The 57,671-nt window shown below is 48.3% G+C and carries 52 protein-coding genes (2 of these 52 cut by a window edge); 34 read left to right on the top strand and 18 right to left on the bottom strand.

Going from position 1 to position 57,671, the window contains the following annotated elements; all coding sequences use genetic code 11:
• From H5336_RS17745 to H5336_RS17710, 8 genes are all read left to right on the top strand, one after another.
• Positions 1 to 377 carry the final stretch of a DUF3426 domain-containing protein gene (locus H5336_RS17745; protein ID WP_185235554.1) on the top strand. Its footprint begins 1,015 nt before the window's first position, so only the last 377 of its 1,392 coding nucleotides appear in the window; its start codon lies beyond the left edge, outside the window; its stop codon occupies positions 375 to 377.
• Between the two features lie 278 nt (positions 378 to 655).
• On the top strand, positions 656 to 1,648 hold the full coding sequence (gene dusB, locus H5336_RS17740; protein ID WP_185235553.1) for a tRNA dihydrouridine synthase DusB: 993 nt from the start codon (positions 656 to 658) through the stop codon (positions 1,646 to 1,648).
• Entirely contained in the window at positions 1,645 to 1,959 is a 315-nt protein-coding gene (fis, locus tag H5336_RS17735; RefSeq protein WP_185235552.1) for a DNA-binding transcriptional regulator Fis, read from the top strand. The genes dusB and fis overlap by 4 nt, the downstream gene beginning before the upstream one ends.
• Positions 1,960 to 2,214: 255 nt before the next feature.
• Positions 2,215 to 3,795, top strand: a complete 1,581-nt coding sequence (purH, locus tag H5336_RS17730) for a bifunctional phosphoribosylaminoimidazolecarboxamide formyltransferase/IMP cyclohydrolase (protein ID WP_185235551.1) — start codon at positions 2,215 to 2,217, stop codon at positions 3,793 to 3,795.
• 85 nt (positions 3,796 to 3,880) lie between these two features.
• On the top strand, positions 3,881 to 5,170 hold the full coding sequence (gene purD, locus H5336_RS17725) for a phosphoribosylamine--glycine ligase (RefSeq protein WP_185235550.1): 1,290 nt from the start codon (positions 3,881 to 3,883) through the stop codon (positions 5,168 to 5,170).
• A gap of 261 nt (positions 5,171 to 5,431) precedes the next feature.
• Entirely contained in the window at positions 5,432 to 6,463 is a 1,032-nt protein-coding gene (locus tag H5336_RS17720; RefSeq protein WP_185235549.1) for a hypothetical protein, read from the top strand.
• Positions 6,464 to 6,527: 64 nt separating this feature from the next.
• Complete coding sequence (locus H5336_RS17715) at positions 6,528 to 6,920, top strand: antitoxin Xre/MbcA/ParS toxin-binding domain-containing protein (protein WP_185235548.1); 393 nt, start codon at positions 6,528 to 6,530, stop codon at positions 6,918 to 6,920.
• On the top strand, positions 6,921 to 7,670 hold the full coding sequence (locus H5336_RS17710) for an RES family NAD+ phosphorylase (protein ID WP_185235547.1): 750 nt from the start codon (positions 6,921 to 6,923) through the stop codon (positions 7,668 to 7,670).
• Between the two features lie 19 nt (positions 7,671 to 7,689).
• On the opposite strand, the gene H5336_RS17705 is transcribed toward H5336_RS17710, so the two are convergent.
• On the bottom strand, positions 7,690 to 9,165 hold the full coding sequence (locus tag H5336_RS17705; protein WP_185235546.1) for an AAA family ATPase: 1,476 nt from the start codon (positions 9,163 to 9,165) through the stop codon (positions 7,690 to 7,692).
• Positions 9,166 to 9,240: 75 nt separating this feature from the next.
• Here H5336_RS17705 and coq7 point away from each other — a divergent pair, with 75 nt between their 5' ends.
• On the top strand, positions 9,241 to 9,888 hold the full coding sequence (coq7, locus tag H5336_RS17700; protein ID WP_185235545.1) for a 2-polyprenyl-3-methyl-6-methoxy-1,4-benzoquinone monooxygenase: 648 nt from the start codon (positions 9,241 to 9,243) through the stop codon (positions 9,886 to 9,888).
• Between the two features lie 44 nt (positions 9,889 to 9,932).
• On the opposite strand, the gene H5336_RS17695 is transcribed toward coq7, so the two are convergent.
• The gene (locus H5336_RS17695; RefSeq protein WP_185235544.1) at positions 9,933 to 10,361 is read right to left on the bottom strand and encodes an OsmC family protein; all 429 of its coding nucleotides are present in this window, start codon (positions 10,359 to 10,361) and stop codon (positions 9,933 to 9,935) included.
• Positions 10,362 to 10,717: 356 nt separating this feature from the next.
• Here H5336_RS17695 and crp point away from each other — a divergent pair, with 356 nt between their 5' ends.
• Positions 10,718 to 11,353 carry a cAMP-activated global transcriptional regulator CRP gene (gene crp / locus H5336_RS17690; RefSeq protein ID WP_185235543.1) on the top strand — a complete coding sequence of 212 codons (636 nt, stop codon included), beginning with the start codon at positions 10,718 to 10,720 and terminating at the stop codon, positions 11,351 to 11,353.
• A 56-nt stretch (positions 11,354 to 11,409) separates the two neighbouring features.
• Here the strand turns inward: crp and trpC are convergent, their stop codons facing one another.
• The 3 genes from trpC to H5336_RS17675 are packed head-to-tail and all read right to left on the bottom strand — an operon-like array spanning position 11,410 to position 13,878.
• On the bottom strand, positions 11,410 to 12,207 hold the full coding sequence (gene trpC / locus H5336_RS17685) for an indole-3-glycerol phosphate synthase TrpC (protein WP_376766536.1): 798 nt from the start codon (positions 12,205 to 12,207) through the stop codon (positions 11,410 to 11,412).
• Positions 12,208 to 12,232: 25 nt separating this feature from the next.
• Positions 12,233 to 13,258 (bottom strand): anthranilate phosphoribosyltransferase, encoded by a 1,026-nt coding sequence (trpD, locus tag H5336_RS17680; protein ID WP_185235541.1) that lies wholly within the window; start codon positions 13,256 to 13,258, stop codon positions 12,233 to 12,235.
• Between the two features lie 32 nt (positions 13,259 to 13,290).
• Positions 13,291 to 13,878, bottom strand: a complete 588-nt coding sequence (locus H5336_RS17675; protein ID WP_185235540.1) for an aminodeoxychorismate/anthranilate synthase component II — start codon at positions 13,876 to 13,878, stop codon at positions 13,291 to 13,293.
• Between the two features lie 561 nt (positions 13,879 to 14,439).
• Here H5336_RS17675 and H5336_RS17670 point away from each other — a divergent pair.
• The 3 genes from H5336_RS17670 to prsR all read left to right on the top strand — a co-directional run bounded on the left by H5336_RS17670 (position 14,440) and on the right by prsR (position 20,377).
• Positions 14,440 to 16,716 (top strand): DUF1631 domain-containing protein, encoded by a 2,277-nt coding sequence (locus tag H5336_RS17670; protein ID WP_185235539.1) that lies wholly within the window; start codon positions 14,440 to 14,442, stop codon positions 16,714 to 16,716.
• Between the two features lie 184 nt (positions 16,717 to 16,900).
• Positions 16,901 to 18,937 carry an XrtA/PEP-CTERM system histidine kinase PrsK gene (gene prsK, locus H5336_RS17665; RefSeq protein ID WP_185235538.1) on the top strand — a complete coding sequence of 679 codons (2,037 nt, stop codon included), beginning with the start codon at positions 16,901 to 16,903 and terminating at the stop codon, positions 18,935 to 18,937.
• A gap of 78 nt (positions 18,938 to 19,015) precedes the next feature.
• Positions 19,016 to 20,377, top strand: a complete 1,362-nt coding sequence (prsR, locus tag H5336_RS17660; RefSeq protein ID WP_185235537.1) for a PEP-CTERM-box response regulator transcription factor — start codon at positions 19,016 to 19,018, stop codon at positions 20,375 to 20,377.
• Between the two features lie 61 nt (positions 20,378 to 20,438).
• Here the strand turns inward: prsR and H5336_RS17655 are convergent, their stop codons facing one another.
• The 3 genes from H5336_RS17655 to rpe form a co-directional block, all read right to left on the bottom strand.
• A complete protein-coding gene (locus tag H5336_RS17655) occupies positions 20,439 to 21,179 on the bottom strand; it encodes a P-loop NTPase family protein (RefSeq protein ID WP_185235536.1) in 741 nt (246 codons plus the stop codon).
• 158 nt (positions 21,180 to 21,337) lie between these two features.
• Complete coding sequence (gene trpE / locus H5336_RS17650; RefSeq protein ID WP_185235535.1) at positions 21,338 to 22,825, bottom strand: anthranilate synthase component I; 1,488 nt, start codon at positions 22,823 to 22,825, stop codon at positions 21,338 to 21,340.
• Between the two features lie 300 nt (positions 22,826 to 23,125).
• A complete protein-coding gene (rpe, locus tag H5336_RS17645; RefSeq protein WP_185235534.1) occupies positions 23,126 to 23,827 on the bottom strand; it encodes a ribulose-phosphate 3-epimerase in 702 nt (233 codons plus the stop codon).
• 47 nt (positions 23,828 to 23,874) lie between these two features.
• On the opposite strand from rpe, the gene H5336_RS17640 reads away from it, so the two are divergent.
• A complete protein-coding gene (locus H5336_RS17640) occupies positions 23,875 to 24,981 on the top strand; it encodes a DUF3530 family protein (protein ID WP_185235533.1) in 1,107 nt (368 codons plus the stop codon).
• A gap of 21 nt (positions 24,982 to 25,002) precedes the next feature.
• Here the strand turns inward: H5336_RS17640 and murU are convergent, their stop codons facing one another.
• Positions 25,003 to 25,692: an N-acetylmuramate alpha-1-phosphate uridylyltransferase MurU gene (gene murU, locus H5336_RS17635; protein WP_185235820.1), complete on the bottom strand. Its 690-nt coding sequence runs from the start codon at positions 25,690 to 25,692 to the stop codon at positions 25,003 to 25,005.
• Positions 25,689 to 26,765 carry an aminoglycoside phosphotransferase family protein gene (locus H5336_RS17630; RefSeq protein ID WP_313557657.1) on the bottom strand — a complete coding sequence of 359 codons (1,077 nt, stop codon included), beginning with the start codon at positions 26,763 to 26,765 and terminating at the stop codon, positions 25,689 to 25,691. Before H5336_RS17630 ends, murU begins: the two co-directional genes overlap by 4 nt.
• A gap of 95 nt (positions 26,766 to 26,860) precedes the next feature.
• Between H5336_RS17630 and H5336_RS17625 the strand changes: the two genes are divergently transcribed.
• The 6 genes from H5336_RS17625 to H5336_RS17600 are packed head-to-tail and all read left to right on the top strand — an operon-like array spanning position 26,861 to position 33,746.
• Positions 26,861 to 29,422, top strand: a complete 2,562-nt coding sequence (locus H5336_RS17625) for an LPS-assembly protein LptD (protein ID WP_185235532.1) — start codon at positions 26,861 to 26,863, stop codon at positions 29,420 to 29,422.
• Between the two features lie 23 nt (positions 29,423 to 29,445).
• Positions 29,446 to 30,735 carry a peptidylprolyl isomerase gene (locus tag H5336_RS17620; RefSeq protein ID WP_185235531.1) on the top strand — a complete coding sequence of 430 codons (1,290 nt, stop codon included), beginning with the start codon at positions 29,446 to 29,448 and terminating at the stop codon, positions 30,733 to 30,735.
• Positions 30,736 to 30,737: 2 nt separating this feature from the next.
• Positions 30,738 to 31,739, top strand: coding sequence for a 4-hydroxythreonine-4-phosphate dehydrogenase PdxA (gene pdxA / locus H5336_RS17615; protein WP_185235530.1), 1,002 nt, complete (start codon positions 30,738 to 30,740; stop codon positions 31,737 to 31,739).
• Entirely contained in the window at positions 31,736 to 32,548 is an 813-nt protein-coding gene (gene rsmA, locus H5336_RS17610; protein ID WP_185235529.1) for a 16S rRNA (adenine(1518)-N(6)/adenine(1519)-N(6))-dimethyltransferase RsmA, read from the top strand. The genes pdxA and rsmA overlap by 4 nt, the downstream gene beginning before the upstream one ends.
• Positions 32,549 to 32,565: 17 nt before the next feature.
• Positions 32,566 to 32,925 carry a Co2+/Mg2+ efflux facilitator ApaG/CorD gene (gene apaG / locus H5336_RS17605; protein ID WP_185235528.1) on the top strand — a complete coding sequence of 120 codons (360 nt, stop codon included), beginning with the start codon at positions 32,566 to 32,568 and terminating at the stop codon, positions 32,923 to 32,925.
• Between the two features lie 8 nt (positions 32,926 to 32,933).
• Positions 32,934 to 33,746: a symmetrical bis(5'-nucleosyl)-tetraphosphatase gene (locus tag H5336_RS17600; protein WP_185235527.1), complete on the top strand. Its 813-nt coding sequence runs from the start codon at positions 32,934 to 32,936 to the stop codon at positions 33,744 to 33,746.
• Positions 33,747 to 33,770: 24 nt separating this feature from the next.
• Here H5336_RS17600 and galE read toward each other — a convergent pair whose 3' ends face one another.
• Positions 33,771 to 34,790, bottom strand: coding sequence for a UDP-glucose 4-epimerase GalE (gene galE, locus H5336_RS17595; RefSeq protein WP_185235526.1), 1,020 nt, complete (start codon positions 34,788 to 34,790; stop codon positions 33,771 to 33,773).
• A 634-nt stretch (positions 34,791 to 35,424) separates the two neighbouring features.
• On the opposite strand from galE, the gene H5336_RS17590 reads away from it, so the two are divergent.
• Genes H5336_RS17590 through H5336_RS17580 form a run of 3 tightly spaced genes read left to right on the top strand, consistent with a single transcriptional unit; the run spans position 35,425 to position 40,158 of the window.
• Complete coding sequence (locus H5336_RS17590) at positions 35,425 to 37,347, top strand: PrkA family serine protein kinase (protein WP_185235525.1); 1,923 nt, start codon at positions 35,425 to 35,427, stop codon at positions 37,345 to 37,347.
• Positions 37,348 to 37,364: 17 nt separating this feature from the next.
• Entirely contained in the window at positions 37,365 to 38,630 is a 1,266-nt protein-coding gene (locus H5336_RS17585; protein WP_185235524.1) for a YeaH/YhbH family protein, read from the top strand.
• 4 nt (positions 38,631 to 38,634) lie between these two features.
• A complete protein-coding gene (locus H5336_RS17580; RefSeq protein ID WP_185235523.1) occupies positions 38,635 to 40,158 on the top strand; it encodes a SpoVR family protein in 1,524 nt (507 codons plus the stop codon).
• A 14-nt stretch (positions 40,159 to 40,172) separates the two neighbouring features.
• Here the strand turns inward: H5336_RS17580 and H5336_RS17575 are convergent, their stop codons facing one another.
• Entirely contained in the window at positions 40,173 to 41,138 is a 966-nt protein-coding gene (locus H5336_RS17575; RefSeq protein ID WP_185235522.1) for a DMT family transporter, read from the bottom strand.
• Between the two features lie 392 nt (positions 41,139 to 41,530).
• Here H5336_RS17575 and H5336_RS17570 point away from each other — a divergent pair, with 392 nt between their 5' ends.
• The 3 genes from H5336_RS17570 to H5336_RS17560 all read left to right on the top strand — a co-directional run bounded on the left by H5336_RS17570 (position 41,531) and on the right by H5336_RS17560 (position 44,085).
• Positions 41,531 to 42,763: a multifunctional CCA addition/repair protein gene (locus H5336_RS17570; protein ID WP_185235521.1), complete on the top strand. Its 1,233-nt coding sequence runs from the start codon at positions 41,531 to 41,533 to the stop codon at positions 42,761 to 42,763.
• 10 nt (positions 42,764 to 42,773) lie between these two features.
• Positions 42,774 to 43,517, top strand: a complete 744-nt coding sequence (locus tag H5336_RS17565) for a pteridine reductase (RefSeq protein WP_185235520.1) — start codon at positions 42,774 to 42,776, stop codon at positions 43,515 to 43,517.
• 145 nt (positions 43,518 to 43,662) lie between these two features.
• Positions 43,663 to 44,085 carry an Hsp20/alpha crystallin family protein gene (locus tag H5336_RS17560; RefSeq protein WP_185235519.1) on the top strand — a complete coding sequence of 141 codons (423 nt, stop codon included), beginning with the start codon at positions 43,663 to 43,665 and terminating at the stop codon, positions 44,083 to 44,085.
• A gap of 143 nt (positions 44,086 to 44,228) precedes the next feature.
• Here H5336_RS17560 and H5336_RS17555 read toward each other — a convergent pair whose 3' ends face one another.
• From H5336_RS17555 to H5336_RS17535, 5 genes are all read right to left on the bottom strand, one after another.
• Positions 44,229 to 44,783: an NAD/FAD-utilizing enzyme gene (locus H5336_RS17555; protein WP_185235518.1), complete on the bottom strand. Its 555-nt coding sequence runs from the start codon at positions 44,781 to 44,783 to the stop codon at positions 44,229 to 44,231.
• A gap of 194 nt (positions 44,784 to 44,977) precedes the next feature.
• Positions 44,978 to 45,466 carry a 2-amino-4-hydroxy-6-hydroxymethyldihydropteridine diphosphokinase gene (gene folK / locus H5336_RS17550; RefSeq protein ID WP_185235517.1) on the bottom strand — a complete coding sequence of 163 codons (489 nt, stop codon included), beginning with the start codon at positions 45,464 to 45,466 and terminating at the stop codon, positions 44,978 to 44,980.
• Between the two features lies 1 nt (position 45,467).
• Positions 45,468 to 45,824 (bottom strand): dihydroneopterin aldolase, encoded by a 357-nt coding sequence (folB, locus tag H5336_RS17545; protein WP_185235516.1) that lies wholly within the window; start codon positions 45,822 to 45,824, stop codon positions 45,468 to 45,470.
• Positions 45,824 to 46,849, bottom strand: coding sequence for a tRNA (adenosine(37)-N6)-threonylcarbamoyltransferase complex transferase subunit TsaD (gene tsaD / locus H5336_RS17540; RefSeq protein ID WP_185235515.1), 1,026 nt, complete (start codon positions 46,847 to 46,849; stop codon positions 45,824 to 45,826). The genes folB and tsaD overlap by 1 nt, the downstream gene beginning before the upstream one ends.
• Positions 46,850 to 46,897: 48 nt before the next feature.
• Entirely contained in the window at positions 46,898 to 48,481 is a 1,584-nt protein-coding gene (locus H5336_RS17535) for an L-lactate permease (protein ID WP_185235514.1), read from the bottom strand.
• A gap of 209 nt (positions 48,482 to 48,690) precedes the next feature.
• Between H5336_RS17535 and H5336_RS17530 the strand changes: the two genes are divergently transcribed.
• The 7 genes from H5336_RS17530 (at position 48,691) to H5336_RS17500 (ending at position 55,585) form a co-directional block, all read left to right on the top strand.
• Positions 48,691 to 49,686: a 2-hydroxyacid dehydrogenase gene (locus H5336_RS17530; protein ID WP_185235513.1), complete on the top strand. Its 996-nt coding sequence runs from the start codon at positions 48,691 to 48,693 to the stop codon at positions 49,684 to 49,686.
• Between the two features lie 190 nt (positions 49,687 to 49,876).
• Entirely contained in the window at positions 49,877 to 50,092 is a 216-nt protein-coding gene (rpsU, locus tag H5336_RS17525) for a 30S ribosomal protein S21 (RefSeq protein ID WP_075187596.1), read from the top strand.
• A gap of 79 nt (positions 50,093 to 50,171) precedes the next feature.
• The gene (locus H5336_RS17520) at positions 50,172 to 50,621 is read left to right on the top strand and encodes a GatB/YqeY domain-containing protein (RefSeq protein ID WP_185235512.1); all 450 of its coding nucleotides are present in this window, start codon (positions 50,172 to 50,174) and stop codon (positions 50,619 to 50,621) included.
• Positions 50,622 to 50,845: 224 nt separating this feature from the next.
• Positions 50,846 to 51,757 (top strand): phosphoribulokinase, encoded by a 912-nt coding sequence (locus H5336_RS17515; RefSeq protein WP_313557641.1) that lies wholly within the window; start codon positions 50,846 to 50,848, stop codon positions 51,755 to 51,757.
• Entirely contained in the window at positions 51,754 to 52,584 is an 831-nt protein-coding gene (locus H5336_RS17510) for an HAD-IIB family hydrolase (RefSeq protein WP_185235511.1), read from the top strand. Before H5336_RS17515 ends, H5336_RS17510 begins: the two co-directional genes overlap by 4 nt.
• 20 nt (positions 52,585 to 52,604) lie before the next feature.
• Positions 52,605 to 53,828: a glycosyltransferase family protein gene (locus H5336_RS17505; protein WP_185235510.1), complete on the top strand. Its 1,224-nt coding sequence runs from the start codon at positions 52,605 to 52,607 to the stop codon at positions 53,826 to 53,828.
• Between the two features lie 17 nt (positions 53,829 to 53,845).
• Positions 53,846 to 55,585 (top strand): alpha-amylase family glycosyl hydrolase, encoded by a 1,740-nt coding sequence (locus H5336_RS17500; RefSeq protein WP_185235509.1) that lies wholly within the window; start codon positions 53,846 to 53,848, stop codon positions 55,583 to 55,585.
• Between the two features lie 4 nt (positions 55,586 to 55,589).
• Here the strand turns inward: H5336_RS17500 and H5336_RS17495 are convergent, their stop codons facing one another.
• The gene (locus H5336_RS17495) at positions 55,590 to 56,462 is read right to left on the bottom strand and encodes an SMP-30/gluconolactonase/LRE family protein (protein WP_185235508.1); all 873 of its coding nucleotides are present in this window, start codon (positions 56,460 to 56,462) and stop codon (positions 55,590 to 55,592) included.
• Between the two features lie 256 nt (positions 56,463 to 56,718).
• On the opposite strand from H5336_RS17495, the gene H5336_RS17490 reads away from it, so the two are divergent.
• Positions 56,719 to 57,671, top strand: the 5' portion of a protein-coding gene (locus H5336_RS17490) for a CHAD domain-containing protein (RefSeq protein ID WP_185235507.1). 562 nt of this gene lie beyond the right edge of the window; only the first 953 of its 1,515 coding nucleotides appear in the window; it begins with the start codon at positions 56,719 to 56,721; its stop codon lies off the right edge, out of view.

Here is a 57,671-nt window from a genome sequence, read left to right as displayed (position 1 = left end):
TCGAGCCCTATCGCAGCTACTACGGTGCGATATGCAATATTACAGGCTGTGAACTCGCGCCATTGCTCAATCGTACAGAAATTCGGGCAGTCAACCTCGTTGTCCGAAGCCACCCAGATCAGTCCGGCGCGCTAGTGGTAGATGCGGTATTACAAAACTCAGCCCCCTACCCTCAATCTTTCCCGGCCCTCGACCTCGTTTTCACGGATATGCAGGACAAGCCCGTAACAGCCCGAAGGTTTAATCCTGACGAATACCTTGGCGGCGAACTGGCCGGCAGGCGCGATATGCCCAGCCGCCAACCCATTCATATTACGCTAGAAATCGTTGATCCCGGCCCAGCGGCTGTGGGCTATCGTATAAGCATCGCAAATTAATGCATTTTTACTCTTGATATTGCTACTTTTTTGACCAATCTGGTCAATTTATGCATTCCCAAGAAGCTCAACAACGGGTATTATAGCCACCCTTTTTTGGCGGCGAGTTTGCCCATCAAAAAAGCTTAGCGCGACAACAGTCTGCTCTTGATTCTCAATAGATCTACCCGTGTAGATATGAGATAAAGGTGGCTCAGGGGAAACCGAATCGCGCATCACCACAAGCCTGCTAAAGGCTCTCAGATGTAACCGCAAGCCATTCTTTTGGGGAGAATCGTTTGTTCCAAATTGGATCCTATACCATCGAAAGCCGCAGTCTTCTTGCGCCCATGGCAGGCGTAACTGACGCGCCCTTTCGCCGCTTGTGCCGCCAATACGGGGCAGGCCTTGCTACATCTGAAATGATTACCAGTGATACCCGGCTTTGGGATAGTAAAAAAACGCGCTCTCGTCTGTCCGGGCAGTCACAGGAAGTACTACCCGTAAGCGTCCAGATCGCCGGCAGCGATCCGCGGATGATGGCCGAAGCCGCGCAACAAGCGGTAACGACTGGCGCTCAAATTATTGATATCAATATGGGCTGCCCAGCAAAAAAAGTATGTAGAAAACTGGCGGGTTCAGCACTGCTCAAGGATGAAAAGCTCGTTGCTCAGATTCTTGAGTCGGTAATAACCGCCGTTACTGTACCCGTGACACTTAAAATCAGAACGGGCTGGGACAGCGACAACAGAAACGGGCCCGCAATTGCCCGAATGGCCGAAAACATCGGTATTGCAGCCCTCGCGGTTCACGGCCGCACTCGTGCCTGCCGGTTTAACGGAGAAGCAGAATACGACACCATTGCAAAAATTGCGCAAAGCGTTGAAATACCCGTTTTTGCCAATGGCGACATCAACTGCCCGGAAAAAGCTCGCAAAGTGTTAGACCACACCGGCGCAGCGGCGGTCATGATTGGCCGCGGGGCTTTTGGAAACCCCTGGATATTCCAACAGATACAACAGTATTTAAACCAAGGAACACATTGCGCCCCACCTGATATGAAAGCTGTTTACAAAACGCTGGTGTGGCACTTAAAAGAATTGACATCGTTTTACGGAGAATTGAAGGGAGTTCGTATTGCGCGAAAGCACGTGAGCTGGTATCTACAACGCTACCAAAACACGCAACATTTCCTTCAAATCTTTAACCAATTAGACACATTATCATCACAACTAGAGGCCCTGCAGAATTACTTCCAACGGCCAGCAACACATGAGGAAAATGCAGCATGAATACAGCGGATACGCTACTGAGAGAAGGCGCGCGAGAATTGACAACTCAGCCAACAAACGGAGAGCAGCACAATAGTACACAGGAGCCTTCACTAAGGGATAGTGTTGAAAAAGCCGTATCTAACTACTTCCAGCACCTAGACGGGCAGGATGTAAGTGACGTGTACGATATGGTTCTAGCAGAAGTGGAAGCGCCCATGCTGGAAGTGGTTATGAAATACACCCGTCATAACCAAACTCGCGCAGCCCATGTTCTTGGCTTGAACCGCGGCACACTGCGAAAAAAACTGAAGCAGTACGGCCTGCTTTAACAGCTAAACCCTAAAACATATTTAAGTGTAAAGGGCAGCCAGTGCTAACCGGCTGTCCATTCAGGCAACACTTTCGCCATCATGATTAAACCTAACAATGCTGGTTAAGGCGTTGCTCGATGCAACAACAAACTTCCGGAACCTGCCCAGTAGCCCTCTACAACAGCCCTTTAACCGGCATAATCTGTTTCGAAGCGGCTCCGGCACGTTAGTTACCAACAGATAAACTCCTTTTTAACAGGAACGCACCCACCCATGACAACTGTCTCAGACTACGTAACTGTACGTCGCGCACTTATTAGTGTTTCCGACAAAACCGGCATCGTTGAATTTGCCGCAGCGCTAACCAAACAAAGCGTTGAAATTCTGTCTACCGGCGGTACATACAAACTCTTACGGGACAGCAGTATTCCGGCAATCGAAATCTCCGATTACACGGGCTTCCCAGAAATGATGAGCGGCCGAGTAAAAACCCTTCACCCCAAAGTACACGGCGGTATCCTCGCGCGCCGAGGCATTGACGACAACGTGATGCAGGAACACGGCATCAACCCAATCGACATGGTAGTGGTGAACCTTTATCCCTTTGAACAAACCATTGCCAACCCCGATTGCGATCTACCCACCGCTATTGAAAATATCGATATCGGTGGCCCAACAATGGTGCGCGCAGCCGCAAAAAACTTTAACGACGTGGCTATAGTAGTGAACGCCAACAGCTACACTAAAGTACTCGAAGAAATGGCGAACAACAGTGGCTCCCTGAGCCGAGACACCCGCTTCGATTTATCTGTGCAGGCCTTCGAGCACACATCTGCATACGATGGAGCCATCGCCAACTATCTCGGCCAGAAGGTCAACGCTGGCGAAGAAAAGTTTCCGCGCACATTTAACCTACAGTTCGAAAAAATTCAAGGTATGCGCTACGGTGAAAACCCACACCAACAAGCTGCATTTTATAAAGAAAAAAATTGCACCGACGCAAGCATAGTCACAGCAAAACAACTGCAAGGCAAAGAGCTCTCGTTCAATAATGTTGCCGACACAGACGCAGCACTACAAACCGTTAAGCAATTTACAGCTGCGGCCTGCGTAATCGTTAAACATGCAAACCCTTGTGGTGTTGCACTAGGCGAATCACTTCTCGAAGCTTACGAAAAGGCATTCGCAACCGATCCAGAGTCAGCCTTCGGTGGAATCATTGCGTTTAACCAGCCGCTAGATGCCAACACCGCAAAAGCCATTGTGGAAAAACAATTTGTTGAAGTGATTATTGCCCCTTCGGTTTCTGCCGAAGCCAGTAAAATTGTCAGCGCCAAGAAAAACGTTCGCCTACTCGAATGCGGCCAATGGCAAACACAAAACGCCCACTCTTTCGACTACAAGCGCGTTTACGGCGGACTGCTAGTACAAGATAGCGACAACGGCATGATCACCGAATCCGACTTGGAAGTTGTCACCAAGCGCCCACCAACAGAAGAAGAGATTCGCGACCTACTATTTTCTTGGAAGGTAGCCAAATTGGTCAAATCCAATGCCATTGTTTACGCCAAAAACAACCAAACTATCGGTGTTGGTGCAGGGCAAATGAGCCGCGTTAATTCAGCACGTATTGCCGCGATAAAAGCTGAGCATGCAGGCTTTGAGGTAAAGGGATCGGTCATGGCTTCCGATGCATTCTTTCCCTTCCGTGACGGTATTGATAACGCCGCCTCCGCCGGTATTACTGCCGTTATCGAGCCCGGTGGTTCCATGCGTGATGACGAGGTTATCGCCGCTGCCGATGAGCACGGTATGGCCATGGTGTTTACACGCATGCGTCATTTTCGTCACTAAATAGAAGCATTTTTAAGGTAACGAGAATCCAGCAATAAATTATCGTTCCCGCTTCGGCGGGAACGTAACAATCGGACAATAACAAATGAAAATACTGGTAATAGGCTCCGGTGGTCGAGAGCACGCACTCGCCTGGAAAGCTGCGCAAAACCCTAAAGTAGAAAAAGTGTTCGTTGCTCCCGGCAATGCAGGCACAGCAACAGAAAATAAAATGGAAAATGTTGCTATCGACGTTATGGCATTTGAAGAGCTTATTCAGTTTGCCAAAACCAACAACATCGACCTTAGTATTGTTGGTCCTGAAGCACCACTGGTTGAAGGTATAGTAGATAAATTTCAAGCCGAAGGCTTAGCTTGTTTCGGTCCGTCACAGGGTGCAGCGCAGCTAGAAGGCTCGAAATCTTTTACCAAAGACTTCCTCGCTCGCCACAATATTCCATCGGCCGAGTATCAAACCTTTACCGAGCTAGAGCCCGCGCTCGCCTACCTCAAAGAAAAGGGTGCCCCCATTGTTGTCAAAGCCGATGGCCTGGCGGCCGGCAAAGGTGTAATCGTGGCTGACGACATAAAAACAGCAGAAGACGCGGTAATCGACATGCTCTCCGGCAATGCCTTCGGTGAAGCTGGTTGTCGGGTGGTAATAGAAGAATTCCTGCAAGGCGAAGAAGCCAGCTTTATTGTTATTGCCGACGGTAAAAATGTGCTGCCTATGGCCACCAGTCAAGATCACAAGCGCGCAGGTGATGGCGATTCAGGGTTAAATACCGGTGGTATGGGCGCCTACTCCCCAGCTCCTGTGGTCACAAACGACATATATCAGCGCATTATGGACGAAGTCATTATGCCCACCGTACGCGGCATGGCAGCAGAAGGTAACAGCTATACCGGCTTTCTCTACGCTGGGTTAATGATCGACGCAGATGGCACGCCAAAAGTTATCGAATATAACTGCCGATTTGGCGATCCAGAAACTCAACCGATTATGCTTCGCTTAAAATCAGATCTCGTTGAACTTTGCCAGTCAGCTCTAGATAGCTCCCTAAGTACCTGCAACACCGAGTGGGATTCTCGGCCTTCAGTTGGCGTGGTTTTAGCGGCAGGTGGATACCCAGGCAGTTACGCTAAAGGTATATTAATCGAAGGCCTAGGGAACGGCGAGTCCGAAAATGCAAAAATATTCCATGCCGGCACTTCACTGAAAAACGGGAAAGTGGTCACCAATGGCGGCCGAGTGTTATGCGCAACCGCGCTGGGTAACACCGTTACCGAAGCACAGAAAAACGCCTATACACTTGCCAACAACATCCACTGGGAAGATGTTTACATGCGAACAGATATTGCCTACCGAGCAATCGCAAGAGAAACAAAGCAATAATCCCTCCCTCTGGCAATTGTTGAATAGTCTTTGTCAGTCTGGTATTACTCTGCCAGACTGACAAACGACAAAAACCTGCTCCAACCTCCCCTCTCAACACCGACCCACTCCAGAACACCGCCACAAGCCCCACTAAACTTTTAGCTCCCTCGTTCCGCCGTAATGATTGCTTGAACCAATTAAGTACTTGAGGTGTAATCTATTGACGGTCACAACCAACTAGCGCCCACTCAAGGACTCACCAAAACAAGGAGACGAGCTTTGCTTAACGTTCAATTTTTCCGTACACAGATTTCACCTAGTCTCACGATTCGTTCATTCATCGCCATGATACTCATCGCAACCCTTAGCGCCTGCGGAGGCAGTAACGGTAAAAGCGAAGGTAACACACCCAATAATTCAGGCTCACGCAGCGCTGATGGTTCTCTTACCGAAATTAGCTCAGATGATTTCGACTATTTAGCTAAGCCGGGGGTATGGCGAATGAGCGTGGACATGACCGCCGACTACATTGTCGATTTTGAATTTTTCGGCGAAGTTTTTAATCTAGATACCCATATCGACCTAGTGGCCAATACCACGATGCTGATCGATATGTCAGGTTCAAACTCAACGGTAACCCAGTGCAACGCCCTACCCAGTGAGCCCCTAGAGGTGATCGATTTCGATAACGATGCACAATTGTCCAATAGCGAAGATTTTGGCCTCGCCGAGTTTTGGCAGTGTGATACCGAGATTGATACCCGCTATTTTCTCGTAACCGATGATCACTACCGCATTACTTTTGCGTGCCAGAATGAACAACTGGGTCAAATGGACCTCGCTTTAATGTCGAATCAAAGCCAGTTCAACCAAGGCACGCTCACCTTCACCTCGGACCAATACACAGATTTAAATGCAACTAGCGGCGTATGTGCATCTAACCGTGACATCTATACAGAGATAACCAACCTAGACAGCGGGGAAGAGATTCCACCCAGCCGCATAGGGGTAATTACACTCGCAGTACCCTATGAAAGCGGCAGGCTGGCACTGGAAATCAGTTTCGGCGACTCCGTCACTCCAGGAACCTATACCGTTGGCAGCCATGAGAATCTAAATACTGTAAATGCATCAGCGATTCTTACTTCAGTTGAGTTCGGCGGCACTACTGACGCCCCCTTCTATGTAGCAGCCACGGCAGGAAGCGTGACCATTGACTCCGTTGGTGAATTTTCCGCCGCCGGAAGCTTCAACTTATCAACCGAAACCGGAGATAATCTCAGCGGCTCGTTCACTTTCGACATAGAATAAAACTTGCACAAAAACACCTCATTTGACACAATTACGACAAGAAACGTTTCAAATGAGGCTGGCAATGAAGGTAAACACTCTCCCCAGTAATAGCGCTATAGTGGCCAATAGCTTAATGGAAGCCAGCCGCTTTCTTGGTGTAACGCAAGAACAAACGGCGGCGGCCATCGGCGTATCTCGAGCGACTATCGCACGCATGAAGAAGCGAGCGACCAACAATCTCGCAAACGATGAAGCCATTTCAAGTAGTAGCAAAGCTTTTGAACTGGCTCTTCTCGTTATCCGTATTTATCGCTCTCTCTATGCCATTCTCGGGGGAAACCAACAGGCGATGAAGCACTGGATGACCACCCCCAACCGCCACCTCGCCAACGAGAAACCCGTTGAGCTTATTCAGTCGGCTATGGGGCTTGGGCGAGTTATCTGGTACCTAGATGCGATGCGAGGCAAAATTTAGATGCCAAACATTCCCAGTGTAGAAACACTGGAACAACAGCTTACACCCCTAGTAGGCCTATGTTGGCGAGTGGTGGAAACACAGGAGACCGCCGCCACTCGAGCAATCACCAAAAACGCCGAAGAGCAGCTTCGCCTGGAGCAGCTACTCGACAGCAGTAAACCACCGCTGCCCGAAGGCTGTGAAAGCCTGTCATACCTGCTGGCAACACCGTTCCGCTACCCACCTCTGCAATATGGCTCCCGTTACGGTTCTGAGTGGGAGCAAGGTATCTTTTACGCTGCCAATCACAAAAAGACCGCACTAATCGAAGCGGCCGTATATCTCTGGCTTTTCCAACAAGGGCCAGAAACCATAGGTGAGCTCGCCGAAATCAAAGACTCACGCACACTATTTTCCATACGCCTTAAAAGCCAAAAAGGCTGCAACCTGTGTACCGATGTCTTTTCTGACATACGAGAAGTACTCACATATTCTGACAGCTGGCGGTTCACTCAAGAACTAGGCAGTCATTTACGCCAAGCCGGGGCCGATTTTTTTTGGTACCCATCGGCGCGCGATGCTGAGGGCATCAATACGGCAGTACTATCGCCCAAAGCGTTTGTTGGAAAAAAGCCAGACACCCAGGAATTATGGCATTTGCAACTTACGAAGGAACTTTGCTGGTTTGGCCGTGGCGACGGCCGCTATTTCGAATTTTCCCGTGAAGAATTTGAACAACAAGGGCTAATGAAACACCCCTGCCTATAGCAAGGTAAAACACAGCCCGCTAGTTCGCCCTCACAGCCCTCTCTTTCGCCCAAGCGCGCAACTCATTCATACGCTCCGCCATCACCACAGAGAGCGGCTGGGTTTGCTGGATAGCCTCCTGCAACAACTCATCGCATATATCACGCCCCCTCGCGGCGGCACTATAGGTTGCCGAAACCACGGCCTGTTCTATTTCAGCGCCGGTAAAGCCATCACTCAACTGCGCCAACGCATCTAAGTTGAAGTGGGCCGGTTCGAGTTCCCGTTTTTCCAGATGAATAGAAAAAATACTGTAGCGCGTCTGACTGTCGGGTAAATCCACAAAAAAGATTTCATCAAATCGACCTTTACGCATAAGCTCCGGCGGCAACTGACTAATATCGTTACTGGTCGCAACCATAAAAACCCGGCTTTTACGCTCAGCCATCCATGTGAGCAAGGTGCCAAGCAGACGCTTAGGCATGCCACTGTCATCACTGCCATCCGCCATGCCCTTCTCAATTTCATCAAGCCAAAGAACGCAGGGAGACATAAGGTCAGCAAGCTTTAGCGCCTCACGTAAATTACGCTCTGTTTCACCAATATACTTGTTAAACAACGCCGCCATATCCAGCCTTAGCAACGGTAGCCCCCATACCCCCGCTATCGCTTTTGCCGCCAGACTCTTTCCGCCACCCTGAACACCAAAAAGAAGCACACCTTTTGGTGGGTCAAGTTTACTGTCTTCACTGGAAAGTGCCTCGCGACGGTTCTCCAACCACTTTTTAAGGGTATAAAGACCTGCAACATCACGTAAATGAGCCGTGCTGTACTCAAAATGCAGCACCCCCTCCATGTTCATCAGCGCAAATTTGGCTTTCGTTACCTCAGGCAGATCGTCCTCGGTAATGGCGCCGTCATCGGCTATTGCCCCATAGGCCAGCCGACGAACATCCTGATGAGGCAGGCCTTTAAGGTTATTGACTAGCTTCTGTAACGTTTGATTATCGGTTTTAATTTTTGCTTTTCGGTTTTTATCGCCCCAAATCCGAGCCTGCTCACGAATAATACCCAAAATTTCATCTTCACTGGGCATGGATAAAGACACCGATACCGCCAGCCGGGACAATTCAGGCGGCAACTGCAGGCGATGGCTCACCAACACCAACTTATGCTGCGACTGGCTATAGCTCAAGGCAATATCTTTAAGTAAACGAATGATTTTCGGCGTTTCAAGAAACGGATGAATATCGCAAAGCACAAAAGCGCCCGGCTTTCTGTATTCTTTGATATAACGCAGCACGCTCTCCGGTTCAGCATACTGCTCCGGGTTTGCCAACTCCAACCCAAACCCCAAGGGGAACAGCCCCTCGGTGACGCTCCAGCGCCATGCAGGTAGGCTCGCACTACGAAAAAAGTTCTGCAGCAGGTCCACCGAGCGGGTTTCGTCCCATGTTTCCACCACAATCAATGAAGCCTGAGTATTGAGTATCAGTTTTAAATCGTTATTATTCATGTAATCCTTGATCGACGGTTCAGGTTTATCGGTAGTGTACCTGTATCGAACACCCATTTTAATCGAGATATGCTTATGGCCCAGCGTCGCCTTTCACTAATAGACTCCTTAATTTGTGGAGCCGATCGAGCACTGCGCACCCTTACGCCGGGAACCCAAACCCTAACGCGCGAAACACCTAAAGCCACGCAAACATCCTCGTTAGAGTTAACCCAAGACCAGCGCAAGCATGCAGCCGGATTAATGCGGGTGAATCATTCTGGAGAAGTCTGTGCACAGGCGCTTTACCAAGGCCAGGCGCTTACCGCTAAGCTACCAGAGGTGCGAGAAGAAATGGAGCTGGCCGCCGATGAAGAAATCGACCACCTTGCTTGGTGTGAAGAACGCTTAAATAGCTTGGGGAGCCATACCAGCCGGCTGAATCCAATATGGTACGGGCTTTCCTTTGGGATAGGCGCTGCGGCGGGATTAATAAGCGATAGGGTTAGCTTGGGGTTTGTCGCCGCAACCGAAGACCAGGTTTGCGGACATTTACAGGCACACCTCGAAGAGCTGCCAGAATACGATTACGAATCTAGAGCCATAGTAGAACAAATGCTGGTCGATGAGGCCAAACACGCACATACAGCTCTGGATGCAGGGGGGATTGCTTTCCCTGGCCCCATCAAAGCCTTTATGACCACGATTTCAAAGGCGATGACACAAACCAGCTACCGTATATAGCGCGCTCAATTTAGCGCCTGTTACTTACCAGCCACCGTGCCCGCTTATACAGCAGCAGTATCAATCATTTCGTAAGTATGGGTAATGTTAACGCCGGCGGCCTCCAGCATAATAGACGCTGAGCAGTATTTCTCTGCCGAAAGTTCCACTGCCCGCTTGACCTGAGCTTCCTTCAATGCCTTTCCAGCAACGACAAAATGTAGATGAATCTTGGTAAATACGGCTGGCACAGCATCAGCGCGCTCAGCCTCAACTTCAACACGGCAATCTTCCACAACCTGGCGGGACTTCTGCAAAATACTCATTACATCGAAGCTTGAGCACCCGCCCAACCCCAAAAGCAGCATTTCCATAGGCCGAACCCCAATGTCTCGCCCACCATGGTCAGCAGGGCCATCCATAACGACAGAGTGCCCACTACCCGATTCACCTAAAAAACAGGCCCCATCGACCCATTTAACTGTTGCCTTCATATGTCGATCCAACTTTACTAATCTAATGATTTTAACGCGCGCAGCCATCTTGGCGCGCCACATCCAGCCATTTAAGGGGCGGCAAGATTACCACAATTACTAGCTGGCCTAGCGCTAATTTGAAATGCGCATAAAAACCGTGAAACGGCGCTAACTTTACTCGAAATTCCATATTCGTTACTCAATTCCGTAATGAAATTCCATAAAGTATTCAATTTCCTCAATTTAACAGGGTATACTCCTGTAGGTTGCGTGACTCACATTTAATAAAAACAATTAAGAAAATATGCACGCCACATGGGCGTAATTGTCGCCATTCTGCTTAATAGCTTTTTCGAAGAATCGAGGGTACTAACTTGGTTGCTGTATCACTGACACGCCACATTAATAATGTGGATGATTTTCTGGCCCACTGTCACCGACGCCGTTATCCGGCAAAAAGCACGCTTATATACGCCGGAGATAAAAGCGATTCTCTTTATTACATAATTAAGGGCTCTGTCACCGTTCTTATTGAGGACGAAGAAGGCCGCGAAATGATCGTCGCCTATTTAAACGACGGCGATTTCTTTGGTGAAATGGGCCTGTTTGACGAACAAGACAATCGCAGCGCCTGGGTGAGAGCCAAGACTGAGTGTGAAATCGCAGAAATATCCTATTCTAAATTTCAGGAAATTTCCGAGGCATACCCTGAGTTCCTCTTCGCCCTCGGTACCCAGATGGCCCGCAGGCTGCGAAACACCACACGAAAAGTGGGCGACTTAGCCTTCCTTGATGTAACCGGCCGCGTTGCCCGCACCTTACTAGATCTATGTAAAGAGCCCGACGCAATGACGCACCCGGACGGCATGCAAATCAAAATTACCCGACAAGAAATCGGACGAATTGTTGGCTGTTCACGCGAAATGGTAGGTCGCGTTCTCAAAACACTGGAAGATCAGGGGTTAGTTTCCGTCAAGGGTAAAACCATGGTGGTATTTGGTACCCGATAAAATACTTGAGTTAATAACGCCTACCGTGTGCAAATACACCGTAGGCGTTACTCGTCTTACTCAAACAGTGCTCTTAGCTTTTCACCTGGATCATTGGCACGCATAAATGATTCGCCCACAAGAAAAGCATTCACATCATGCGCCCTCATAGCGGCCACATCCTCTCTCGCCAATATACCGCTCTCAGTAACAACAATTTTATCTTCTGGTATCTCACTTAACAGGTTAAACGTAGTATCCAAAGAAACATCAAACGTATGCAGGTTTCGATTATTAATGCCAATGAGCTTATTGGGTAACGCTAACGCCAACTCCAACTCTCTCTGGTCATGAACCTCGACCAGTACATCCATCCCAAGAGCCAACGCTTGTTCATTTAACTCGTGCAACTGCGTCTTAGTTAAAGCCGCAACGATCAACAACACACAATCCGCTCCTATTGCTCTCGCTTCTGACACTTGATATGGGTCAACTAAAAAATCCTTGCGGATTACCGGCAAGTTCACTTCAGCGCGCGCAGCCTTGAGGTATTCATCGGCGCCCTGAAAAAAATCGACGTCTGTTAATACCGACAAACAAGCCGCTCCAGCATTCGCATAGCTGCGTGCAATATCCGCAGGCCGGAAATTGGGTCGAATAATGCCCTTACTCGGAGACGCTTTTTTTATTTCGGCGATAACAGCCGATTGGCCCGCCGCAATTTTCGCCTCAATTGCAGCAACAAACCCACGAGCAGGCAACAAAGAAGCGGCCACAGTCTCTAACTGGGAAATGCTCACCGACTGACAGCGCTCGGCAACTTCCTCATGCTTTCGGTCAATTATTTTTTTTAAAATGGTTGGTGTATCAGACACAAGATTTCTCACACTTATAAATTCACTAAACTTGACTAAATTCGACAAGATCCTTCAACTTCTCTGTTGCCGCACCGGTTGAAAGCATATCTTCAGCCATTGCGACACCCGCAGCGATAGAGCCCGTCAACCCAGCAACGTAAATTGCAGCGCCGGCGTTCAACGCTATAATTTTAGCCGCCTTTTTGGCCGATGCAGAACCCGCGCCAGCAAAAGCCGATTTGATTAAATCGAGTGACTGCTGTGCACTCTCAACCGATAAGCCTTCCAAGTCAGTCTCAGCCACATCCAACTCAACTGGATCGAGCATGTACTCTGTTACCACCCCATCCTTAAGTTCCGCAACATGACTCTTCGCGGCAATCGATAGCTCATCCAGACCGTCGACTGAATGCACAACCATCACATGCTCACTACCCAATCTCGCTAACACTTCCGTCATCGGCCGACAAAGGGAGGCATCAAAGACGCCGATCACCTGCCGCTTTACCCCCGCAGGGTTGGTCATTGGCCCCAACATGTTAAATATTGTGCGCATTGCCAATTCTTTTCTTGGGCCAATTGCATGCTTCATTGCACCGTGATGGGCAGGAGCAAACATAAAGCCAACGCCCACCTCCTTAACGGCCCTAGCCACCTGCTCAGGAGAAATGGATAGGTTTACACCCGCCGCCTCCAAGACATCCGCACTTCCCGTAGAGCTGGAAACCGAGCGATTACCATGTTTGGCAACATGGCCGCCCGCAGCCGCAACAACAAAAGCACAAGCGGTTGAGACATTGAATAAATTCGCACCATCACCTCCAGTACCGCAGGTATCCACCAAGTTTTCGACGCCCACGTTAACCTTAGTAGCCAGCTCGCGCATAACGATGGCGGCACCCGTAATTTCGTCCAGAGACTCGCCCTTCATGCGCAAGCCCACCAGTAAACCACCAATTTGCGCTGGCGTTGCCTCGCCGGTCATCACAGATTTCATAACACTGGTCATTTCTTGCTGCGAGAGGCTCTCGCCCCCCACCACCCTGGAAAGTGCCTGCTGGATATTCATGGTCATTGCCTATTATTTTTTAACGAGAGGTTTTATTTAGCTTGAGTGTCGAGAAAGTTTTTCAGTAAACTGTGCCCATGTTCACTCAAAATCGATTCAGGGTGAAACTGAACACCCTCTACCGGAAGCTCACGATGACGCACCCCCATAATCTCATCCACTTCGCCATCGTCGGTTTGCGTCCAAGCGGTAATTTCAAGACAATCCGGCAGGCTTGCCTTATCAATAACAAGCGAGTGATAGCGAGTCGCCGTATAGGGCGAAACCAAACCACTAAAGACCCCTTCGCCTTTATGGTAAATTTTTGACAGCTTGCCATGCATCACCGCGCGCGCGCGTACTATTTTCCCGCCAAATGCTTGACCGATACTTTGGTGGCCCAAACATATACCGAAAAGAGGCACTTTACCGGCAAAATGCCGTATAACATCAACCGATACACCGGCCTCAAAGGGAGTGCAAGGGCCGGGGGAAATTACAATTTTTTCAGGTCGCCTCTCCACTATTTGCTCCAGAGAAAGCTCATCATTACGAACCACAACAACATCAGCCTCAAGCTCGCCAAGATACTGAACAACGTTGTAGGTGAATGAATCATAATTATCGATCATTAATAACATCAGAATGCGCCGACCAAAAAGATTATTAGCGTGACAGGCAAGACGGATTTACCCTCACAACGGAATTACTAGGCGCCATTATAGGCTGTCTCCGTAATAGATGGGTAGGTTGGACCATATGAGCACGCACAGTGAGTAACAACGCACACCAACGCAAGTCGATTTTTTTTACAATTCGCAAAAAAATAAGCCCACTAACAACTGTGCAGCCAGCTACCGCCAATCAAGAAGCGTTCCAACAAGACTGAATGTAGCTTTTTTAATCAACGTCATAGCTATTAAACTGGCGAATTTTCAACCGATTTATGGTATTAATAGGCGTACCGACATATGAATCGGGGCTCTCAGGGTAAGCAGGCACATACTTGGCACGGCGTTCACCATCAACCGTCAAATTAACCCAGAATGTGTGCACCCGAAAAGCGTGATGCAGATCACGCAGTGCTTATTCATTCGGAGCTGATATGTAATTCGGAATAAAACCTGCATGTAAATATAAGCAGGTCTCATTAGTGATCAAAATCAAAGATCAGGATTGTTTAAAAGAGCGAGCATTAACTCATGGCGCCAAGGAAAGACAGACCCGAGCATCTCGAACTAGTAGGAAAGAGATACCAGGGCCCCACTCATCCTCCCAAAATGCTGGAGCACATTCGCGATCAGTCCAGCGAGAACGCCCTGCGCTTACTTGAGCACATGTTTTCCGCTACGGACGACCTTTTTTACGACTTATCTAAGCGAGCCACCAACAATAACGAACAAAACCTGTACTTCGAGGCCATGCGTGAGGTCCGCATTAAAAAGCGAGGCATAGCCACCGCATTTGCGCAGGAGCTAATTAATTCATTCTCTGAACTGATGAATTTCGAGGTGAATCGCACCCGAGAAGAGCAAGACGAGGACGTAAGTAACCTTTCCATAGTGGAAGGTGACCAGCTGGAGATTGAACTCGCGCAAAGCAACATGGCCAGCCGCACCCGAGAAAACTTCAAACAAGACCTCTACGAGCTGACGATAAGGCTTGACCACTTATTGCTACAAATCCCGGTCAATGAAGACAACAGCCCGCTAGATCCGCAACAACTGGCCGGGGCCTTTGTCAAAGCTTGTGAAAATCAGCTCGACATCAACATCAAAGCACTGCTAATTCTGTTCAAACTGTTCGAAAAGCACGTACTCAAGCAGTTAGGGCCAATCTTTGCTGACGCCAATCAGGTACTGCTAGACGCAGGTATTCTCCCCAAGGTACCTCGCCACCTGAATAAATCGAGTTCTTCAGAGCGGCCATCGTCCACCGAGCAAAAGCTCGAGCGTGATAATGCCGGGATACCTCAGCTACCCGAGCAGCTGACACAACCCACACTCAACTTTCAGCTCGACCTAAATACTTTAAGTACGTTGATGTCTGGGGCGAGAACAAATACCCATGCCCCCTTAAGTGCCGACGGCGCCACAAAAGCTACGGGGCCTTACACCTACTATCTGTACTCCAGCAACCCAGGGCCAATCATGGCTTCCCCACAACTGGCGTCATTGCTGACCAAATCACAGCCACTGGTAGACAGGCAATTATCCACCGTTGCACCACGTAATATTATTACAGACGTCGTAAACCAGTTACTGGCCAAACGCGACCCCGAAGTACCTCAAGCCTTAGAGCAACCCGACGAGGATATTATTAACCTCATCGCAATGTTTTTTGACAATGTACTTTCGGACAACAGCCTGCCTCTCGCCGTGCAATCGTTAATCTGTAGGCTGCAGATTCCCATTTTGAAAATTGCCTTACACGATCGATCATTCCTAACCGAAAGCGAGCACCCTGCTCGCAAACTAGTAAACCTGGTTACTCGCGCTGGATTGAGTTTCGACGAGAGCAAACCCCTCGAACGAGATCCTCTGTACCGAAAAATTGCTGATGGTGTACAAACCATTAACCGCCTCTATAAAGCAGATGCGTCTGTATTTGAAGAATTCCTCGAAGAACTTGAGCACGATATAAGTCAGGAAAAGCGTAAATCTGACTTGGTGGAAAAGCGAACCACTCAAGCGGAGGAAGGCAAATCTAAAATACGCCAGGCGCGCGCCACAGCACAGGCAGCCCTGTATAACAAACTGAAAAATGCCCAGCTACCCGAGGCGGTAAGCACCTTTCTCACCAACACTTGGTTACAGGTGCTCGTTATCACGCACCTTAAGCAAGGATACGACAGCTCAGAGTGGATTGAAGCCGAAAGCCTAATTACCGATATCATCTGGTTATGCCAACCCCATACAGACGATCGCTCTATATCCCGAGCCAAACGCCTGCAACCAGAAGTTCTACAGCGTATTGATAACGGGCTGGAAATAGCAATAGACAACCCCGAATCAAGGGCTTCAAAAGTTGCGGCAATTGAAGAGATTCTTGTATCGCTGTCAGATACCACTGCGCAGGACATAGAGTATTCCGACCTTACTGGCGACCAAAAAGATGCGCTAGGCAAAGGCGGCTCGCAGCAAAAGTCCTGGGAAGAAATGACCGCCCTGGAAAGACAGCAATCCCGATATGAGCAACTTTCAAATCGTTACTACCTCGAAGCAAAAGATATTCCCATCGGATCTTGGCTAGAGTATTTAGATGAAGAAAACGGCAAGAAAGTTCGCTGCAAATTAAGTAGCAAAGTAGACGCTGACAGCTACATTTTCGTCAACCGCTTCGGCTTCAAAATTTTAGAGAAGTCACGCCGCCAACTCGCCTATGACATGCAGTTTGAGCGGGCACGCACACTCGACTCTCGACCACTTTTCGAGCGTCTTATGGAGAAGGTTGTTTCTCACCTACAGCAAACCGCCTAATTACCGGAGAATAAGCCCACTACACTCTGGTAATTCGCCCCTAACGGGGGGGCAAAAGCAGGCTCTGCCACAGATCTTCTTTATTTTCTGGATCTGCGTGTTTCTATTTGTGCGCTAGCTCGCCGTCTCAGTATATAATTGCCCACCTACGACAAGTGGCAGAAGCCTGAACCAGAGCCAACAAATGGAATTTAGCAACGTTACACAGACGGCCTTCGCAAGTGCCGCACTTTTATTTTTTGTGCTCTCTGCCACCTTAATTGCACAACACAAAAACACCCGCCTCCACTGGTCGTTCCCCCTCGCAGCCGTCGGGCACCTTATCTGGCTTTCATCTATCCCTCTTGTCAACCAGCTGCACGGCCTAGATTCCAGCTATATTTATATTGCAGAAACACTTCATTACAGCCTGTGGCTATTTGCCCTTGTCAGAAATACAGAAGTATTTTGCTCCAATGCTCTACCAAAAATATTCAAATACCCCGTATACATTGCTGCAGCCAGCGCACTGGTCATTTCCACCTACCTTACAACGCTAAGCTCCCGGCTTATCTCGGTAGAACATTTCATCATCTGGCAAGGTATTTTATTTTCTATCGCAGGTCTTTTGGGTGTTGAGCAGCTATATCGAAATGTCATCAACTACCGCCTAGTAAAACTACTCAGCTTAAGCCTTGCCATTATTTTTATATTTGACGCTTATCTTTTTTCCCAAAGCCTCGTGTTTTTACAACTAAACTCCGATCTCTGGCAAGCCCGCGCAGCCGTCTCAATGGCCACCAGCATTTTTATGACGATTGGCGTTGTCGCTTTGAATATGACGTCAATGCAATCGGCCAAAATCACCTTTTCTCGGCCTGTTGCTTTCTACACAACATCCCTCACTATCGCCGGTATATCCCTAACCCTGCTTGCAGCCGGCGGTTACTACGTAGAACTCTACGGCGGAACTTGGGGCACTGTTATATACACACTGTTACTCGCCTGTGGCTTAATTTCCGTAGGCGCTGTTTTTTCCTCGCGCACCGCCCGAGAAAAAATGAAAGTGCTGATCAATAAACACCTGTTCAGCCACAAATACGATTACCGAGCTGAATGGCTTAAATTGATTAATCAGCTGTCACAGCCAACGGAACCCGATGAGATACACGCCCGAGCGATAGCCGTTGTTGCCGAATTATTTAAAAGTAATGGTGGTGCACTCTGGGTGAAACGTGGAAAAGTACTCGTGCCAGTCCAGCAGGTGCATGTTTCAATCGATGTATCAGAAATGATTGAACCTAACTCCAGTGAGTTCTGTGCAGAGCTCACCCAAGAATGGGTGTTTTCCCCCAGCTCACCAAGCGCAGCACTAGCACAACATAACAACCTGTTACCGGAATGGGTAGAAATGATCGACGAGGTATGGATGATAATGCCTCTGCTGAATGAAAGTAGCTTAGTAGGCTTTATTGCGCTCACCGCCCCCCAAGCTAACACCACCCTAAACTGGGAAGATTTAGACTTGGTTAAAACCGTGGGCCGCCAAGTCGCCAGCTATCTCGAAAGACACGAACAATCGGAACTGCTCGCTGAATCACGACAATTCGATGCCTTCAATAAGCTTTCAGCCTACGTTATGCACGACCTGAAAAACCTTATTGCGCAACAGTCCCTAGTAGTTAAAAACGCGGAAAAACACAAAGACAACCCTGCATTCGTTGAGGACGCAATTAACACCATTAATAATTCTGTCAACAGAATGAATAACCTGTTACGCAAATTACAGCACAACGAGCCAGAAGAAATTTCGATACTAGCCATGAAGCAAGTGCTGATTGACGCGGTAAAGCGCTGCCAGAAATCGACCCCGCCGCCCACTTTACGAACAATAGATCCAGAATGGAAAGTTAAAGCCGACCAAGACAGCCTAATTATGGTCTTCACCCATATTATCCAAAACGCACAGGACGCAACGGCAGAAGAAGGATTTATCGATATCTCTACTGAGCAAGACGGCAATATCGCATGTATTTACATTGAAGATAACGGCCTGGGAATGGACACCGAGTTTATCCAGTCGCGCCTATTTAAACCATTTGAAACAACAAAAACAGGTAAAGGCATGGGCATTGGTATGTACCAAGCCCGAGAATATGCGCAAAGCCTAGGCGGCAATATTGCTGTAGAAAGTTCACCAGGGGAAGGCACTACCTTTATAATCACACTTCCCCTGCTGTGAGCTGCTGCACAGGATTTTGCAACGGCTCCCCTATAGTCGGGTTAATCGACCAGCGATTACAACCATAACGGACACGCAATGAATACGACAGAGACTAAACAGAAGCTACTCATTATTGAGGATGACCTCGGGCTGCAAAGCCAACTGCGTTGGCATTTCGATCAATACGAGGTTATATGTGCTGGTGACAGAAAAGATGCCATTACAGCCATTCGCTTGCACGAACCCCCCATTATTTTACAGGACTTGGGCCTACCGCCCGACGACGAAGGTGTCGAGGAAGGCTTTCGGTGTATACGAGAGATATCGAACCTGTCTCCCTCTGCAAAAATTATTGTGATGACCGGCAATGCCGACTACGACAACGCCGTAAAAGCCGTAGCCATGGGTGCGTACGATTTTTACCAAAAGCCAGTAAATCCAGAAACCCTTGACCTGATACTCCAGCGTGCCTATCACATTCACAACCTAGAAGAGCAACACCGTCGATCACAGGAGAATCAGCAGGCACCGCTAAACGGTGTTATCGCTTGCGACCCAAGTATGCTGAAAATCTGTCGCACCGTTGAAAAACTCGCCCCGTCTGATGTTACTTGCACACTAACGGGCGAAAGCGGTACAGGGAAAGAAGTCCTAGCGCGTGCCCTGCATAAGCTGAGCCCACGCAAAGACAAGCGAATGGTTGCCATTAACTGTGCTGCCGTGCCCGAAAACCTCATGGAAAGCGAGCTGTTTGGCTATGAAAAAGGCGCCTTCACCGGTGCCAACAAACGCACCATTGGTAAAGTTGAAACAGCCCACGAAGGCACATTATTTCTCGATGAAATTGGTGATATGCCTCTATCACTACAAGCCAAGCTACTGCGTTTTCTTCAGGAGCGTGTGATAGAGCGTGTGGGTGGCCGAGAAGAAATTCCTGTGGACGTACGGGTAGTATGCGCGACCAATAAACACTTGCAACAGATGGTCGCAGAAGGAACATTTAGGGAAGACCTTTACTACCGTATTTGTGAAATGGAAATTCAGATACCACCGCTGCGCGACCGGCAGGGAGATAAAATGCTACTCGCACGCCACTTTCTGCGTACTTTTATAGAACAAATGAAAGCCTCTGTTACCGGCTTTTCATCCGAAGCAACAGAAGCGATTGAAGCCTATCAGTGGCCAGGCAATATTCGTGAAATGGAAAACCGGGTAAAACGTTCTATTGTAATGTGTGAAACCAAACAGATTACACCTGAGGATTTAGGCTTGATATCCAGTGACAGCCTCAACCTAAATTTACGCCAGGTACGGTATAACGCCGAAAGAGCGGCTATTTTACGTGCGCTCACTATGTCTGAACACAATATATCGGCTACCGCAAAGCTTTTGGGCATTACCCGCCCAACACTCTACGACCTGATGAAAAAATACAATATACAAAGCAATTCAGACTAATTAAGATAAAAAAAGCCGACATCTATGTCGGCTTTTTCACATTTAAGATCGGTCAATAAGGTTACATGTAATTAAATACCAAACCAGCTAAACGCTCCTCTCCAATTGCGTCGATGCTAGCACGCACCTGAGATTCGGTCACCTTACCGTAAGGAACAACCAACAGTACAAAATCACAAAGGCTAGCCATAATTCTCGCTTCAGCGGCATACTCTCCCACCGAAGGCGCATCGAGCAATATATAACGGTCAGGGTAACGCTCTTTCAGCTCTCTTAAAAAGGCTTGCATTCGACGGGAAGACAATCGCTCGGTGGCTCCCTCGGTATTCCCGCCTACTGGAATCACCCTAACCCGCGGAATTCCAGAAGCGTAAACTATGGATTCAATACCCAAAGTACCGTTGTCCAGATAATCCGTAAGCCCAACTTCAGACTCTGCGACAACTAACTCGTCCATCGACGGGGCATAAAAATTAGCGTCAACCACCAATGATGTACGCGTTTTGTCCAGAGCAATGGCTGCTGACAAATTCTTTGTCACATAGGAGCAACCACCATCGGGCATAACGGAGGTTAACATACAGATGAAATTCTGGCTGTTAGCCCTGCTGTATACCCGCGTCCGTAAATCCCTAAACACCTTGAGCATTTGCGTGTTAGAGGTGCCCTGATACAGTATTTTGAACTGATCGAGTTCAGTTTTGCTGAATCTATGAATCTCAGACATTTTGTCTATCTGAGCACCGGCACTAGCTTCGGCAGCTACACCAACTTCACTCAGACTCGCTATTTTGCGTTCCAAAACTGCTCCTCGCAATTCTCGTCTGCCCCAATCGCTAGACAAGGCAAACTATTATTTCTTGCAACTATTTCGTGCAATTATTTCCTGCGACCAACGCTAGAAATCACCCAGCTTGATAGAGAACTATACCGGAATCCTGCCTAAGACGTTAGTATTGATCATCGCCCGCTCTTCACCCAGTCAACAGCACTAAAAAGTGCCCGTGCCTTATTCATGGTTTCTTTCCACTCCAGAGCCGGCTGCGAATCGGCAACAACACCTGCGCCAGCCTGAACATAGATTTTACTGTCTTTAATCACCGCTGTTCGGATAGCGATTGCGGTGTCCATATTCCCGTTCCACGACAGGTAACCCACAGCACCGCCATAAATACCCCGTTTAACGGGTTCGAACTCGTCGATTATCTCCATCGCCCGAATTTTTGGCGCGCCAGACAGGGTGCCCGCCGGCAGCGACGCACGCAATACATCAATAGCATCAAGCTCAGGCTTTAGCTCGCCTGTCACATTGGATGTAATATGCATAACGTGGGAAAAACGTTCTACCACCATTTTTTCGGTGAGTTTAACGCTACCAATCTCGGCAACTCGACCAACATCGTTGCGCCCTAGGTCAATCAGCATCAAATGCTCGGCTATTTCCTTTGGGTCGTTCATCAGATCGTCTTCCAGCGCTCTGTCCTCGGCTTCGGTATAGCCCCGCCGCCGAGTTCCTGCAATAGGGCGCACGGTCATTTCACCGTCTTGAAGGCGTGCCAAAATCTCAGGGCTGGAACCCACCACATGATGGTCGCCCATATTGAGAAAGTACATATACGGAGAGGGGTTCAAACAACGCAGTGCTCTATACAGATTAATGGGAGGCTCTTCAAACTCATGGGATAAGCGCTGCGACAAAACCACCTGCATCGTATCGCCAGCGAGAATGTAGTCTTTTATCCGTTCAACATCTTTTTGGAAAGCTTCATTACCGTAGCTGGACACAAAAGCACCTTCCATCGCTGTTGGGCCCTGATGGTTTTGTGGACGAGGCATAGGTGGCAAACCCTGCAAGCCGCTCGCAAGCTGCTTCTCCAGCTCGTCCAAACGCGCTTCGGCACCTGCCACTGTGCCGCCTTCCTGTGGATTTACATGCACAATTAGATGAAGTTTGCCCTGTAAATTATCGAAGACCAATACCTCATCCGAAACGGTCAGTAGAATTTCTGGCGTGCCCATTTCATCGACGGGAGCCGAGTCAGCGAGCCGAGGTTCCACATAACGTACACAGTCATAAGCAAAATAACCCACCAAACCACCACTAAAATCTGGCAGGTCACGCTGATCTGGGACACGAAACCTGGCTTGATATTCTTTTACAAACGCCAGAGGATCATCACACTCGATAGCTTCCATTAGATCGCCATTTTTGATAATGCTAACGGCATTACCACGCGCTTCCAGCCGCTCAGCGGCCGGTAAACCTATAATCGAATATCGCCCCCACTTTTCTCCGCCCTGCACAGACTCGAAAAGGTAAGAATAGGGCCCGTTGGCCAGCTTGAGGTAACTCGACAGAGGGGTTTCGGTGTCCGCCAGTACTTCGCGTGTGACAGGAATACGGTTGTAGCCTTCGGCGGCTAATTGAGAAAATTCTTCAGGTGTCATTTTGATTACTCTAAATAAGGTCAGCCAGTCTGGATAATGTACGATCTAAAGTCGCCATCGCCAGCTCTCACTAATCCGAAGGCCGGAAAAGCCTCTGACCACATCTCTGATTAAACGCAATGGCCCCTCGAATTCAGTAATATTTACGGCCAAAAAGCCTGATCCAGATCGGATGAATACCTGCCGAAATAAGCTAGATACGTAGCACGCGTTGCACCCGGTTAGACCGAACCCGAGATACTTTAAATAAAAACGGCAATTCAACATGGGATCAAACGAAATAACTGACGGTTAATTTTTTTATCGTGGTATGGAGGCCAGTCTATCACGCATAGCTGTGATAGCCGCGTGATAGTCCTTTTGCCCAAAAATGGCCGAACCCGCTACAAAGGTATCAATTCCAGCCTCGGCAATTTCAGCAATATTATCCACGTTTACACCCCCATCAATTTCCAATCGTGTAGACAGACCGCGCTCGTCCAATAATTGCCTCGCTGCCCTAGCCTTATCCAACACATAAGGAATAAATTTTTGACCTCCGTACCCCGGATTCACCGACATAAGCAGTAGCATATCTAGCTGATCCAACACCGGTTCAATAAGCTGAAGTCCTGTTGCCGGATTCAACACCAGCCCTGGCTTACACCCCTTGCTGCGTATCAGTTGCAGTGAACGATCAAGGTGCCGACTGGCTTCGGGGTGGAAGCTGATATAACTCGCTCCGGCATCAGCGAAACTGGCGATAAGGTCATCCACAGGCTCAACCATCAAATGCACGTCAATGGGAGCCGTAATGCCGTATTTACGCAACGCTGTACACACCATTGGCCCAAAAGTGAGGTTGGGTACGTAGTGGTTATCCATTACATCAAAATGAACAATATCGGCGCCCGCAGCTAACACAGATGCCACCTCCTCGCCTAAGCGGGCAAAATCTGCCGCGAGTATGGAAGGTGCTATGCTGAAAGTATTGCGCTTGTTCGCAACGGTAATATGACTCATACATTCCCCCAATTGGATGTATCTAAACGCAAGGCATTGTACTGAATATGGGATTTACCCTAAACCAATTTTTACTTTTTCCAATATTACGCGCAAAGCATTGGCTTGCCAGCTGCAGTAGCTTGCTACTTACGGTATTTTTAGCGCTGCCCACCTGGGCACAAAATAACGCCGAAACCACCGTTAGCGAAGCCCCCAGTAACGTTGAACAACCTTCGGTAAATTTAACGCCCGAAAAAACGGCTCCTGACACACAAACACAAAAGCTCACACTTTTAAGCGAAGCCTATCAAAACAAAGGCCTCGTAAGCCTAAACGCAAATGGGAAATCGTTCCCAGGCCTATGGCATACAGACACCAGCGGTACCCCTTTAGGCGCCGTACTCATATTTCATGATGCTGGCGAGAATGCAAACTGGCCATCAACCGTGGCCGTACTGCACCAGCATCTCACCCTATTTGGCTGGGCCACCCTGTCTATCGAACTGCCCGACCCAGTAACGCCTATACCGCCGGAGCGCCCACCCGCCCGCCCCAAAAAGCAAGTCGACGCTGAAACGCCTATAGAGGAGCCAAGCCAAGACAAGCCCAATGACGCTAGCCCAAAAAACGATGGAGGAAACACCAGCACTGATGACGAAGCCGTCGAAACCGAGGTGAAGGCTCGAGCTAAGGCCGCGATGGACTTCTTGAACGAGAAAGGCCAGTTCAATATTGTATTTGTCGGCTATGGTCTAGGCGCGACTCGCGCCGCACGCTTTTTAGATGGAATGGAAAACCTGCAAACAGGCAAACTGGACAAACAGCTACGAGAAGCAAATGCAAAAGCTGTTATTGCTCGCTCGGTGCGCGCGCTAATCTTAATTGACGCTCGCAACACTATCCCATTTTCAGGTAACAATCAGATGATAGCCGAGTGGCTAAACGACGAGACCTTGCCGGTTCTGGACATATATACAGGCACACATTATTTATCCCGTACAGAACCCCAGCAGAGGAAAAAAGCAATACGAAAGAAACAACTACAAAAATATTCGCAAGTCCATCTTAATCCGCCAGGGCAAACATCAGAAGAAATCGAAGATAGGCTGGCAAAGCGCATTCGCGGCTTCTTAAACAAGCATGCCAAAGGCGTGCAACTTGATGGTTACTAAATACTGACACTCCGGTTCCGGTCACGGGCCCCCTAGTGCAGTAAACCGCTGCTGCAAGGCCTCCAACCGCTCAGGTGTCCCTATATCCATCCACGCTCCCCGATATAATTCACCCGTTAACCGATTACCATCAATCAACCATTCAAACACCTCACGAAGGGCAAATTTTTGTCTGACTTTAGGGTAGTTGCGAATACAATTAGGGTGAAAAACACCGATTCCGCTGTAAGTGCAAGAAGCTCGTCCAGCAGTAGCGCGTATAATATGGCTATCAACCAAGGAAAAATCCCCCCCCGTATTGTGACCGGGGTTTTCGATCATTACGAGGTGAAAGCTTTTGGTGTTTCGCTTCAGCAATGTCTCCAACGGGAAATCTGTCCAAATATCACCATTAACCAATAGCACAGGTTTATTACCAAGTAACGAGCCAGCGCAATTAAGAGCGCCTCCGGTTTCTAGCGGCTCTAACTCGGCTGAGTAGACTATGGAAAGGCCGTAGCGATCACCATCACCAAGGTAGTCGATAATTTTTTGCCCAAGCCAAGAAACATTAATAACAACCTCTTCAATACCTGCGCGCCGAAGGTTGTCCAGATGTAATTCTATAAGCCGCTTTTCGCCAACAGCCAATAACGGTTTAGGCAGGTCGAGCGTAAGCGGCCGCATTCGCCGCCCCTCTCCGGCCGCAAGTATCATCGCGCGCTTAATCATCTCATCCAACTTTGTTGCCTGCAAAGAGGCAAGAGTTTGTCATCGAACCAACGAATAAAAGGTTCGAACTCCGGATATTGAGCGGAAACCGACCGGGTATAGTGAATAACCAACGGCAAATCGTCTAAATAAGCCGTTTTACCATCTCGAAGGTACAAGCGTGCAAAAACGCCTAGTACTTTAATATGGCGCTGCAGCCCCATCCAATCGAACCAACGGCCAAAGGTTGGCAGCTGTTCGGGCGGTAATATTTTCGCTGCCACTAGCTGTTCTGCATAACCTTGCGCCCAGCTCGCCACATGTTCGGCCGGCCAGCAAACATAGCAGTCACGCAGTAGCGAAACCACATCGTAGGTAACTGGCCCAAGTACGGCGTCTTGAAAATCAATAACGCCAGGCGCTTTATTCTCTCTATATACAAGATTTCTAGAATGAAAATCACGATGAACGATAACCTGTGGTTGTTCCAACGCAGAATCACAGAGATGTTCAAAAACCCTGACAATCATGCTTTCATCTTCAGCGGATAATTCATAACCCAGTAACCGTGGTACAAACCACTCAACAAACACATTCAGTTCGCGCATGAGCTCTTTGCGGTTGTAGTGGGCAAACAAGATCTCATCGCTAGAACATTGCTGAATATTTAACAATTCGTCTAAAGCAGATCCATAGAGATGGTCCACGTTTGACTCTTGCAACACATCAAGCAACAAGGCATCGCCTAGATCTTCAATCAGGATAAAGCCCGTCTGCAGGTCAAAACCGTAGACTTCCGGCGTGGTGATTCCCTGAGCGCGAAAACGTGTTGCAATATCGACGAATTCTTTATTTTTTTCGGTTGCAGGCGGCGCCCAAACTGCTAATAATTTTCTGCCGCTGGCAAGCTGAGCGCTATCCAAGCGAAAATAATGACGAAAGCCAGCATCCCCACCCAGAGGCTGCCAATGCTCAGCTGCGCCTTGGCCCTCACCCAACAAAAGAAGCTGTTGCCTCACCCACTGGCGCAGCCTTTCAACATGCTGTTGCTTTTGTTCATCGTGTAAACCCAGCCCAGTTTCACCAGCGACCACTTGTTGCCCTCAACTTTAAAACATTTGTGAATGTACTATTTACGCGGAGGCCAGTAAAATCTCCGATTTTGCAGGAACCCTACGTGGAATTTAGTATGCCCAAGAGCTTTGCTCGCCACAAGCCAGCCATTACCAACCGGCGATTAAAGCTCTCTTGCTCTTGCGTGAGGCTTCCAACGGCACTCCTGTCTCTGGTGCTTTTCCCGCTATTATTCAGCTCTACGTCCGTTCAAGCAGACATAGGAAGGCAAGATTCTGCTGCGATACCAGCGCCAACACCAACTCCAACAGAATTGCACAAGAGCTCCGACTGGCATCCCACCCACACATTATCAGCGGCGCAACGAGCGACTGTGTCGCCTGGCTGTGACGGCCTCTACATCGACCCAATGATGTCGATTGCCGCATCATTGGGCGATGAAGCTGACAAACTTGAACAGGTCCCTCTGCAAATAGAAGCCGATGAAACCGTAGTGAGAGAGGGCGAAACCGCACAATTACAAGGCAACGTGGAATTATCTCAAGGAGCGCGGCGTATATTTGCCGACAAAATGACCTACGAGATAGATAAAGACCTCGCCAGCATGGAAGGCAATGTACAGGTTCGCCAGCCCGGCCTACTACTTCATGGCAGCTCCGCCAAAGCCAATGGTACCAATCATTCTGCCGAGTTCAAGGATGCCGATTTTATACTTCACGAACAGCACCTCCGTGGAGGCGCTGAAGCCATTAGCCAGTCAGCCGACAAAGTTATTGTGCTCGAAAATGGCTCTTTTACTAGCTGTGAACCCAACTCCAATACCTGGGTACTAGAAGGTGAAAGAATAACCATAGATACGGCGGGCCAGCAAGGTTCGGCGCGTAACATGAAACTCAAAGTGCTCGATTACCCCATTTTGTGGCTGCCCTATATCACCTTCCCTGTGGGCGATGCGAGAAAATCCGGATTTTTATTTCCGTCCATAAGCGTTAGTGAACGCAACGGCCTAGACTTGGCCTTCCCCTACTATTTCAACCTTGCGCCCAATTACGATGCCGTACTCACGCCACGCTTAATCAGTAAACGCGGTGCGATGCTCGAAGCCGAGGGCCGACACCTAAGCACCCATTTCGAAACTGAGGCCAGCTTCGCAATACTTGCAAACGATCAGGGTGGACGCTCGCCCGACATAGAGGCACAGATAGACGCGGGGGTGATTACCGAGGAGCAAGCCAAGCCCTACAAAGGGGAAAACCGTTGGTTAACACAGCTCAATCAACTGGGTGGAGCAGGGGAAAACTGGTTTTCAGAAATAAACTATACCCAGGCAAGCGACAATGACTATTTCCGCGACCTAGGGCTATCATCGTTTTCAGTACAGAACACCACCCACCTCGATCAGATGATCGGTGGCGGCTATCGCTTCAGCAACTGGGAGCTGAGCACCCTCGCTCAAAATTACCAGATTCTTATCTACAATGTAGACCCACAGTATCAGCGCCTACCGCAGGTTAATCTAAACGGCAACTATCAAAGCGGTGCGCTAGGTACCGTGCTAAACCATGAGTACACCCGCTTTGACCACGACGATGACTATTGGCGCGACGGCCGAGTTGTTATAAAAGGGCAACGGCTAACCACCGATTACCGATTAAACCTAAACAAGCGCGCTAGCTGGGGGTTCTTTAAACCCGAAGTTGGAGTACAGAGCCTGAGCTACAGTCTCGACAAAGATAACCTGAGCCCCACGGCCAATCAGTCCCCTTCAATAGCCACAGCCTCGGCAAGCCTCGACACCGGGCTTGTTTTTGAACACCCTGGTGGCGCCTTTCAGCAGACACTGGAACCCCGATTGTATTATATGTATCGGAGCTACGACGACCACCAACAGCTTTTTGATGTCACCAATGACGGTCAAGCCGTTAATTTCGACACCAGCGAACGTACATTTTCATACTCCCAGCTCTACCGAGGCTCCCGTTTTAGCGGTGGTGACCGACTCGAAGATGCCAACCGCATGACGCTAGGCATCACGTCAAACTGGTATCACCAAGCCTCCAGCGAAGAGTACCTGAGCTTCAGCCTGGGTCAAATCGTCTATTTTAGTGACCAACAAGTGTCTCTCGACCAGAGCATAAACACGCAAGATAAATCAGAATTTGCCGGAGAAATGCGCGTGCGTCTCGGCCCTTGGGGGCGCTTCTTCGCCAGCAGTGTTTACGATAGCGAAACAGATTTGTTTACCCGAGGCACGGCCGGTGTACAGCTCACCACAGAAGAAAGCCGCACACTGATGAATTTAGGTTACAGCTACGTGCGAAAGGGCACCTCTAGCAGTACCGGTATCGACCAAATTGACATGTCCTTCGTCAAGCCACTGTCAAAGCAATGGGTTAGCATGGGCAGGGTAAACTACGACTTTACCTCGGGCCGGGAACTGGAAACCTTTCTCGGGCTCGAATACAACGATTGCTGCTATCGTCTACGCCTCTTGGCTCGCCGCTGGCTGGACAGTAATATAGCGGCCCTAACCGACACCGAAGATGCGCTGCACGATCAAGGCGTGTTTTTTGAAATCCAATTTAAAGGGCTGGGAAGCTCCGGAGCCAAGGTAGATGCCATCCTCGAGGATAGCATCTACGGGTACCGCGAGCGCGAAAGGCGCCTCAACCAGTAGACACCATGCAGATAAGTCAAAAAATGAGTAAACCAATTACACGCCTGATCTTCAGCCTCGTTCTTGCAATTTGGGCCATACAGGCCCACGCCGAACCGCAAATGCTCGATCGCGTTGTGGTTATCGTAGACAAATCGGTCATTATGCAATCTGAGCTCGACGCCCGACTGCAAGAAATCGCCGCCCGCGCGAAACAGTCCAATATGCGTCTACCCCCTAGGGATGTGCTGCAAAACCAAATACTGGATCAGCTAATCTCAGAAATACTGCAACTCAATATGGCCGATATGTACGGTATCGAAGTACCCGATGCTGAAGTGAACGACGCCCTCGAAAACATTAAATCCAACCAAGGCTGGAGCACCGAACAGCTAGCGGCAGAATTAGCTAAAGACGGTGCCAGCATTCACGAATTTCAGGCAAAAATTCGCCGCGATTTGAAAATCCGCAACGTATCCCAAGGTGTGGTTCGTGGTCGTATTCGTATTTCTGAGCAGGAAATCAGTAACTTCCTCCAATCGGCTGCTGCGCAATTCTGGATCTCCCCCGACTTCCATTTGGGACATATCCTAATTTCCTTGCCTCCCTCTCCCAACAAAGCACAAACCACCGCCGCAGAGGAGAAAGCCAACCGTATTTATGAGCAGCTCAAAAAAGGCGCCAACTTTGAAGAACTGGCCATTGCCGAATCTTCCGGCCCCTCGGCCCTTAAAGGCGGCGATTTAGGTTTCAGAAAATCTTCAGATCTGCCCACCTTGTTTGCCGAAATTGCGCCCAAATTAAGTGTTGGCGAAGTGGCAAAACCCGCCCGCAGTCAGGCAGGGTTCCATATCCTTAAGCTGCACGATAAGCGCGGGGAAACCAAACAAATTGTTGCTCAGGCACGGGTTCGCCATATCCTAATCAAACCCTCGACCATTCTCAGCGAAGAAAAAGCACTGACAAAACTCAAAGGTATACGCGAACAAATTGTCAGCGAAGAAGCCGAGTTCGGTGACCTAGCCAAAGACCACTCCGAAGATATTGGCTCCAAACTTCAAGGCGGCGACATGGATTGGGCCGACCCCAACCAGTTTGTTCCAGAATTCGCCCAAAAAATACGCGAAGGTAAAATCGGTGAAATTTCAGAACCGTTTCTTACCCAATTCGGGTGGCACATACTCGAAGTACTCGAACGCCGCCAAGAAGACTTCACCAAAGAAGCGCTGCGCATGAAAGCGCGCCAGGTTCTCACCAGCCGACGATTTGAAGATGAAACCCAAGTGTGGCTGCAAGAAATGCGTGACGAAGCCTTTATCGAGAAGAAACTTTAACGGTGTCACACATTTTCAGGCTAGGCATCACCCCCGGAGAGCCGGCAGGCATTGGGCCCGACTTAGTGCTCGCTGCGGCACAAAAAGCTCGCGATTACCAGCTTGTTGCCCTCGCCAGTAAGCAAATGCTGGCCACTCGCGCTAAACAGCTAGGCTTGAAAATTGAGCTGAGATCCTTTGACCCCAATACTCAAGCCAAACCAGCGCCCGCAGGGCAATTGCAGGTTCTGGATATACCGCTGGCCAAGCCAGCCATGGCCGGGCAGCTCGACACGGCCAACGCGAACTATGTATTGCAGACACTGCAACAAGCCACCGATGGCTGCCTTAAAGGTACATTCGCTGGCGTGGTCACCGGCCCAGTACAAAAAAGTGTTATTAACGACGCCGGCGTGCCCTTCTCTGGACACACCGAATTCTTTGCCGAAAAGAGCGGTACACCCAAAGTGGTCATGATGCTGGCCACAAGCGGATTGCGCGTTGCGCTGGCAACCACACACCTGCCATTAAAAGAGGTGTCGGCCGCAATAACCCGCGACTCTCTACGCGAAGTAATAAATATTTTACTTCATGATCTCAAGCACCATTTTGGTCTAACCGAGCCTCGCATATTAGTTTGTGGGCTCAACCCCCACGCTGGCGAAGGTGGGCATTTAGGCATGGAAGAGATAAACATCATCACTCCGCTTTTAAATGAATTTAGGGATAAAGGTGCGAACCTAGTGGGCCCACTGCCCGCCGACACACTGTTTACCCCTAAAAACCTCGAACAGGCCGATGCCGTGCTCGCCATGTATCACGATCAGGGCCTGCCTGTGCTTAAACACAAAGGCTTTGGCAACGCAGTTAATATTACCTTGGGGCTCCCCTTTATTCGCACATCGGTGGATCACGGTACTGCACTAGATCTAGCAGGAACAGGTACAGCCGATGGCGGCAGCTTGGAAGTCGCCCTAACAATTGCTGCCGAATTGGCTGCCACTAAGTTTGGAGCCCCCCAGTGAGCCGGAAACCCACAGAACACAGAGCCCGAAAACGCTTCGGGCAAAACTTTTTGATCGACGAGCGGCTAATTAACCACATAGTTCGCAGCATTGCCCCCAAGCCCGATGACAATCTAGTCGAAATTGGCCCCGGCAAAGGTGCCATAACCGCCCCGCTACTGGAACATTGCCAAAAGCTGAATGTCATTGAGCTGGATCGCGATCTAATACCCGTACTGCTGGCACAATTTGCCAAGTATGAGGACTTTAAAATCCATCAAGCCGATGCCCTAAAATATGATTTTGCCAACCTCATAACTGCGGGGAAGCCACTGCGAATCGTCGGTAATCTACCCTACAATATTTCGACACCGCTTATCTTTCACTTGCTCAGCTATCAGGCGCAAGTAAAAGACATGCACTTCATGCTACAAAAAGAAGTGGTGGAGCGGCTGGCGGCTAGCGCCGGGGAGAAGAATTACGGCCGATTGGGAATAATGGCGCAGTACTACTGTCAGGTAGAAAACCTATTTGAGGTGCCGCCAGAATCCTTTTCTCCTGCTCCCAAAGTAGATTCAGCCATTGTCAGGCTTACCCCGCACACCCAGCTTCCACATCCGGTTTATCACCTGAACAAGCTCGAACTGCTAGTGAGAACCGCTTTTTCTCAAAGACGCAAAACACTTCGCAATTCACTGAAGAGTTTAGGGGTGAATTTTGACGACAATAACTTTAATATTGATCTAAAAAAGCGTGCAGAAAACCTGAGCCTTGAGGACTATGTACAATTATGTAATCAGCTCTGGCCAGCCGAATACGCAGAGCCATAACCCACTCGGAAACATGCATGAAAGTTAGTGTTACTTCGCAATACCTGCAAGTGCAATCCAAACCATTGGAAAGTAAGTATGTATTTGCCTACACCGTGAGCATTGAAAACGATAGCGATGAAGCCGCCAAACTGGTGAGCCGCTACTGGCAAATAACCGACGCCAACAACCAAATTCAAGAAGTAACCGGCGTGGGCGTTGTGGGTGACCAACCACGACTGGAACCCGGTGAAACCTATACCTATACCAGTGGTGCGGTACTGGAAACCACCACCGGCACCATGCAAGGGCACTATGTCATGATGCGCGATAACGGCAGTAAATTCGAAGCCGATATTCCTACATTTGCCCTAATCCAGCCCCAAGCACTTCACTAAGGCTCCCCATGGCAACCTACGCAATCGGCGATGTTCAAGGCTGCTTGGATCCATTGCTGCAATTATTAGACAAAGTCAACTTCTCCCGCAAAGACGACCAACTCTGGTTTGCCGGTGACCTAGTTAATCGGGGCCACGATAGCCTAGGTGTTCTGCGCCTGGTAAAAGGGCTCGGGAGAGCAGCCATTACGGTGCTAGGTAATCACGACCTGCACCTATTGGCGATTGATGCCGGCTTTAAAAAACTGAACCCAAAGAACGAAATGGCCAGAATTCTCAAGGCACCCGATCGACAGGAATTGATCGATTGGTTACGCCAACAACCGCTGGTGTATCACGACAAAAAATTGAAGCACACGATCGTTCACGCAGGTATACCACCAACCTGGAGCGTTCGCGAAGCCCTAGCGTATTCTGCAGAAGTGGAAAAAGCCCTGCAAAGTAAAAAATACCACACCTATCTTAAAGCCATGTATGGCGACACACCGGATAATTGGAGTGACGAATTACAAGGCGAAACCCGTTTACGAGTAATCACTAACTACCTCACTCGCATGCGCTTCTGCGATAAGAAAGGGCGCCTTGAACTCAACGCCAACCTCGGCCCTGAAGACCCGCCCAAAGGGTTTGCTCCCTGGTTCAAACACCCCTCCCATCGCTGTGCCGATAAAAATATTATCTTCGGGCACTGGGCAGCCCTTCAAGGCAATACCGATAGCCAAAACTTTATCGGCTTGGACACCGGCTGCGTCTGGGGGGAAAAATTAACCGCATACCGCCTTGAAGACGGCAAGTTGTTTTCAGTTGGTTGCGACTGCTAATAACCGCCACAAGCAAGTACTTACCTAATCGTCGTAACCCTTAGGATTACTTGACTGCCACCGCCAAGCATCGGTCACCATTCGACTAATATCAAACTCGGCTTTCCAGCCCAGCTCTCTCGCCGCCAGTGCCGGATCGGCGTAGCACTGGGCAATATCACCTGGCCGTCGAGGGCTGATCTGGTAGGGTATGTCACGCCCACTGGCGTCGGCGAAAGCTTTTACAATCTCTAAAACACTGTAACCACGCCCAGTACCCAAGTTGTAGGTCAGGCAACAGGCTTGCGATGCCAAAAGTTTCTGCAAAGCCTTCACATGACCACGGGCCAAGTCGACTACGTGTATATAATCCCGCACGCCCGTGCCATCTATCGTTGGGTAGTCATCCCCGAATACCCCTAACTTTTCGAGCTTGCCAACTGCAACTTGGGCAACATAGGGAAGCAAGTTGTTAGGAATTCCCTGTGGGTCTTCGCCGATATGACCACTTTCATGGGCACCAATAGGATTAAAGTAGCGTAATAGCGCAATTCTCCAACTATTGTTAGCCGCTTTACAAACGTCACGTAAAACTTCCTCCACCATTAACTTACTGCGACCATAGGGATTAGTTGCACTGGTAGGAAAATTTTCAAGAATAGGGACAGACGCAGGGTCGCCATAAACCGTAGCCGAGGAGCTAAACAGTAACGGCGTCACCCCAAATTCCTCCATGACCTCACACAGCGCAATCGTTCCTCCGACATTGTTGTGGTAATACGACAACGGTATATCGTTAGACTCGCCAACAGCCTTTAAACCGGCAAAATGGATTACTGCGCTGACCTCATATTGAGAAAACACTTCACGTAAAGCATCGCGGTCGGTGACATCTAACCGGTGAAAAGGTACCGCTTTACCGGCGATTTCCTCTACACGCTTCAGAGATTCAGCCTTACTATTAGAGAGGTTATCTACCACGACAATATCGAATCCGGCACCAATAAGCTCTATACATGTGTGGCTACCGATATACCCAGCACCGCCTGTTACCAATACCGTCATAGAATGAATCCCTTAATAAAAAAATTAGGCCGTATTATCACACAAATGAGACAAGAACCCATAAAGCCACCCACAATAATTGGCACAAGAATTGTCTAATTTATTTACAGCGCGCAGTTAACGACTAAGCTCGAGTAAATCGTGTGTAATTTTACGTCACGTTTGTTAAAAAGTGTTACCACTTTACGCGTACGAATACCCCTTACTCTGAATAAAACTGATTTGAAATATAGCGGGGCCGGTAACACTCTTTTTCTACGAACGCCCGCCCCTCAAGCCGAGCCAAAACACAATGCCCCAGGGTTTACCTCACTTCAATAGAGTGGCCGAACTAAGCACCTGTCACAAAATTAGGTACCTATTTAGCCTCTACATACAGGTTTAAATTAGTGTTACTAGGCCCTTACGTCTATTCTTATAACGGGCAGAAGGTAAATTTCGAATAGATAGAGTTACTTTCGTATTTACCTGAGGTGATTGATCTCTGGCAACGAAACAGTCAAAAACAGAACAACAGGTTAGATAAAACCACAATTTGCATTGCCACGGATCTGTCAGCAACGCGGTGAATCCGCCCGCCGATTTTCCAGTATTAATACCGAGGGTTATCTTCAGGTATTAAAGGAGGCTACGCATGACAATTTTTAATCACTACCGTGAAAGGTACGACGCTACTCAGGAAGAGGAGCTCAGTGTTCAGCAATACCTAGAGCTGTGCAAAAAAGACGCTACCGTTTACGCCAGTGCTGCCGAGCGAATTCTGGCAGCCATCGGTGAACCTAAGCTTGTCGACACATCCAAAGATGCACGCCAGAGCCGGATATTTTCCAATAAAGTTATTCAACGATACCAAGTATTCGAAGAATTTTATGGCATGGACGAAGCCATCAGCCAAATAGTCGCTTTCTTCAAGCATGCCGCTCAAGGGCTGGAAGAAAAGAAACAGATACTCTACTTACTCGGTCCCGTTGGCGGCGGCAAATCTTCACTAGCAGAAAAGCTAAAATCCCTTATCGAAAAGCAACCTATTTACTGCCTGAAAGGCTCCCCGGTTTTTGAATCTCCACTAGGGCTTTTTGACCCGGACGAAGACGCGGCCATTCTCGAAGAAGACTACCGCATACCTGCGCGTTATATCAAAACCATTATGTCTCCATGGGCTGTTAAACGTCTACACGAATATGGCGGCGATATCAGTCAGTTTAAAGTAATAAAAACGTACCCGTCGGTATTGGACCAAATAGCGGTATCCAAAACCGAGCCTGGTGACGAGAACAACCAAGACATTTCTTCCCTTGTTGGTAAAGTGGATATCCGTAAACTGGAAGACTTTCCGCAAAACGATCCAGACGCCTACAGTTTTTCCGGTGGCCTGTGCCGTGCCAACCAGGGCATTATGGAATTTGTGGAAATGTTCAAAGCCCCCATTAAAGTACTACACCCCCTGTTGACCGCAACACAAGAAGGGAACTACAACAGTACCGAAGGCTTGGGCGCAATCCCTTACGACGGAATAGTACTGGCTCACTCCAACGAAGCTGAATGGCAGACATTCAAAAACAACAAAAACAACGAAGCATTCATCGATCGGGTTTACATCGTAAAAGTACCCTACTGTCTACGACTCTCTGAAGAAGTACACATTTACGAAAAGCTTCTACTCAACAGTTCATTGAGTCAATCACCTTGTGCACCCGACACCTTGAAAATGCTTGCTCAGTTCACCGTTTTATCGCGCATGAAAGAACCGGAAAATTCCAATCTATTTTCCAAAATGCGTATTTATGACGGTCAAAATCTGAAAGACACAGACCCAAAGGCAAAATCTTTACAGGAATACAAAGATCTCGCGGGTGTAGACGAAGGTATGAACGGCCTGTCCACACGCTTCGCGTTCAAAATATTATCTAAGGTATTTAACTTTGACCCAACGGAAATAGCCGCCAACCCAGTGCACCTACTCTATGTACTGGAACAGCAAATAGAGCAGGAACAATTCCAAGAAGAGATACGCGACCGATATTTTTCGTTTATTAAGGAATTTCTCGCCCCCCGGTATGTTGAATTCATTGGCAAAGAAATTCAAACTGCCTATCTTGAATCCTATGCTGAGTATGGTCAAAACATCTTCGATCGTTACGTCATCTACGCCGACTTCTGGATCCAAGATCAGGAATACAGAGACCCCGAAACAGGTGAAATACTCAATCGTGGCGCGCTCAATGAAGAACTTGAAAAAATCGAAAAGCCGGCTGGCATAAGCAACCCTAAGGATTTCCGAAATGAAATCGTAAATTTTGTACTCCGAGCCAGAGCAAACAATAACGGTAAAAACCCAAGCTGGAATAGTTACGAAAAACTACGTACCGTCATCGAAAAGAAAATGTTTTCAAATACCGAAGAGCTTTTGCCTGTAATTTCATTTAACACAAAATCCTCTACTGACGACAAAAGAAAACATCAGGATTTTGTTGCGCGTATGGTTGAACGAGGCTACACCGAAAAACAGGTCCGATTACTGTCCGAATGGTATCTACGCGTACGAAAATCCCAGTAAAGTTTCAGGGAGTTACTGTGAGTTATATTGTTGACCGGAGACTAAATTCCAGAAAAAAAAGCACGGTGAACCGCCAACGTTTTTTGAGACGATATCGTCAGCACATTAAAAAGGCGGTTTCCGATGCGGTAGATAAACGCTCAATCACTGACACAGAAAGCGGCGAAAACATCAGCATCCCCAATCAAGATATCAGTGAACCCGTTTTCCAGCACGGTAAAGGAGGTCGAAATACCAGAGTTTTACCTGGCAACGACCAATTTAGCAAAGGCGACCACATTAAGCGCCCCGAAGGCGGTGGTAGCGGAGGAAGTGGTTCCGGCGCTAGTGACAAGGGCGAAGGAGAAGACGAATTCGTCTTCCAGATATCACAGGAAGAATTCCTGAACTTCCTATTTGAAGACCTAGCCCTACCTAACTTAGTAAAACGTCAGCTTGCGGGCAACGATGAATTCGAGTTTCGTCGTGGCGGAATCAGTAACGAAGGCTCTCCTGGAAAAATCAATATCATCCGTTCGCTTCGCTCTGCCAATTCCCGCCGAATTGCCTTAACCTCCAAAAAACGTAAACGCCTAAAAGCTCTGGAAGACGAAATTGCCACACTACAGGCAACAAACACCCAAACAGATAAACTGACGAAACTACAAACAGAAGCAGATGAGCTTCGCGGTAAAATTCGGGCTATCCCCTGGCTAGATGATTTTGATCTGAAATATAACCTGCAAGTAAAACACCCTATTCCCACGTCCAAGGCCGTCATGTTCTGCCTTATGGATGTATCTGGGTCTATGGATCAGTCAACCAAAGATATTGCCAAACGCTTCTTTCTTTTACTTTATCTTTTCCTGCAGCGCAATTACGAAAAAACCGAAGTTGTATTCATTCGCCACCACACCAGCGCCAAAGAAGTTGACGAGCAGGAGTTTTTTTACAGCCGCGAAACAGGTGGAACCATCGTATCCAGTGCGCTTAAATTAATGGACGAAGTATTGCAAACACGCTACCCCGCCAGCGAGTGGAACATCTATGGTGCCCAGGCATCCGACGGTGACAATTGGAATGATGATTCAGTTGTCTGTTACAAAACGCTCACTGAAGGGCTATTACCAAAAGTACAGTATTTTTCCTATATCGAAATCACCTCTCGCGAGCACCAAGCCCTTTGGCACTCCTACGAACAGGTTATGTCAGATTTTCCAAACACTTTTGCAATGAAACAAATAGTGGATGTTCACGACATTTATCCAGTATTCCGACAACTCTTTCAAAAGCAGACGGACTAACCGTATGACTGAACGCGCTGCAAACCCAATTTCCACATCTTCGGAATGGAGTTTCGAGCTAGTGAGCGAATACGATCAAGCCATCGGCAAAATAGCCGCCGAATTTGGTCTAGATACGTACCCCAATCAAATTGAAATTATTAGTTCGGAACAAATGATGGATGCTTATGCCTCCGTCGGCATGCCCATAAGTTACCACCATTGGTCCTATGGCAAACAATTTTTAAGCACGGAACAATCATACACTCGTGGTCAAATGGGACTGGCCTATGAAATAGTGATTAATTCCGATCCCTGCATTGCCTACTTGATGGAGGAAAACACCATGACCATGCAGGCATTGGTCATTGCCCATGCCTGTTACGGTCACAATTCATTCTTTAAAGGCAACTATCTCTTCAAAGCCTGGACAGACGCCACATCAATCATCGACTACCTTGTATTTGCAAAAAATTATATCGCTAAATGCGAAGAAAGGCACGGTGTGAGCGCGGTAGAAGATATACTTGACTCCTGCCACGCCATCATGAATTACGGCGTTGACCGTTACAAGCGACCCAACCCTTTATCCGCACATGAAGAGAGCGAACTACAACGCGAACGTGAGGAGTACCTGCAAAAACAAGTGAACGATTTGTGGCGTACCATTCCCGCGTCGAGCAAGCTAAATGGCGGCATTAACAAGCCTAGATTCCCACTCGAGCCACAGGAAAATCTGTTATATTTCTTCGAAAAAAATTCACCGCTACTAGAGTCTTGGCAGCGTGAGGTGATTCGTATTGTACGAAAAATAGCACAGTATTTTTATCCTCAGCGCCAAACTCAAGTAATGAATGAGGGATGGGCCTGTTTTTGGCACCACTTACTCCTTAACACTCTCTATGATAGGGGCCTGGTTACCGATGGTTTTATGTTGGAATTTATGCAGTCACATTCCAGCGTAATTTATCAACCCCCATACAACAGTCAATACTTCTCGGGTATTAACCCCTATACACTAGGGTTCCATATGATGAGCGATATCCGCCGCATCTGCGAAAACCCCACGCAAGAAGATAAAGAATGGTTTCCAGACATAGCGGGGAAAGATTGGCTTGAAACATTGAATTTTGCCATGCGCAACTTCAAAGACGAGAGTTTTATTCTACAATATCTCTCACCGAAATTAATGCGTGATTTAAAACTATTTACCATTCTCGATGATGACCGTAAAGACAACATAGAAGTAGTGGCCATACACGACGAGATCGGCTATCAACGCGTTCGTGAAAACCTGTCTGCACAATATAATCTTGGTGATCGTGAACCCAACATCCAAGTGTTCGATGTCGACATTCGCGGCGATAGGTCATTAACACTGCATCATTACCGACACGATAGAAACCCCCTGGAGCAAAAAACAGCCGACGAGGTGCTCAAGCACGTCCATCGGCTATGGGGTTTCGATATCCACCTCTATTCAATGGAGGACGATCACGTAAAACAAGAATTCCACTGCCCAGACTTATCGCAAGGTACCGCTAGTTAATACCGCTCTTTATACTAATCATCCATACACGGGCTTACACTCTGGATTGGTTCACGCTTACTCTGAAGCTTATACCTTGAAGGTATTGCATATAGTATTCTTCTGCCGTGCTCCCCTAATTTCACAATCGAACACTGATAAATCCCCAACGATACAATCACCAAAGCGGAGCCCACCAAAGTAAAAAGTGTAATCGCTTCATTAGCGAATAAATATCCAATAGACAGAGCCAAAACCGGTGTTATTAGCGGAATAAGCGAGACCGATACCATTGAACAATTGCGCAGTACATAAAAAAACAGGGTGTATCCAATCGCTGTGCCTGCTACCGACAAATAGCTCACCCCTATAATCGACTTACTGTCGATTTGAGCTGGAATTTCACCATCCACAAAAAACCAAGTTACCGCAAAAGCGGGTACAGCCAAAAACAACACCCCGGTAGTTTGCCGCAATGGGTTCATCCCGCCACCCAGCGCTTTTACGCACACAGAACTGAATGCAAACAGAAAGGCAGAACCTAACATACCAACAATACCGTAGAACGCACTATGGCTAAGCTGGATTTGCTCTATGTGTATAACGGCCAAACCTGCTATCGCAACCAATAGCGCTGCTATACGTCGCAGGTTAAATACATTCTCCTTTAGTAAAAGCAAAGAAAACAAACCCACAGCAAAAGGGTATAAACCCAAAATAACCGCCATCAGTCCAGATGAGATATACTGGGCAGACCAATACACCAGCAGCATATTTGGGTACAGCCCAACCATGCCGGCCAAAAAAACAGTCCAATCGCGCTTGTGCTTTACCAAAGGAATACGGAATATCACCATTAAAATACTGCATAGCACCAACGCTAACACCATACGTAAACTAACGGATGTAGCAAAAGCTAGGCTACTGTTACTCCAATGGATAGCCAATGGCGTTGTAGCCCATATAAATACAACAAAAATGTACGCTAATATTACCGGCATAGCACTACCCTCGCCCTTCCGTGTGAAGCGATTAAAGTAAAATTGACAGCCTAAAACGACGAAGGCCGCAGTTTTTTAAGCTGCGGCCTTCAAGTTTTTAGATTAATTATTTAATCATCTACTTATCCGGCACACAGAATACAAAACAACGCAGAAGCCACACCAGGTGCGCCGCGGTCATTGGAATGTATTTGCCTACCATTGAAAACATCGAATAAAACTCGTTTTTACTTAATTGAATTCTCTTTAAAGACCGGAGTAATTTTTATTTTTGTCGTTATCTTCGGTTTTACCAATACCGGTAAATGAAGAAGCTGCATAGAAAAATTACCCGAGTTCCATTAGAGTGTGCGTGATAATGTAAACTTGGTCAACAGTTGGTCTTAAAATAAATGCACGTATTTCTAGTTGGCGGCGCTGTTCGCGACATATTACTCAATATTCCCAGCCCCGACAGAGACTGGGTTGTAGTGGGCGGCACGCCAGACAAAATGGTTGCTGCTGGGTTTAAGCCTGTGGGTAAAGATTTCCCGGTATTTCTACACCCACAAACAAATGAAGAATATGCTCTTGCGAGACAAGAGCGCAAAACGGGTAAAGGGTACAAAGGCTTTACCTTTCACACGTCCCCAGATATCACCCTAGAAGAAGATTTACTGCGACGAGACCTCACCATTAATGCGATAGCGCAATCCGCAGAAGGCGAGTTCCTAGACCCCTTCAATGGCCAACAGGACATCCACGACAAAATCCTACGACATGTTTCCCCAGCCTTTGCTGAGGACCCAGTCAGAGTTTTACGCGTGGCGCGCTTTGCCGCCCGCTTCCATCATTTAGGTTTTCGCATTGCCGCAGAAACTTACGCACTCATGCAATCCATTGTCGCTAGCGGTGAAATCGACCACCTCGTTCAAGAGCGAGTCTGGAAAGAGTTTTCCCGTGCGCTGAGTGAACAATCACCGTCGGTATTTATTGAAGTACTGCGAGATTGCGGCGCCCTAAAGCGGCTAATGCCCGAACTGGATATGCTGTTTGGAATACCCCAGCCAGAAAAACACCACCCCGAAATTGACACGGGCCTACATTCACTGTTGTCGCTCGATCGATGTGCGCAGTTAACCCCGTCTGCTGAGGCCCGCTTTGCCGCATTGATACACGATTTAGGGAAGGGCTTAACTCCCCCGGAAAAATGGCCCAGCCATCATGGCCATGAACAAGCTGCGCGCCCCCCCGTAGTGGCCTTGTGTGACCGCCTAGGCGCTCCCAATAGCTTTCGTGACCTGGCGTTAGGAGTAGCAGAGTTCCACACCCACGGTCACCGGGCCCTCGAACTCACAGCAAAAACATTGCTCACAACGCTGCAACGTTTAGACGCGTATCGCCGACCAGAACGATTCAAGCTTTTTTGCATCTGTTGCCAAGCCGATGCTCAGGGTAGAACCGGCCTAGAGCATCAGCCTTATCCACAAGCTGACTATTTACAGCAGGCACTGGAAACACTTCAGTCTATAGACACAAAAGCCATGGCCGCCAGTGGTCTGAAAGGTGCGGCTTTTGGCGACGCCTTGCACAAAAAACGATTGTCACGACTTGAGGAACTCAAGCGTTCGACTGCTCATAACTAAGGGAAAAGCTTTGAAAGAGTTACAACCTACAGCACTGGTAACCGGTGCAGCCCGACGACTGGGCGCCGCTATAACACACCATTTGCATTCTCTCGGGTACAGGGTTGCGATTCACTGCAACAACTCTATAGATGCCGCGAACCAACTTGCTGGCAATCTAAATAATTTGCGCGCTGGCTCGGCATGGGTTATTCAGCAGCCACTGGGCTCTCAGGATTCTTGCTCGCATGTAGCTAAAAGCCTAATCAAACGGTTTGGCCGCTGCGATTTGCTCGTCAATAATGCCTCCAGCTTTTTCGCTACACCGCTTACTCAAATCAAAGAACAAAGCTGGGACGAATTATTTTCCGCCAACGCTAAGGCACCGCTTTTTTTAAGCCAGTCACTGCTTGAGCCGCTAAAAGAAGCGCAGGGAGCAATTATCAATATTGCCGACATACACGCCATACGACCACTTAAAAACCATACGATCTACTGCATGGCCAAAGCAGCAAATATTATGCTCACCAAATCCTTAGCGCTGGAGCTCGCACCAGAAGTACGCGTCAATGGTATTGCTCCGGGTGCCATTCTTTGGCCCGAAAATACCTCTAGCGATACCATCGACAACATAGAGCTAATGAATAAAATCCCCATGAACAAACTTGGCGAAGAAAAATCCATACTCACAGCATTGGACTATCTTATTCAGCGAGAAGCCTATCTTACTGGCCAAATAATCAATATCGATGGCGGCAGAACTTTACTGCAATAACTTTAAGCTCTTACGCTAATCACCACTTCATATAATACCCCGCCTTCGCAATTGATCTATATCAAACTTTTTCTCTCGTACGAGCGCACACTTACACGGGCAAGGACAATATTTATGTGATTGGCGAACAATCTGGAGGTGCACCATGACCTTAAGACCCCTCAATTCCATTTTCGAAGTAAGTGATTTTCTCGAACCTCCATGGGCTAGCTATATGTACAGCGATCGCGCGATTCAACATTCACCGCGCGTAGAAGTTGTTGAAAAAGATGACATGCTTGAAATATCAGCTGAACTACCAGGCATCAAAAAGGAAGACATTAACATTTTTTTTAGCCATGGCATGCTAACCCTAGATGCGGAAAACCAAGAAGAAAAAACAGAGGAAGAGAACGGCAAAATCATTCGCCAGGAAAGGCGCTACGGAAAATTCAGCCGCAGCTTTGACTTAGGCAGCAATGTGCAGGAAAGTGACATTAATGCCAAGCTCGAAAACGGCGTACTAACCATCTCTGCACCTCGCGTTGAAAAATTGGCCTCACAGGCCAAGCGCATTGAAGTTCACTGAGTTTGAATTGCATTCAAACCGCTGAACGGCGAGCGCCCCCAACCTTGGTGCATAAAAGGGCAGCAGAAATGCTGCCCTTTTTCTATTGCCCTTCGCCCGTAAAACTTAATGTCTGGGCCTTTATCTCTTAGTACTATCCATAATTAAGGCATTGCCTTAACAAAAGCATGAAAGTTACGCTCCGATGAGATCAGCCATTCAGGCCTTGCCCGTCCCTCACCAGCGTCGGTCAGTGAACTGTGATAAGCCATAATTCGCTGTAAACTCCATCGTTCTCGGGTATCCGCGTCAATCATCAGCACATGGTAGCCGCTGTTTAACACGTCGGCGAAACGTTGGTATTCCGCACTATGTACCTGTATCCCGTAAAAACCACCTTCCCAAGTGGAGAACAAAAATAATACAACGGCAAGAATTGCAAAAGGCAGCCAATCCACAGCTGTTACAGGCTTAAACGCTGTAGCGACCAACAACACAACAACAGCAAGCACAGCGCCAATGGCGGCGCCCATCATGGCGGAATGAATGAGATCAACACGAGCAAAGGGGCTAACTTCATGTAGGTGGCGCTTTTCTATTTCGGCATCCTGCTGGCTTAGAACATGAACCTGCTCCCGATCATAGCCCGCCGACACAAGATCCAGCTCAGCTTTTTCCAAGTCGTTTAAATCGTTACTCACATAATAAAATCTTTTCATATTCACCTCCGCAACACTGAAGTCTAAGCGAACAACTTGATCGCTATGTTGTTGTGCATAAAATCGACAAGTTCAGGTTAAAAGGTATTCTCTTTTGGCAATAGGCGCCAGAACATGTTTAGACGGACATCAAATAACGAACGCCATTTAAAATAGCCTCAGAACATAAACCACAACGAAGGGCGATAAAAACTTTATTCTTTAAAATTAACTTGCCAAAGCGAGCGTAAGTTATCGTCAAAGCCCTCCCAAAGTGACTGGTAGGTATGAGTAGAACCGGGGTAATAACTATCGGGCCTTAAGTCAGCCATCGGCAATAATACGAAGGAATGCTTTAATATTTCATCGCGGGGCAGCTCGACACCATCAATAACCCCCAACTGGGTTCCGTGGGTTAGGATATCGATATCCAGCGTACGCGCACTGAATTTTGGTGCCAACCTTTCCCGACCGTTATTATCTTCAATTTCCTTTAGCAATAGAGAAAGCTTCCCTACGGCCAAGTCGGTACTAATAGCAACCACTAAGTTGTAAAAGTTATCGCCATGAAACCCAACGGCATTGCTTTCGTACACGGGAGAAACATCCACCACGCCAAACAACTTACGCAACGCCACAAGCGCGCTTCGAAGATTTTTTTCACGGTCAATATTGCTGCCGAGGCCCAATAACACTTCAACCATTTTAATTGTTTTCTCCCCGCTCAATTCTTACACCGACATCTTTTGAACCGCGCAAAGCCCCCGGCTTGCTTACACTTAACCGCAGCCAAGGAACATCAAACTCACCCATCACAATTTCGGCCACCTGTTCGGCCAAAGTTTCTACTAGCAAAAACTCAGAATCGCCGATAAAAGAAATAAGCCGCTTAGCCACTTTCTTATAGTCAAGAGCATGCTGAATATCATCCGTTTGGGCCGCGCGACGAATATCGTGTGCCATTTCCAGATCAAGGCTCACCGTTTGACGAACTTCTCGCTCCCAATCATAAATTCCAATAATAGTTTCAATACGAAGCTCGTTGATAAAAACAATATCCATTAAAGCGCCCCTAAAGTATCCAATGGCCACCGCGGAAACACATCCACAGCAAGCGGACTAGTTTCACCGGCTAGTAATCGCTGACAGCCCGCAAATGCGATCATCGCGCCGTTATCTGTGCAAAACTCATGACGAGCATAAAACACACGGCTGTTAATTTTTGCCAACGCCTGCTCCAGCTTTACCCGCAAGCGATCATTCGCCGATACACCCCCGGCGATAATCAGCGTATCCATATTGCACTGCTGTAAAGCGCGTCGGCATTTGATCACCAAGGTATCGACCACCGCTTCCTGAAAAGCATGGGCAATATCGGCGCAGGTTTGGTCGTCAGGAAGTCCATTCGCTTGCGCATGCTCGGTAACGGTATTAAGCGTAAAGGTTTTCAAACCACTGAAACTAAAATCTAAGCCAGGCCTGTTGGTCATAGGACGCGGGAACTTAAACCGGCCAGGCACCCCCTTTTCGGCAAAACGTGCGATTTGAGGGCCGCCCGGGTAGTCCAAATCCATCATTTTCGCGGCCTTATCAAACGCCTCCCCAGCGGCATCATCTAATGATTCACCCAGTAACTGATACTGTCCAATCGCGGTAACTTCAACAAGCTGGGTGTGACCACCACTAACAAGCAGGGCAACAAAGGGAAAACGTGGAGGGTTGTTTTCTAGCAATGGGGCCAATAAATGACCTTCCATGTGGTGTACACCAATAGCGGGAACACCCCAAGCGTAGGCTAGCGAACGCCCCACGCAGCCACCTACCAAAAGCGCACCTATTAAGCCAGGGCCGCAGGTATACGCTAGCGCGTCGATTCGCTTTTTTGAATCCGTTTTTCCCAAAATTTGATCGATCAAAGGGATAAGTTTGCGAATGTGATCGCGAGATGCAAGCTCAGGCACTACGCCGCCATATTCTGCATGTAGCTTTATTTGGCTATAGAGCTCATGACCTAGCAGCCCCTGCTCGCTATCATAAACGGCAACACCGGTTTCATCGCAAGAGGTTTCGATTCCCAGTACGCGCATTAAATTTTTCCTCGTTGTCGAGCTATACCTTGATTAAGGCCAAGCATTCTAGCCGAACAGGGCAATCCCCGCGATACCAACCACCACTCCGTATACCAACATGGCAATGACTGTTCGCTTAAGGATATAACCCTCTTTATCTCCCAGCGCCAACACCGATGCAACGGCGACAATATTGTTAATACAGACCATATTCCCCATGGCTCCACCCGCCGACTGCAACGCGAGTATGGTAGTACGATTAAGCCCAAGGTCAACGGCAATAGAGTCTTGAATACCACCAAAAGTGAGATTAGAAATGGTAGCGGATCCAGAGAAGAACGACCCTAGCGCACCAAGGAAAGCCCCAAAAAACTGCCAATTACTGCCCGTTAAGCCCGCCAAATTAGAGCCAATTAAAGCAACCGCAGACTGCTCCCCCCCCATCATCATCAAATTGACGAACACCAATGCACCCAATAGCGCAATAATAGGACGGCGCATTTGATCAACGGTTTCGACAAATACGCCGCGTACACTTCCCTGACGGTATAACCACAGTGTTACCAGAGCGATAACACCAAACGGAATTATTGAGGGCACATAAAGAAAACTATGACTCCAGACTTCTGTCGTATTAAAAATATTCGATAGCGACACAACCAGCGCCGCGCTCACCGACAGGTCTCCCAGACTGCCTAAGCTAATACTTAACGCAGGCAATTTGGCTACCAGAAGCGACTTAATGCCGAGCTGTGGAATCCGTGTAATGATAAGCAGAAGCACTGTCCCCCAAAGAGGGAATGTGGCTTTTACCAATGCAGCCGTTTTCACTTGCTCGCGCCCACCTTCTGCTGGCGGGTGCTCACACGAAAGCCCAACCCCCATTTTTGCCAGCATGATGGTAAGCACTAAACCTATACCACCCCCCAACAACGCAGGAAATTCATAGCTCACCGTTGCAATTGCGACATAGGGAACCACACAACACAAAACGCTCAACAATATAAAAATAAAGTTTTTGCGAATATCGCGACGCTCAACCACAAATGCCAAAGCTGCCACTACAACAAATATTGCCGCAATAGCATTAAGCCACGCGGATTTCATACCCACCTGGGCCAATTCCAAGTCAGTAAGCGATACCGCCGACAAACCGAACCACGTAGGGGTTCCCACCGCCCCAAAAGACACGGGAACACTATTCAAAATCAAACAAAAGATCGCGACTCGTACCGCAGGAAACCCTAGGCCAACGAGCACAGGGCCAGCAAGCGCTGCCGGCGTGCCGAAGCCGCTAGCCCCCTCGATAAGAAACTGGAAGGCCCAGCCCACAATCATGAGTTGCGCAACCGGGTTATCCGAAATACTGTTTAACCACGTGCGGATTACGCCGAGTGCGCCAGTCGATTCCATTGTGCGGAACAAAAATATGGCCCCGGCAATAATCAGAATGGGCGTCCAGGCCACTAGCAGTCCATCGAGTACCGCAGCGTGGACTTGATTTGGGTCCCTCGAAAATACCACCAACATGCCGACGTAAACCACCAGCGCCGATAACGGCAAAGCCCTGTACGACGGCATACTGTTTTTCTTCGTCATCAGATAAATCAGCAGCACAATCGGAAAATAGGCGAAAAAAAGCTGGGCCATAAAACAACAGGTCTCAAGTCTGAGGGCACCACTTATTTCAGCGGTGCTCCGTGTAATTGGAGTAACAAAACGGCGCATAGCCTAAACCATCAGGCACAAAATATCTGCACAAAATCGGTGGTGCCCATTGCGCCCGCTCAACTAAGGTATACTTGCCGCCCCAAAGCGACCACCCACAGAACCGTTACTACTCGCACAGAGGTTTATTCATGAAAGTTGCCGTGTTCAGCTCCAAGTCTTATGACGAAGAACACCTTACCAAAGCCAATGCAAACGCCGAACTGGAGCTAACTTTCTTTGTGCCACAGCTCACCGCGCAAACAGTGGCGCTCTCCAATGGATTCGATATTGTCTGTTGTTTTGTCAACGATGTGATCGACAATACCGTAGCCAAAGCGCTAAAAGAAAATGGTGTTCAGCTAGTAGCTATGCGCTGTGCCGGGTTTAATAACGTCGACCTTGATGCCTGTGAAAAGCACGACCTACCCGTGGCGCGCGTTCCAGAATACTCCCCCAATGCCGTCGCCGAGCATGCCGTCGCCCTCATTTTGGACCTTAACCGCAACATTCATCGCGCCTTTTCACGCGTACGTGAAAACGACTACTCACTGAGTGGGCTAATGGGTTTCGACCTATTCGGCAAAACAGTCGCCTGTGTCGGTGGTGGCCGCATTGGCCAGTCCTTTATCCGCATAATGAAAGGCTTTGGCTGCCGTGTACTTTGCTACGACCCCATGCCTTCCGATGCATTAAAAGAGACCGGCGCAGAGCTGGTGCCACTGGAACAGGTATGGGCTGAATCCGACATCATTTCCCTACATTGTCCTCTGGTGCGCTCCACTTACCACATTATTAACAGCAACTCTCTTAGCCAAATGAAGCCAGGTGTAATGCTCATTAATACCAGCCGCGGCGGCCTAATCGACACCCCAGCGATTATCACAGCACTTAAGAGCGCTAGAGTGGGCTACCTTGGGCTGGATGTGTATGAAGAGGAGGCTAACCTATTCTTCGAGGACTATTCCGACCAAGTTCTGCAAGATGATATTTTTGCCCGCCTTACCACCTTTAAAAATGTTGTTATCACCGGCCACCAGGCCTTTTTCACCCACGAAGCACTGCAAGCTATTGCCGAGGTTACCCTGGCAAACATCCATCACTACAATAAAGGCGAGCTGGATAAAATGTGCTTGGTAAAAGCCTGAAGTAACCATGCTTTCGAATTCACACGAGTCAGCACAGCCAAAATTCAAAATAGTTCCGAAAAGTCCCTCGTTTCCAGCAAATTACCCCTTGCAGGCCTAGGGCGAACTGTATAGAATTTCGCACCCTTAAACGGAGTGCGTCTGGGCATGTTGACGCACACTAGAAACCGAACAATACAAAGGTAGGTATATGCCTTCAGTAAAGCTGAAAGAAAACGAACCATTTGACTTTGCTCTGCGCCGCTTCAAGCGCTCATGCGAAAAAGCCGGTGTACTAGCTGAGGTTCGCCGTCGCGAGTTCTACGAGAAGCCAACGTCTGTACGCAAGCGCAAAGCAGCTGCTGCTGTTAAGCGTCATGCAAAGAAGGTTCAACGCGAAAATCGTAAATTCCAGCGTATGTACTAACGATTAATGCCGGCACTATACCGGCATTTGACCGAGCTCCCAGCCTAACTCGAGCGGGAGCCATCTGCGGAAAGTAATTGTGGCCAGCGAAATTAAAAACCGTATTGCTCAAGCCGTAAAAGATGCTATGCGTGCCAAGGATAAACAACGCCTTGGCGTGTTGCGTATGGTTATGGCGGAATTCAAACGCATTGAAGTTGATGAGCGCGTCGAGCTCGATGATGCTCGGGTACTTGCTGTGCTCGACAAAATGGTCAAGCAACGCCGCGACTCCCTTAGCCAGTACCTTGAGGCAAATCGCCAGGAACTGGCCGATGTGGAATCAGCCGAAATTGCGGTTATCCAGGAATACTTGCCCGCAGGCCTGACAGAAGTTGAAATTACCGAATTGCTTAAAAGCGCCATTGCCGAAACGGGTGCCGAGTCTATGCGTGACATGGGCAAAGTTATGGCAATTGTAAAACCTCAGGTGCAAGGTCGCGCCGATATGGGTGCCGTCAGTAAGCTGGTGAAAGCCCTTTTAGGCTAACGGACACCCTCCTCACCACATTTCCGACATTTCACCTCCCCCTCTACCTTATTGCGTACAGTTGCAAGCAGCTCATTTACCGTGCGGTTTCCAAAACTGGTGCGTTATTTGCTCCTCCTATATTAAATTCAGACCGTTTTTACTCACAACCTGGTTTTATGCACCATTTGGGTGATTAATACCTGCTCAACAGCGTGCGTAGCAAAACATAAGGCCCAAAACTGGTGCATAATTACATACACGAAGCCATCACCCAGCACGGATTGCCAGCCCATTTCGAGGCGACAGTTAAACAATGGTACCTTCCATTGGCGGAAAAAATTGCACAACGTCAGAGCGCGAATACAAAGACGCTGGTACTCGGTATTCAAGGCTCTCAGGGCAGTGGTAAAAGCACTCTAGCAGACTTTTTACGCCTGCTCTTGGCCCATGAATACAAGCTCAACTGTGCGATTCTGTCCATCGACGATTTCTACCTTACCCGCGCAGAACGCCACGCCCTATCAGAGAGCACTCACCCACTACTCATGACGCGAGGCGTCCCCGGCACCCACGATGTCGCCTTAGCAATTTCCACTATTCAGCAACTATGTGCCTTGGGCAAAAATGAATGCTGCACGCCCGTGCGCTTCAATAAGGCCATTGACGACCGAGAAGCAGAAGCGCAGTGGCCAAGTGTTATTGGGCCAATCGATATTGTTATTCTAGAGGGGTGGTGCGTTGGCTTATCGGCGCAAGCTGACCATGAGCTCAACACACCGACCAATGTATTAGAGCAAACCGAAGATAAAAATGGGCAATGGCGCCGCTTCGTCAATGGGCAGCTCAGCGGGCATTATAGCGCGCTATTCGAATTACTCGATTGCCTGGCGGTACTTAAAGCACCATCCTTCAATAGTGTGTTCCAATGGCGCTTACTGCAGGAACAAAAGCTTGAGCAACACTGTCTACAGCTGCCTGCGGCACAACGAGCACACAGTAAAATACTAAACCCGAGTGAAATTGAGCGATTTATTTCCCACTATCAGCGCCTCACAGAGCATGGCTTACGCACACTACCAACAACAGCCGACTGGTTGCTGCCACTTGGAGATGACCACCAAATACTTAACCTAACAAGTAAAGCAAACCGATGAACGACCGACTAATGCAACCCCACTTTCTCGTTTCAACCGATTTGGACGGCACCCTGCTAGACCATTACAGCTACGATTGGCAGGCAGCTGCACCGTCATTGGCGCGACTGGCGAAATTGGGCATCCCCGTGGTTATTAATACCAGCAAAACCTTTGAAGAGGTAGTGTCATTACAGAGTTCGATGTTATTGACAGCCCCCTTTATCGTTGAAAACGGTTCCGCACTTTTTCTGCCAACATCTCAATTTGAACAAGCGCCCGATGGCTGTGAGAGTAACAATGGTTTTTGGCGATTATTATTCGGTTGCGAACGGCAAGCCGTTACTACTGCCCTCAGTAAAATACGACAGGACCAGCATTGGCAGTTTGAAGGCTTTAGCGATATGAACGTTGCCCGGGTTATTGAACTAACCGGACTCACCGAAAGCGACGCACAGCAGGCATTGAACCGTCGCTTCTCCGAGCCTCTGGTATGGCACGACAGCGATGCCAACTTTGTCGATTTCGTTAAGCAGCTTGAAGCCCTTCAATTTCGTGTTATTAAAGGCGGTCGATTTGTACATGTATTGGGCCAAACAGACAAAGGAAAAGCCATTGACCGCTGTAGACGATACCTGCAACATTTTTATAGCACTGAACTCAATCTCATTGCCCTAGGGGACAGCCCAAACGATATCGACATGCTTAATATTGCCGATATTGCCGTGCTCATTAATTCCCCCACACACGATTACCCCGCACTCCCTAACGCCGTCGGCGAGGTATACCAAACCCAAGGCTTAGGTCCTGTAGGCTGGCACGAAGCAATAACTAAATTTATTCCATAATACTCATTCAAGGAATTCCCATGGCTGATTTCTACCAAAACGGCATTATCACTACGCTGCATAACCTTAAACAAAGACCTCTTGAGGCTATGGAAGAAGAACTGCGCAGCTTCGCCAAAGCACGCCCCATGAGCTTGGTACTGCCCTCTTTATTTTCAGAACTGGAGGGCGAAGCCCTGCCCAACATTGTTAATGAACTCAGCAAAGTAAATTACCTTGATGAAATCGTCATAGGCCTAGACCAAGCCGACGAGGCACAATACCGCCACGCTCTGAAGTTTTTTAAACCACTTAATCAAAACTTTAAAGTGTTATGGAATGACGGACCGCGACTACGCGCCGTCGACAAAAGACTCCAAGAAGAGGGACTATCTCCACTAGAGCCAGGTAAAGGCCGCAACGTATGGTATTGTCTAGGCTACGTACTGTCGGGCGGTAATGTAGAGTCTATTGCACTCCACGATTGCGACATAGTGACCTACGACCGCAGCATGCTCGCACGCTTAATTTACCCTGTTGCTAACCCCGCGTTTAATTACGAATTTTGTAAAGGCTATTACGCTCGTGTTGCCGAAGGCAAAATTCATGGGCGCGTCAGCCGCTTACTCGTAACGCCACTCATTCGCGCATTAAAGAAAACCCTCGGCCACCACGATTACCTCGATTACATCGATAGCTTTCGTTACCCGCTTGCCGGTGAATTTTCGTTTCGTGCCGATGTTATCAGTGATATTCGCATCCCTAGCGACTGGGGCCTGGAAATTGGTGTGTTATCCGAAGTGCATCGAAACTTTGCCAACAACCGCTTGTGCCAGGCCGATATTGCCGATGTATATGATCACAAACATCAAGAGCTTTCTCCAGAAGATGCCGCGCGCGGCCTCTCTAAAATGTCTATAGACATCTCCAAAGCACTGTTCCGCAAGCTTGCGACAAACGGCGTGGTCTTTACTTCCGAAACATTCCGTTCCATTAAGGCCACCTACTTTCGTATTGCTCTGGATTTTATCGAAACCTATGATAACGACGCACGTATGAACGGCCTAAAATTAGACATCCACTCCGAAGAACAGGCTGTCGAAATGTTTGCAAAAAACATTCTCGCCGCCGGGCACAATTTTTTAGACAACCCAATGGAAAAACCCTTTATGCCCTGCTGGAATCGGGTGATTAGCGCCATCCCGGGTGTACTGGACGACATTAATCAAGCCGTTAAAGACGATATGGAAGAGTTTGGACAATAATCCCTTTGGCAATTGTTATGAATCAGTCACTACAGAAAGAACTTAAATTTTTGGTTGAGTCTCACTTGTCGCTAATCTACGAAGGCGACAACATCAAGCCACTAGCCAGCCGCCTGCTACACATTATGAAGCTGGAGGAGAACTGTCTTAAACCTGGAATCCACGAAAACTCTTGGAACGAAAAAGACATTATTATGATCACCTACGGTGATTCGATAAAGTCGGAAAAAGAAGAGCCTCTTCAGACGCTCAACACCTTCTGTAATGAAAGGCTTAAAGATGTCATTAACGGTATTCATATACTACCGTTCTTTCCCTACAGTTCTGACGATGGTTTTTCTGTTATTGATTATACTCAGGTAAATGACGCTCTTGGGGACTGGTCTCATATCGAAAACATGGGCGGCGAGTACAATTTAATGGCCGACCTAGTGGTTAACCACTGTTCCAGCCGTAGCCGTTGGTTCGACAATTACAAACAGCGGAAAAGCCCTGGCGTAGATTATTTTATTGAAGCCGACCCCAATACCGATTTAAGTAACGTTGTTCGCCCGCGCACATCCCCGCTGCTGCGCGAGGTGGAAGATCTACAGGGCATACGCCATGTTTGGTGTACTTTTAGCCATGATCAAGTCGATTTGAATTTCGCCAACCCCGATGTACTCTGCGAGATGGTAAAAATCATAAAGCTGTATCTGGATCGCGGCATAAGAACCTTTCGCCTAGACGCAGTGGCGTTTCTATGGAAAGAGTTAGGCACTACCTGTATTAACCACGTAAAAACCCACGAATTTGTACGTCTGTTTCGTACACTGATCGAACACCATTCACCAAATGCCATCATCATCACCGAAACAAATATACCCAACCATGAAAACCTATCTTACTTTGGCAATGCCAATGAAGCCCACGCCGTCTATAACTTCTCACTGCCCCCCCTCCTTATTCACGCATTAGTGACAGGTAATAGTAGCCACCTCAAACGCTGGCAAATGACCATGCCCCCAGCCCAAATGGGTACATTCTATTTAAATTTTATCGCCTCCCACGACGGCATTGGACTACGCCCGGCAGAAGGCTTACTAAGCGAGAATGAAATTGATGAAATGGTTAATACTATGCAAAATTTCGGTGCACGGGTTTCTTGGCGTGCAACGGAAGGCGGTCGAGCAAAACCCTATGAAATTAATGTCACGCTGTTTGACGCGCTTCAGGGCACCGTTAAAGGGCCAGACAAATGGCAGGTTGAACGTTTCCTCTGCGCACACGCCATTATGCTTTCTTTAGAAGGCATACCCGCAATTTATGTACACAGCATGCTCGCCACCAACAATTATTCAGAGGGTGTAGAGCTCACTAACCACAACCGTACCATTAACCGGTACAAATGGAATCACGAAGAACTCTGCTCAAAGTTGGACGACGGCTATAGTCACCACTCAAAAGTATTTGCCGGTATGAAGGCACTATTAAAAATACGCATCCAGCAACCGGCATTTCACCCGAATGCCACACAATTCACCCTTCACCTAGGCGATCAGCTATTTGGTTTTTGGCGGCAAAGCCCAAGGCGAGATCAGAGCATTTTTTGCATTCATAACATTAGCGATGAAGAAATCACTATACCGCTGTCGTCAATTAACTTAATTAGCTTGGATAAATGGGTGGACCTGATCAGCGATAAGTCCTTTGAGGACCTACATCAGGACCTGGTATTGCCACCCTATGGCTTTGTCTGGTTAAGTAACCGTACTTAAGGACTCAACGCACAAATCGATGCTCGATCATGCCCGGCACATCCACGCGTACTTTAAACAGCGAACCGGAATCCGGGTACTGCTCTAGCTCGTCTTCTGGGCGGTTGCCTACGGTGGTGATATAAAGGGTTTTCAAATCGTCATCACCAAAAGCTACCATAGTCGGGCATTTTGCTGGCACGGCTATTTCTTCGACAATTTCGCCTGCTGGGCTCAATCGTGCAATACGCCCACCTTCATACAACGCCGTCCAGTAAAAACCTTCGGTATCTACAGCAGCGCCGTCTGGCCGCCCATCACCAAATTCGAACTGGTGAAACAGCTCTCGATTACTCAGCTTGCCGGTTGCCAAATCGTACTCATAGCGCCAAATTGCATGCTTAGGTGTATCGGAATGGTAAAAGAAGCGATTGTCTGGGCTAAAGGCTGCACCATTGGATGTTAGCAGCCCTTCCAGCAAGAGACTCACGCTCTCATCAGTATCTAGGCTCCAAAGGTTTGCACCATCACGATCCTTAGGCGGGTAAACAGACCCGGCAATAAACCGCCCGGCCGCATCACAGCGACCATCATTAAATCGGTTTGTCGTCAGACCGACCTCAGGATCGGCAATGGGGTGAAGCTCTGACGACCAGCCGTTGACAAGATAAAACCCCGAGCGCATTCCGACGATAAACCCTTTATCTTCTGGCCGCAAACTAAAGCAGCCAATCTCTTCATCAAACTGTAACCATTCATCGGCACCGGCCTTTGGGTCAAAACGATGCAGCTGAAAAGCATTGATGTCCACCCAGTAAAGTACCTGTTCACGCTCATCCCAGCGTGGGCACTCCCCCAGATTCGCCTGTGTTTTATACGCAACATCTACTTTTCTCATCGCCTACGCCCTGTATAGTGTAATTAGTGGCCGCTGCTTACGCATAATGCCATCACTAGCATATCAAAGGCGCCAGTTTAATCGTTGATGGCACAGAGGAAAAGCATCAACATCGAATCATTGACCGTGAATTTCGGCCACCTTAACATCAAAGGCTAATATGATTGGCGTCGTCGTTACTCCCCATGCAAAGCCCTATAACGAGGCTGCGATAGGTAAACCGCTATAGACCAAGCTACAGGCATAGTGCACACAAATGATAGAACCCGAAGCTAAACACTGGCTACTCCCGCAAGCTGAAGCTTGGAGCGAAATTAAAGCCCGCCTAAGGCAGCATTTTCAACTCGTGAAAATGACGGAAGAAAATCGGTACATCACTTTTTTCGATGATGCCGACTGGCACCTGTGGCAGGCCGAGTATTTGTTTTTTCACGAACAGAAAAACATCTACACCCTGACATCAAGCAAAGACCACTGCTCTAGCATCACCACCGCAGCTACGCCAAAATTTTACTGGGAGACTCCCCAGGGCAGTACCCACGATACATTAAAGCGCCTGATCAAATTACGGGCATTGCAAGCTATTGGCGAGCTAGCTCTACACACAACCCGTTACCAGCTAGTAAGCAAGCACAAGGTTATTGCGCAATTACAGCTCACCGTTAATAGCACATCTAAAAAAGCAAAAATCCCAAGCTCTACCTACATTGATTTACTCGTGTTCGACAACACCGGCACGCATGAAGCGCTCATAGTAAAAACTTTCGGCCAGAGTGCCTTGCAGTCCCACCCAGCGGTAGGCTACCGACAGCAACTTCTCACTCTGGGTTTAAAACCTTCGCCGGCTGCCACTACATCCTACGGCTTGAGCGAATCGATGCCCGCCGAAGACGCCGTTCGATTGATGGCGAATGCCATGTTTAACCGGGCTATCGCACAGGAACGCGGGGTAATTACCGATACAGACACCGAATTTTTACACCACTACCGAGTTTCTCTACGGAAGACCCGCTCGCTCATAAATTTGATGAAAAAGTGCCTGCCCATAGAAACACACCAACAGCTGAAAACGCAGCTATCTCAATTAGCAAAGCCAACGAACCTGCTAAGAGACCTAGACGTATTTATACTCAATCGAACACACTACCAAAATTTATTACCACCCTGCCACACTCAGGGCTTCAATTACCTATTCGACCATATCCAATC

Origin of the sequence: Teredinibacter franksiae, assembly GCF_014218805.1 — a bacterium.
Classification (GTDB): domain Bacteria; phylum Pseudomonadota; class Gammaproteobacteria; order Pseudomonadales; family Cellvibrionaceae; genus Teredinibacter; species Teredinibacter franksiae.
Note: the sequence above shows the minus strand (reverse complement) of the source record. Positions and strands in the feature narration are given on the sequence as shown.

Excerpts from the sequence above, each read along its gene's own strand:
- H5336_RS17505 (WP_185235510.1), top strand. The coding sequence starts at position 52,605 with ATGGCTGATTTCTACCAAAACGGCATTATCACTACGCTGCATAACCTT.
- H5336_RS17535 (WP_185235514.1), bottom strand. The coding sequence starts at position 48,481 with ATGGCCCAGCTTTTTTTCGCCTATTTTCCGATTGTGCTGCTGATTTAT.
- H5336_RS17580 (WP_185235523.1), top strand. The coding sequence starts at position 38,635 with ATGACTGAACGCGCTGCAAACCCAATTTCCACATCTTCGGAATGGAGT.
- H5336_RS17625 (WP_185235532.1), top strand. The coding sequence starts at position 26,861 with ATGCCCAAGAGCTTTGCTCGCCACAAGCCAGCCATTACCAACCGGCGA.
- murU (WP_185235820.1), bottom strand. The coding sequence starts at position 25,692 with ATGATTAAGCGCGCGATGATACTTGCGGCCGGAGAGGGGCGGCGAATG.
- H5336_RS17600 (WP_185235527.1), top strand. The coding sequence starts at position 32,934 with ATGGCAACCTACGCAATCGGCGATGTTCAAGGCTGCTTGGATCCATTG.
- apaG (WP_185235528.1), top strand. The coding sequence starts at position 32,566 with ATGAAAGTTAGTGTTACTTCGCAATACCTGCAAGTGCAATCCAAACCA.
- fis (WP_185235552.1), top strand. The coding sequence starts at position 1,645 with ATGAATACAGCGGATACGCTACTGAGAGAAGGCGCGCGAGAATTGACA.
- folB (WP_185235516.1), bottom strand. The coding sequence starts at position 45,824 with ATGGATATTGTTTTTATCAACGAGCTTCGTATTGAAACTATTATTGGA.
- H5336_RS17675 (WP_185235540.1), bottom strand. The coding sequence starts at position 13,878 with ATGTTATTAATGATCGATAATTATGATTCATTCACCTACAACGTTGTT.
- H5336_RS17715 (WP_185235548.1), top strand. The coding sequence starts at position 6,528 with ATGAAGGTAAACACTCTCCCCAGTAATAGCGCTATAGTGGCCAATAGC.
- H5336_RS17590 (WP_185235525.1), top strand. The coding sequence starts at position 35,425 with ATGACAATTTTTAATCACTACCGTGAAAGGTACGACGCTACTCAGGAA.
- purD (WP_185235550.1), top strand. The coding sequence starts at position 3,881 with ATGAAAATACTGGTAATAGGCTCCGGTGGTCGAGAGCACGCACTCGCC.
- tsaD (WP_185235515.1), bottom strand. The coding sequence starts at position 46,849 with ATGCGCGTACTGGGAATCGAAACCTCTTGCGATGAAACCGGTGTTGCC.
- trpE (WP_185235535.1), bottom strand. The coding sequence starts at position 22,825 with ATGACACCTGAAGAATTTTCTCAATTAGCCGCCGAAGGCTACAACCGT.
- prsR (WP_185235537.1), top strand. The coding sequence starts at position 19,016 with ATGAATACGACAGAGACTAAACAGAAGCTACTCATTATTGAGGATGAC.
- H5336_RS17620 (WP_185235531.1), top strand. The coding sequence starts at position 29,446 with ATGAGTAAACCAATTACACGCCTGATCTTCAGCCTCGTTCTTGCAATT.
- H5336_RS17495 (WP_185235508.1), bottom strand. The coding sequence starts at position 56,462 with ATGAGAAAAGTAGATGTTGCGTATAAAACACAGGCGAATCTGGGGGAG.
- H5336_RS17705 (WP_185235546.1), bottom strand. The coding sequence starts at position 9,165 with ATGAATAATAACGATTTAAAACTGATACTCAATACTCAGGCTTCATTG.
- H5336_RS17530 (WP_185235513.1), top strand. The coding sequence starts at position 48,691 with ATGAAAGTTGCCGTGTTCAGCTCCAAGTCTTATGACGAAGAACACCTT.
- purH (WP_185235551.1), top strand. The coding sequence starts at position 2,215 with ATGACAACTGTCTCAGACTACGTAACTGTACGTCGCGCACTTATTAGT.
- H5336_RS17560 (WP_185235519.1), top strand. The coding sequence starts at position 43,663 with ATGACCTTAAGACCCCTCAATTCCATTTTCGAAGTAAGTGATTTTCTC.
- rpsU (WP_075187596.1), top strand. The coding sequence starts at position 49,877 with ATGCCTTCAGTAAAGCTGAAAGAAAACGAACCATTTGACTTTGCTCTG.
- H5336_RS17555 (WP_185235518.1), bottom strand. The coding sequence starts at position 44,783 with ATGAAAAGATTTTATTATGTGAGTAACGATTTAAACGACTTGGAAAAA.
- H5336_RS17670 (WP_185235539.1), top strand. The coding sequence starts at position 14,440 with ATGGCGCCAAGGAAAGACAGACCCGAGCATCTCGAACTAGTAGGAAAG.
- H5336_RS17500 (WP_185235509.1), top strand. The coding sequence starts at position 53,846 with ATGAATCAGTCACTACAGAAAGAACTTAAATTTTTGGTTGAGTCTCAC.
- trpD (WP_185235541.1), bottom strand. The coding sequence starts at position 13,258 with ATGAATATCCAGCAGGCACTTTCCAGGGTGGTGGGGGGCGAGAGCCTC.
- H5336_RS17710 (WP_185235547.1), top strand. The coding sequence starts at position 6,921 with ATGCCAAACATTCCCAGTGTAGAAACACTGGAACAACAGCTTACACCC.
- prsK (WP_185235538.1), top strand. The coding sequence starts at position 16,901 with ATGGAATTTAGCAACGTTACACAGACGGCCTTCGCAAGTGCCGCACTT.
- galE (WP_185235526.1), bottom strand. The coding sequence starts at position 34,790 with ATGACGGTATTGGTAACAGGCGGTGCTGGGTATATCGGTAGCCACACA.
- folK (WP_185235517.1), bottom strand. The coding sequence starts at position 45,466 with ATGGTTGAAGTGTTATTGGGCCTCGGCAGCAATATTGACCGTGAAAAA.
- rpe (WP_185235534.1), bottom strand. The coding sequence starts at position 23,827 with ATGAGTCATATTACCGTTGCGAACAAGCGCAATACTTTCAGCATAGCA.
- H5336_RS17570 (WP_185235521.1), top strand. The coding sequence starts at position 41,531 with ATGCACGTATTTCTAGTTGGCGGCGCTGTTCGCGACATATTACTCAAT.
- H5336_RS17640 (WP_185235533.1), top strand. The coding sequence starts at position 23,875 with ATGGGATTTACCCTAAACCAATTTTTACTTTTTCCAATATTACGCGCA.
- coq7 (WP_185235545.1), top strand. The coding sequence starts at position 9,241 with ATGGCCCAGCGTCGCCTTTCACTAATAGACTCCTTAATTTGTGGAGCC.
- H5336_RS17575 (WP_185235522.1), bottom strand. The coding sequence starts at position 41,138 with ATGCCGGTAATATTAGCGTACATTTTTGTTGTATTTATATGGGCTACA.
- H5336_RS17695 (WP_185235544.1), bottom strand. The coding sequence starts at position 10,361 with ATGAAGGCAACAGTTAAATGGGTCGATGGGGCCTGTTTTTTAGGTGAA.
- H5336_RS17510 (WP_185235511.1), top strand. The coding sequence starts at position 51,754 with ATGAACGACCGACTAATGCAACCCCACTTTCTCGTTTCAACCGATTTG.